Source organism: Vibrio sp. sp1, assembly GCF_016920955.1.
GTDB lineage: Bacteria > Pseudomonadota > Gammaproteobacteria > Enterobacterales > Vibrionaceae > Vibrio > Vibrio alginolyticus.
This window is the reverse complement of sequence record NZ_CP060590.1, coordinates 113,859-171,529: the sequence shown is the minus strand read 5'-3', so window position 1 is coordinate 171,529 and position 57,671 is coordinate 113,859. Positions and strand designations below refer to the sequence as shown.

Genomic DNA, 57,671 nt, shown 5'->3' with positions numbered 1-57,671 from the left:
TTTCGAAGCTGTCGAAACCATTTTTTACACGCCTGGTAAGGTAAACCAGGGCATGACTCACGTTCGAGATAGCATCGATTTAAAACGTATTATGATCATGGTGTGGTTGGCGGTCTTCCCTGCCATGTTCTGGGGTATGTACAACATAGGCCAGCAAGCGAGTGATGCCTTGTTGTATGGAATGGATCAAGCCTCAGCTCAGCAAGCGCTTGTTTCTTCATGGCAACTGAGTTGGGTATGGGGCTCGTTAGATGCGGTTTCACAAGCGGGGTGGGGAAGTAAAATGTGGCTTGGTGCTACTTACTTTCTCCCGGTTTATGCGACGGTGTTTATCGTTGGTGGTTTCTGGGAAGTTCTGTTTGCTATTGTGCGAAAGCATGAGGTAAATGAAGGCTTTTTTGTCAGCTCTATACTCTTTGCGCTGATCCTTCCTCCGACAATTCCACTATGGCAAGCGGCTTTAGGTATCACTTTCGGTATTGTTGTGGCGAAGGAGATTTTCGGTGGTACTGGACGAAACTTCCTAAACCCAGCTCTGGCAGGGCGCGCGTTCTTATACTTTGCCTATCCTGCCAACATGTCCGGTGGTGCTGTGTGGGTCGCGGCTGATGGTTACTCTGGCGCTACTCCACTTAGTCAATGGTATGAAGGCGGGCAAAGTGCTTTGATAAATAATATGACAGGACAAACAATTTCATGGGGAGATGCTTTTGTTGGTAATTTACCAGGCTCAATGGGTGAAGTCTCCACGTTGTTGATCGCACTAACAGGCTTGGTTCTCATCTTTATGAAGATTGCGTCGTGGAGAATTGTTGCGGGCGTGTTGGTCGGTTTAATCGGAGCTTCATTACTATTGAATGCGATCGGTTCAGACTCTAACCCCATGTTTTCCATGCCGTTCTACTGGCACTTCGTGATTGGTGGGGTTGCGTTTGGTACCTTCTTTATGGCGACAGACCCTGTCTCGGCAGCTTTTACCAATAACGGGAAATGGGCATACGGAGTATTAATCGGCGTGATGACGATTTTTATCCGAGTGCTGAACCCGGCTTATCCAGAAGGCATCATGTTAGCGATTCTATTTGCTAACTTATTCGCGCCACTTTTCGATTACCTAGTCAAAGAAAGTAATATCAAACGCAGAATGAAAAGGGCGAGACCTTCTTAAAATGAGGGTAACCTCACTGAAAGTTGATTGAAAACTGCACTATATTGAAAAGGTCAGAGACATGGGGTTTCTGACTTTTTATTTTTATCAGGAGGACGAAGACGATGAGAATAAAGGATATTCTCGATAGCCGTTTGGTGCTGTCGTTCTGGTATAACCTAGACTACTGCTTGTCTCTTCTTAGTAAAATCTCTTCTCGTTGATTTCCTCAATGCAATCGCATTGAAAAGCATTCTATCTATTTGTTTTTTAGTCTTACGTGAAACTGCGTAGGGCAATGCGTATAAGGAAATTAACAATGAAACGTATTCCAGAACCTTTCCGTATCAAAATGGTTGAGCCAATCAAAATGACGACTTTGGCAGACCGTGAAGTCGCGTTAAAAGAAGCGGGCTATAATCCATTTCTTCTTCGTAGTGATGATGTTTATATCGATTTGCTGACTGACTCTGGCACTGGTGCCATGAGTGATAATCAGTGGGCTGGCATCATGATGGGGGATGAATCCTATGCGGGGAGTCGAAATTACTACAACCTGTGTGATGCAGTGGAGCACTTCTTCGGTTATAAGCTCACCGTGCCTGCACACCAAGGGCGTGGTGCCGAGCAAATTTTGTTCCCCGCTTTGATTGAGCGTATGCGTCAGGTGCGTGGTGGCGAAACGCCAGTATTTATCTCGAACTACCATTTTGATACCACAGCGGGTCACATTGAACTCAATGGCGGTAAAGCGATTAACGTGGTAACGGAAGAAGCATTCGACACCACTACGCCTTATGATTGGAAGGGCAATTTTGATATCGATAAGCTGGTGGCAACAATTGAAGCGCACGGTTCGCATAACATCTGTGCAATTATCACCACGATTACTTGTAATAGCTCCGGTGGTCAGCCTGTGTCGATGGAAAACATGCGCAGTGTGTACGAGATTGCAACCAAGTACGATATTCCAGTGGTGATTGACTCGGCTCGTTACTGTGAGAACGCCTACTTTATCAAGCAGCGTGAAGCGGGTTACGAGAATAAATCGATTCTGGAAATCATCCGTGAGATGTACCAGTACGGTGATATGCTCACCATGTCAGCTAAGAAAGACCCGATGGTAAACATTGGTGGCATGTGTTGTATTCGTGATCATAAGGAGTTGTTCCAGGCGGTGCAGACACGCTGCGTACCCATGGAAGGATTTGTAACATACGGTGGCATGGCTGGGCGTGATATGGAAGCGCTCGCTCGCGGTTTGTATGAAGCCGCGGACGAGGATTTTCTTCATTATAGAATTAGCCAAGTTCAATACTTAGGTGAGCGCTTACGTGAAGGCGGGATTCCGATTCAATACCCAACGGGTGGTCATGCGGTGTTTGTGGATGCCGCTAAGATTTTGCCACATATTCCAGCGGATCAGTTTCCTGCGCAAGTATTGTGTAATGCTTTGTACTTGGAAGCGGGTATTCGAGCAGTAGAGATAGGATCGTTGCTGCTTGGTCGAGATCCGGAAACGGGTAAACAAAAAGCGTCAGAGCTTGAGTTGATGCGTTTGACCATTCCACGTCGTGTCTACACAAACGATCATATGGATTACATTGCGGATGCGATTATCGAACTGAAAAATCGTGCACATGAGTTAAAAGGGCTCACTTTCGAGTACGAGCCACCAGTGCTGCGCCACTTTACTGCTCGATTTAAAGAGATCGATTAACTCAAGTTTAAATCTAGATAATCAAAAGGCCGCGAGTTTCGCGGCCTTTTTCGATTCGTTTATTTCTTAGCGTTACAGTTACGCTAACTCTAATGTGATGCGAACGAACTGGTCGTCTTGATACTGCACTTCATAATTGAAGGTACCACTGGCGTAAATGCTGCCAAGGAAAAGTGAACGTTGACTCATTGGTCCGCGGAACAGCATCGAAATAGGAGCGATTAGGGCGTTATTATCATCGAAGTGCTGATTTAAGTTCTCAGAAAGCACACACAGCAAACAGCCGTGTTGGTCGTGAGATAAGTCGACGTCTTCCGGTCGCGATAATAACACGGTAGTCCCCAGTTTCTTCTCAATCTCGTTGATCAGCAGCAAGTAGCTATCTAGATCGGGTTGAGGGTTGCTGGGTTTGTCTGCACCGACGCAGCGCTCGAGTAATGCTTCCAGATTTCCGTTCTCACCTTTTGCCTGCTGAGTCAAAGATTTTAACGGCTTTTTAATCAGCTTATAGCGATTACTCTTCAGTTTTGGTTTCAGCCATTTCTGAAGTAAGTCATTACGTTCTTTAAGGGAGAGGCCATGCGAGGACGCGTGAATTTTAAAGTGCAGGTGTAATAAAGCGTGAACCGCAAGCTCACTCAGAAGTTGATTAGCATCTGTAGACTGTCTTGCCTGCTTAGAACTTTGCATTACACTCGAACAAAATTAGGGAAGAAGGATAATGGTGCCGAGAGAGGGACTCGAACCCTCACACCAAAGGCACTAGCACCTCATGCTAGCGTGTCTACCAATTTCACCATCTCGGCATCATGATGCTCTGAATACTCAGAGGCCTCGAAAGAAGCAACGCGAATTATAACCAAAATCCACCTGTTGGCGAGAGCAAAATGACGAATTTTGGCTCTTTCGAGTTTGATTGCATATTTATTGGTCACTTTTATGTTTTTTACCATCAACGTCTATCCTTATTCCCTTACTTTTATTAATAGTATGACGACAAAAGAGTACTTTTGTCTAAATTTTGAACGCTTGAACGTTTGCGTAAATAAATGTGATGAATATCTCTTTTTGTTGGCTATACTTGCGTCCCGTTTAAGCGGGAATTAGGGTTTAGTTGTTCAGGACCCTTACCCATACAAGCCGTCACATGGAGCAGGCCAAGCAACATGCTCGCCAGCAGTGAATGACCCCACGGACCGGACCAGCTACGTTCAATTGCTTGTATAAGGTAAAAATAAGATGTCGAACTATTCGTTCTGTCTACATTCTGGATCTAAAAGTGAGTTATCGCTCGCTGCGTTGTCCCTTTCTTCTGCCAATTCCTTTGGCTCTTTTTTCTTTTTCAACGTTTAGTAGGTCCAGCTCATGAGTGTTCTATTTAGTCTATTTGGTATTGTTGCACTGCTAGGTTGTGCTTTCCTACTTTCTGAGGGTCGTTCTTCCATTAAATGGAAAACTGTATCTCGCGCCTTGATGCTACAAATGGGGTTTGCTGCGTTAGTGCTCTATTTCCCGTTGGGTCAAGCGGCGCTGGCGAGTTTAAGTAATGGTGTCGCGGGGCTACTCAGCTTTGCTGATGAAGGGATTAAATTCCTCTTTGGTGACCTCGCTTCTTCTGGCTTTATCTTCGCTATTCGTGTCCTTCCTATCATCATCTTCTTCAGTGCTCTTATCTCCGCCCTTTACTATTTGGGCATTATGCAAAAAGTGATTCAATTTATTGGCGGCGCTATCCAGAAGTTCTTGGGTACGAGTAAAGCAGAGTCTTTGGTTGCAACAGGGAACATCTTCTTATCTCAAGGCGAGTCACCACTTCTTATTCGTCCATTTCTTTCTAACATGACTCGCTCTGAACTGTTTGCTGTGATGGCTGGTGGTATGGCTTCAGTGGCGGGCAGTGTGCTTGGTGGTTATGCTGGTTTAGGGGTCGACCTCAAATACTTGATCGCGGCAAGCTTTATGGCAGCACCAGGTAGTTTGATGATGGCAAAAATCATCGTTCCTGAGCGTCAAACGCCAAGCGATTACAACAATATTGAGCTAGATAAATCAGAAGAAAGCAACGTAATTGATGCGCTAGCAAGCGGTGCCATGGGCGGTATGAAAGTTGCCGTTGCTGTTGGTACCATGCTTATCGCTTTCGTGAGTGTTATCGCGATGGTGAACACGGGGCTAGAAAACTTGGGTGAGATACTTGGTTTCTCTGGCGTAACGCTACAAGCGATTTTTGGTTATTTGTTTGCACCTCTAGCGTGGTTGATTGGTGTGCCAAGCCACGAAATTCTAGCTGCGGGTTCATACATTGGTCAGAAAGTGGTGATGAATGAGTTTGTTGCGTTTATCGATTTTGTGCAGCACAAAGCGACACTGTCTGAGCATACTCAAATTATTATCACTTTTGCGTTGTGTGGTTTTGCGAACATTGGCTCAATTGCGATTCAGTTGGGCTCTATCGGCGTGATGGCACCTGAGCGCCGCAAAGATGTTGCAAGTCTAGGCCTAAAAGCGGTTGCTGCTGGTACACTCGCTAACCTGATGAGTGCTTGCTTAGCGGGAATTTTTATCTCTCTCTAATTTAGATTGAAGATCCACACTCAAAACCCGCCTAAATGGCGGGTTTTGTTATTTCTAAGGCTTGGGCATTAAGCCGTAAGGTATCGATTTAAAAGCCTCTGGGTGCTCTTGATAAGTTGGCGCTTTATGTACCCCTTTCCAATCGAGCAGCATGATGGCTAGCACGTTACGGTGTTCGCCGTACTTGAGATCAAAGTTACCGTCGACCGACGGAATCATCCCTTTTTCTGCGTTGATTGCATGACGAATGGCTTGGCGGGTCTTCTTTACGACCGGATCATGGTCCAAGCCTGCTAACAAAAACGAAATGCCGACTTCCGCAATCACGTCTTCTTTGGCGCGCAGTAGGATAGTGTCGATATTGTTGCGAAAGTAATCATAAATCCATTGGTGTTTCTTCTCGCTTACTCGCTCCTGATAATACTGTGAATCGGCAAAGATGATGTGCGTCATACCATAGAGTTTGTTCCAATACTGCTGAGCTGAAAGCATCTTATCTTTATCGTCGGGGTAGGTGTCACGGAAGGTTTGAGTGAATTCCTCGACCACATCTTGCTCTCCTAGCTGACGAAGCCAGTAGACTTGGTTTGCAAGCTGAGCTGCCCATGCCTCTATCATCTCTTTGTCCGTAACGTAACGCGAGAAATCGTAGCGCCTAATAATTTTTCTCAGCGTTTTGTCTTGTTTATGCTTTAGGCCATATTCGTTTGCTCTTGCCATTGCGCCAAGCAAATCCACACCAAGATAAAGGTACTCAGGATGGTGTTTAGTCACGGTATAGCGTCGCTGCCCTCGTTCGGTTTCTTTCTCTTGATACGTGGTCAGCCTTTGAGATGAATAGAGAATGATGTCTTCTGGTTCAACAACTTCATTAGCAAATTGGTTTAACCGGCTGGCTACTTGTGCCATGTCGGTCCAAATGGCAGCGTGATATTTCTCATCTAATGTTTGGCGGTACATGCGTAAGCCAAAATGGCCCTCTTTAAACGCCGGGAAAGTGAACAGTTCCTGTTCGTAGGTACTACGAATCAACTGCGCTGATTGAGTATTATCGAGAAGCGGTACCTCTTCCTGTGATGCCTGAGCTGCAAAGGTAAGTGAGCAAGAGAGTAAGACCGCTAAGCTAAGAGGTTTAATACGCATAAATCCATTCCCTATGAAGTCCTGAACCTAAACCTACCATCAATATTAATTGAGAATGTAAAAGCTGAGTCAATAGTTAAAAATTTGCCTAAAAGTCAGGTTGATACGTTCATCTTTGGTTTTCGCGGTTTTTGGTACGCAGTGCTTCCAGTGATGCTGAAGCTCGCCAGCCATAATCAGTAAGGAGCCGTGAGAAAGCTCGTATTCAATCTCAGTTTTACAATGTAAATTTCTAAGCAAAAATCGACGTGTTTCACCTAAGTTCAAAGATGCGATAACAGGGTTTCTACCTAACTCTGGTTCATTATCTTGGTGCCAGCCCATTGAGTCTTGGCCGTGTCGATATAAGTTAGCGAGAACAGAATTAAAAGTGACATCAGCAACTGATTCACAACGCACTTTGAGCTGAGTTAACTCAGGAGTCCAAGGGTGAGGCTGCATGGTTAAGCCTGAGTAAGTATATGCTGCATCACCGTGCCACGCTTGTAAGCGAGGTTGAAGTACTGACTTGCCGAACATAGTAATGTGTTCTTGGTGCCATGGCAGTGTCTTTCGAAGTTGGTCAAAGTAATTATCCGCCTCAAGATGGCTAAGAAAATGAGGATCATAATAAAGTTTTCCTCTTTCTACTTCTTGCCATAGATCGCCGCCAAATAAATCGCCTTGTTGATGCATCATCTCACACCTAAAACATAAAAGTTGTCAATCACTGTTACCTTTCTGATTATGATTGGTTATTCTTGTGATAATAAGAATTTTAACAATAAATAAAAAATCTCGTAGTTGTATACGAGTTGTGGGGAGAAAATGCGTTATTTACCCAGAAAGCGATGCTATTTTGCATTGTTCTTCCTCACCTTTTTCGCTTTGTGTATTGGGGTTATTGAGCTGTTAAATCGAAACCAGCAAGAGCTTCACAAAGAGCGAGTTCAAGTTGAGGCCAAAGAACAACTTTCCATTCTCCGTTCCAATTTGGAAGCGGTACTTATGGCGGATATCTACAAAGCCAGTACTTTAGCGACACTCATTACTTTACTTCCTAAAAACCAAGAAGAAGAATTGAGTATCGCCGCTCACCGAATCCTAAATAAAAGTAAACATATTACAATCATCGGTATCGCGAAAAATGATGTAATTAGTCACGTATTTCCACGCCAAGGTAATGAGCGCCTAATCGGCCTTGATTACCGCGCAGTGCCACAGCAGTGGGTACAGGTGCAAAAAGCCAAGGATGTACAAGAAATTTTCATCGCAGGGCCCGTTACATTGATCCAAGGTGGCCGAGGTTTGATCGTGCGTGTGCCTGTTTTTCTTGATCCTCCAATGAATCAGGACTACTGGGGAGTGATCAGTGCGGTGATTGATTTCGATGCTCTGATGAGAGAAACCGGCGTAATTGATTTCTCGTATCGTTACCCTTTAATGATCCGTGGTTACGATAGCGGTGGCTCATTTGGTGATGCTTTCTTTGGCGCGCAAAGTATAAATAGCATGGTATATGCAAAAGAGATGGTTCATTTTCCTTATGGTGGGTGGAGTATGGTGGTTTTCTCTGGAGGCAAAGCTGATCGCCAAATCTCTTGGCATCAGTTGCATTTAGCTAGAGTAATCGGTTATCCCATTATATTCGCACTTAGCCTCGCGCTGTTCGCCATTTATCGACTGTATACCATTGCAGATGACAGAGCTTTACACGATGAACTCACGAATTTACCAAACCGTCGCTATTTTATGAAGTTTTACAAGCAGCAGTTCGAAATAGCGAAACGTTATAAAAAGCGTTATAGCTTCGCCTTAATTAATATTGACCTAGATAGGTTTAAACACATTAACGACACCTATGGTCACGACGCAGGTGACAAAGTTTTAATCGCTACGGCTGAAAGGGTAAAAAGCTCTCTGCGTAAATCAGACATCGTGGCCAGAATGGGCGGTGATGAGTTCTTAGTTGTAGTTCATCACCCAGGAACGGAAGAAAATGTTCAGTCTCTTCTACAAAAACTTCGATTAGCGCTATGCTCTACGCCCGTCATTTACGATGAAACGCTTATCTATTTGAAAGCCAGTATTGGGTACGCGATATTTGACCCGCAAATGTCATCTCCTGAGCAAATGATGAAAATAGCCGATGAGAGAATGTATCAACAAAAGCATGGCGGATGAGCCTGAACCCAGTTTCAATAAGGGGTTAGAGGAATGGTAAAGTTGGGAGCCCGAAATCTCATCATCATTGAGGTGCAAGAATATGTGACTTCATATGTTCACAGACACTTTGCTGAGAGAGTCGTTATTAGCAGTGCATTCAGTGGCATATTTGCATAATGTTGCATTTTGCAAATGCAGTTTGCGAAATTAATGGTTAATAAAGCAACGATATGCATCTGGATCTACTAAAAAACGGCTTTTTTAAAGTTGGCACGCATCGTGCTTTACTTAGAGTGACCCTTATTAAGCCGAGGGTCACCTAGCCAACTGACGTTGTTAGTGAATACAAATTGTTCACAAGTATATACCGCCAATCACGTTTATTGTGATTGGCGTTTTTTCTTTCTAAAGCCCGATGATATTCACGTCGCTGCCCGTCTCATCAGCTTCTCCGCACTTGCTGTAACAACTAGGTTGTCTTGGACAAACCGCCCCTCTGGAGCAGATCAACCTTGCTTGGGTTTGAATCCCGCGCTCTATCCAGTTGATGTTTAATATCTTAGCGATAGTCGTTAAGTCTTTTTTGATGTGGGGAGGAATAACACTACTTCCGCCGGAAGCGACACAAAGGGACTTAAGTTCTTCCGCTATGGAAACGGCATCGCCACCTTGTGCAGAAATAGCAGGGTTAAGATCAATACCGGCACATAGCACGCGATTATTTCCCGCAGGGTCAAATACGTTGACCGATTCGCAGCAGTAGATACGTGGCTCGTCGCCAACATTTAAAATCGAAATTTGCGCTGAACTGGTATCCAAAGGCTGGGAAAGGCGTCGGAATACCGCCCAGTGCTGGCAAGGGTCGTTTACTTTGCGCATGTTGCCCCAAGGCAATGGAATACCATTTCCTCGATACACTGCTTTTAACTTGCCGGGGCCATAGGCATCAAAATAGTGCCAATGAGGGTAAGGCGAGACCACCGTCATGCGACGCATTGCAACGGAAGGAGAAACGCCGGCCTTTTTGTGAACATCAATTTCGTAACCGGAGCGGTCAAGCAACTGACGAAATGGTACTTTGGGGCAAAGCAAGGCACCAGCAAAAAAGCTGGACTCAAAATCACGCCAAGCTTGCAGGATATCTTGCGAATTGAGTTCAGAGTTCGACACAGGGCTGTCCATTTGCTCCCAATTGTTTTGATGCCCGATAGATAAAACGTTATTCATTGCATCGCTGCTATGGAGCACTCGATGGCCGATATATACCGCCAAGTCATACTTCAATCGGGTTGGATAGTCACGCATTCGTTTATTGAGATAAATAGTCCCAGGTGGCTCCATGAAAGACGTAATCAACTGTTTGGCGCTGACGCCCAGTTCATCAATCACATCTTGTGGCGCTCGATCTACCCAGCGGATATCCAATCCCATACTCTTTGCAATGTCTACGAGATCTTCTACAGATAGATTCAGCCGCTTCAAGCCGACCTCTTCGGCGGCGCGCTCTAAATCAGGAAAATGGTTTTGATGGTTTTCTTGGTGTGCGCGGATCAGTAAGTGGGCGAATTGACGCCCCGTGATACCTGTTTGGGAGAGCATTTCTGGTATCGCGATTTGAAGAATATCATTGGAAAACAGGAAGCTCGGCTCCAACGCCATGCCACTAATCCCGCCACGATTTCCTTTGTTGGGTGTGATGGCTTCTAATTCGGGTTCATCATCTAAAAACCACGCCGGATCTTTTTGAAAAACTTCCGCGATCACTTCGAGCATATCGATACTCGGTACGCGTTTTCCGCGCTCAATCATTGAAAGGTAAGAAACCGACGGAGCGTACTCTGGATTAATTCTTACACAACGGGCAGACAAATCTTCCATCGTTAAATGGTTGTTTTTTCTTAGGTTACGAATTTTCGTACCAAGAAAATGAGACTGACGAATAAGGCTTTTTGACACAGACATTTTGTAAAATTCACATTGTAAAATTTTTGTTGTGAAATTGTAGTCAATATTTCGCTAGTCTACATAATGAGCAGGCAAGGAAATTAACCATCCACTTCACAGAATTGCCTGAAACTTAAATAAAGGATTTAAGTTTTTACTCTAGGACGAGTTTTTAAGTGCGAGGATATGACGATGAATATGCTGAACTTCGATAAAAAAGAGATGCAACAACAACGCCCATTTATCGCTGAAGCCGTATTTGCCGTCGAAGCGGTAAGTGCTGAGCAGCAGAGTGAGAAACAAGTAAAAGCGAAGCAACTGCTTGACCGCATGTTCCCATTGGAGAACGGGTCGCACCAAGACGTATCAAGTTACGTGATTGATTACCGCCATGTTTTGGCTTATTTCAAAGACGGTACACACAGCGGCCTGAAAAGCCCAAAACACTTCGTGGCGTACACTGGTGAAAAGGAAGATCCAAAGTCGATTTTGTTCAAAGATGATTCGGGCAATCATGTAGAAGTGCTGTTTGGCTGTCATAAAGGCACTGGTTGCGTGGAATTAGTGGACATTGATGATATTCAATTGGAAACTCGCACGACGTTTCATCCTGAACTAACTGGCAATGCACCAACCGCGATGCGCCATTGGATAAGTCTAATCAAAGGCGACAAAAAAGGTAAGCCGATGGCATGCAGTGAAGATAAAGAATATACCGCAAAAAATGGTGACGACTACATTCTAAGTTACTGCTACAGCGTCGATTAAGATACTCATGATTGGATACAAAAACCCCGCACTTTACAGCGCGGGGTTTTCTTTTTTATCATAAAAGTCGTTTTCGCTTAGCCAGTTTATTTAAATTGGCATCACGCGGTTACGACCGAGTTGTTTTGCTTCATAAAGCTGTTTATCGGCTTTATTGATTAAGGCTTCAGGCGTATCACCCAGCTCAAATTCTGCTACCCCAAAAGAAGCGGTAATGCTGTGAACTTGTGTGCCTGAGCGCTTATCTCTGATACGCAGTTTTTCTATCATCCGGCGTAGTGTGTCTGCATATTGGCGAGCAATTCGCAGAGATTTGTTAGGTACAATTAACGCGAATTCTTCACCACCAAAACGGTACGCACATATCCCATCTCGACAACTTTGTTGTAGCCGGCGGGCAATGGCTTTTAATACTGTATCGCCAAAAAGGTGCCCGTAATTGTCGTTAAATGATTTGAAATGATCGATATCAAGCATGATCAAGGTCATTGCCTGATTTGATGCAATAAGTGAAGAAAGATCTTTGTCAAATGCTCGGCGGTTGTATAGGTTTGACAAACCATCGAACAACGCATCTTGCTGTACTTCAGCCAGTTGGTTTTTGAGGCGAGAAATTTCTTCACTCGCGTTAGTCAATTGGCTATTCAAAAACTTTGTTGAGTGACGAATTTCGTGTGACTCTGCGACAAGTTGACGAATCACTACCATCACTTCTTCAATGCTTAGGCTATTGTCCTCAACTTTTTCCAGTTTATTAAAGCTTTTGTCTACCATCTCGGAAAAGGAGGAAGTATCTGAAATCGTATCGCTCATTGAACTGGATACTTCATGTAGCAGAACTTCTACATTGGTTCTAAGATCTTCAAGGCTGGTTTCTGCTTTGCTGGCCACATAGTTGTTGTAAAGCTGTTTATTGGTTGCTGGAGGGCAAATACCGTAGTTTTCTAACACCATGTCTAACTCAAAGTTGAGTTCTGGAATGGTCTTGTCAACGTAGGTATACCAAAGCGCGTAGTTGGCTGGCGTGGCAGCAACATGGTTTTTGATCATCAGTGGGACCGCTTTTTTTAAATTAGCGGTTGATTTCTTAAACTCGTCGGTCATTTCTGCGATGGTACTAGCAAAATGGGATTGGGCTTAGATTAACGGATATTAACTAATGTCGCTTTAATTTTTATCACTTTTGCATGGTTTATATAGAAAATGAGTGATTAAGATCGTGATCAATACCGTTGGATTCAAATTTTATAAAATATCAGTATGAAACATGTACAGGCATTTGGTGGTATTGCGTGTTTTGAGATATCCAGCAAATGGATTCCGTGTGAACGTTAGTAACCTAATGATCGTCAAACTCTCGTTTTCGTATAAAAGCAAGTAAATCAAAAGGCTTAACGTCAGGGTCTCCGTGAAAAGAACTCGTAGACGAAGAATTAACATCTGAGGGTGCGAATTGAAAAAGAAAATAGGACTTTATTGGTTCACGAACGACTTGCGATTGCACGACAACCCACTGTTGAAAAGCGCCAGTGTAGAAATGGACGAGTTAATTTGCTTGTATTGCTACCCTTCAATGACGCCTTACTTGCATCACTTTGCGCAGGAAGCCTCTTTCGGGCGTGCGAAATTGCAGTTTCTCGACTTATCGCTTAGTGAACTCAATCAATCTTTGAATCACCTTGGTCAGCGATTATGGGCGGTTGAACTGACGCCCGATCAAGCAATCAAGTATGCTGTTAATCGCTTCGGCGTCATACATATATATGCTGACGCCTTTCCCGGTTCGGATGAGCAACAAGCGTTAGATCGCGCAGTTGAAGGCGCGTCTCATGTAAAAATAAAACAGCAAGCAATCCGGACCCTGTTAAGGGAAGAACAACTGCCATTTGACTTGAGCAATCTGCCTACGACTTTCACGCAGTTTAGAAAGCAAGTTGAAGGTTTAGACATCTCTCGGCCCCACGAGAGTATCCGTTCGTTACCTCCAATTCCTTTAGGTGTGAATCTTCCTTCCGTTACTGCATATTACTTTGACACAACAGCTGCGTTTCATGGTGGAGAAAGCCGCGGGCTTGAACATTGTCGCCAGTATTTTGCTTCCACACTAGCCAGTGAATACAAACAAACACGCAATGGTTTAGATGGCATGGATTACTCCACCAAGTTCTCTCCTTGGCTAGCTCATGGGTGCGTTTCTCCGAAAACCATTTATGCCATGTTGAAACGTTATGAAGCGGAGAATGGTGCAAATGATTCAACCTACTGGATTTACTTCGAGCTGCTTTGGCGTGAATACTTTTATTGGTATGCCCGTCGACACAAGCGACAGCTCTTCCGATTCGGTGGCATCCAAAATCAAGCACCACTCACCAGCTTTTACGCGCACCGTTTTCAACAATGGAAGAAAGGTGAAACGCCATTTCCTATCGTCAATGCGTGTATGCACCAACTTAATGAAACCGGTTATATGTCGAATCGTGGCAGACAGTTAGTCGCCAGTTGTTTGGTGCATGAACTTGGCCTTGATTGGCGTTATGGCGCGGCGTACTTTGAGTCACAACTGGTCGATTACGATGTGGCATCAAACTGGGGAAATTGGCAATACCTAGCGGGCGTTGGTGCTGATCCGCGTGGTTCACGACAATTCAACCTCGAAAAGCAAACCGAAATGTACGACCCGCACATGGAGTTCATCGATAGGTGGCAAGGTCGTTGTCCTGGCGCGCATTTGGATAGTGTAGACATGGTCGATTGGCCGATTGTGATGGGCAGCAGTGACAAAGCTTCGTCATCGGAGAAACCGTAATGCAATTTGAAACCGTACGATTGATCTTGGGCGATCAACTTAACAGTGAGCACTCTTGGTTTCATCAACCGGATGAGCAAGTGCTTTATTTGATTGCGGAGCTCAAGCAAGAGAATACTTACGTCACGCACCATATTCAGAAAGTGTGTGCGTTCTTTTCTGCAATGGAACAGTTTGCGAAAGAGCGTCAGAGTGAAGGTCACCAAGTTTTGCACCTCACATTGGATGACACGCAATCCTTCGACGATCTTGAGCAAGTCTTGCAACACTACGTGAGCGAAGTTGGTGCAAGTAAGTTTGAATATCAACGCCCGGATGAATACCGTTTAATAGAGCAGTTAGCCAAACTAAAGCTTGATGGGGTCGTTACACGTTGTGTCGATTCGGAACACTTTTTGTTGCCGTTTGAAGAAATAGAATCGCAGTTTCCTCAAGGCAAACACATCATGATGGAGCACTTTTATCGCCGCATGCGCAAGCGCTTCGACATCTTGATGCAAGACGGAAAGCCTGTAGGCGGGAAATGGAATTACGATGCCAACAACCGTAACAAGCTCAAAGCCAAAGACATTGAACAACTGCCACAACCTTTGATGTTCAGTACCGACGTGCGTGGCATTGTTGAGCGGTTGGCAAAACATGGCATCAAAACCATCGGAAATCTCGAAGGGGACTTGTTGTGGCCAATTAATCGCGCGCAAAGCTTGTCTTTACTCGCGCATTTCTGCCAAGTCTGTTTGCCGTTATTCGGACGTTTTCAAGATGCCATGACAGGCCAGCACGATGCTAAGTGGAGCTTGTATCACAGCCGAATTTCATTCTCGCTCAACAGCAAATTGCTGCACCCGAGAGAAGTCATTGATGCTTCACTTAAGGCATTTCATTCCAACGCGGACATCGACATTTCTCAAGTCGAAGGGTTTATTCGCCAAATCTTGGGATGGCGAGAGTATATCCGAGGCGTCTATTGGGCGAACATGCCTCATTACCCTAAAAAGAACGAGTTGGGCGCAGACAGAAAGCTGCCAGACTTCTTTTGGAATGGCGAAACCAAAATGGCCTGTATGCGCAATGCGATTGGTCAGTCTCTCGATTACGCCTACGCACACCACATCCAACGTTTGATGGTCACAGGTAACTTTTGTTTGCTAACCGAAATCGCCCCAGATCAAGTGGATGAGTGGTATCTCGGTATCTATGTGGATGCGATTGAATGGGTCGAAATGCCGAACACACGTGGCATGGCATTGTTTGCGGATGGCGGCATTGTTGGCACCAAACCTTACGCGGCGAGTGGTTCTTACATCAACAAAATGAGCGACTACTGTAAGGGTTGCCATTACGACAATAAGGCGAGGAGTGGGGAAGGATCGTGTCCGTTTAACAGCCTTTATTGGCGCTTTATGAACAAGCACGACAAGCGCCTCGCAGCCAATCCACGAATCGGGATGATTTTCCGCTCTTGGGACAACATGGAAGAACAGCAACGCCAAGCGATTCTTGATACCGCAGAGCACTACATAGAAAACGTGGAGAACTTGTGATGGAAATACTCATCGTCGGTGGCAATGGTGGAATTGGTTTGGCAGTGGTGAGAGAAGCCGCAGCTCGGTTCCCTCAAGCGCGCGTGCATGCCACTTATCGTAAGCAGCAACCAGATTGGCAACACCCAAATGTCGTTTGGCATCAAGTGGATGTATCGCAAGACGAGCAGGTAAAAGCGTTCAGTGAGCAGATTGAACACGTCGATTGGTTGGTGAACTGTGTTGGTATGTTGCACACCCAAGAGAAAGGTCCTGAGAAGAATCTTAGCTCGCTCGACGCAGACTTCTTTCAGCAAACCATCACGGTTAATACTTTGCCAAGTTTGCTGTTGGCGAAATACTTCACGCCCAAGCTAAAGCGCAGTACTGCACCCAAGTTTGCGACCATTTCGGCCAAAGTTGGCAGCATTAGCGATAATCAGTTAGGTGGTTGGTACAGCTATCGAGCATCGAAAGCCGCATTAAACATGTTCCTAAAAACCATGTCGATCGAATGGCAAAGAGTGGTCAAACATGGCACGGTGCTTTCACTTCACCCTGGCACCACAGATACCGCTTTGTCGGCACCTTTTCAAACCAATGTCCCAGAGGGAAAGTTGTTCACGCCAGAGCGAGTTGCTAAGGATTTATTAGGCTTGATAGAAAAAGCAACCCCGCAAGATAGCGGGGCGTTTTGGGCTTATGATGGGACGTTATTACCTTGGTAAGAGAACGCGTACAAACGTTAATACAAATGAAATAACATACTCCAGAGAGGGTCGGAGTGACCTACGTTTTCGTTGATTTATTTCTTCGGCAACGCTCAGAACAATAAACGATTTCCTCCCAATTTCGCGCCCACTTCTTTCTCCAAGAAAATGGGCGCTGACAGACCGGACAGACTTTCATGGGAAGGTTGGATTTAAAACCTTTCATCGCGCTGAATGTTCACTCCTAATTTGGTTAAAACTACTTATCAAATAGGTACAGGTAATCGCCGTAGCCTAAACTCGCCATCTTGTTCACAGGTACAAATTTCATCGCAGCAGAGTTCATACAATAGCGTAATCCCGTCGGCTTCGGACCATCTTTAAACACATGACCTAGGTGTGAATCACCAAACTTACTGCGGATCTCCGTTCTAGGGTAGAGCAGTTTATAATCGGTTTTCTCCACGATGTAACCCGGGTTAATTGGTCGAGTAAAGCTTGGCCAACCTGTGCCAGATTTGTATTTATCAGTAGAAGAAAATAGCGGTTCACCGGTCACAATATCCACATAAATTCCCGCTTCTTTGTTGTCCCAGTATTCATTATCAAACGGACGCTCCGTGCCTTCTTCTTGCGTCACGTAATACTGTAGCTCTGTTAAGTTTGATTTGATTTCAGACTGAGCAGGTTTACTGTACGCTTTCACTTTCGAAAGCAGCTTTTTTTCTTCAATCAACTGTCGAAGTGTTTTAGGACTTTCTTTTCGATCTTCACCAAATACTTCGTCGAGATATTTATCGCGACCTGATGCGTAGCGGTAGTATTTGTACTTCAAGCTACTCTTCTTGTAGTAATCCTGATGGTACGACTCCGCAGGGTAAAACTTTTCAAACTCGATCAGCTCTGTTTTCAACGGTTTTGGATAGATCATCGCCTTGTCGATTTCCATCATAAACTGCTTAGCAATCTGCTTTTGCTCCGCATTATGGTAGAAGATCGCTGGACGGTATTGAGGACCACGGTCAACAAATGAACCTTTATCGTCGGTAGGGTCGATATGACGGAAGAAGTAGTCCAGCACTTGCTCGTAGTTCACGACAGCAGGATCGTACTTCACCTCAATCACTTCAATATGACCAGATTTACCAGAAGAGACTTGGCGGTAAGTCGGGTTTTCAATATGACCACCTGAATAACCTGATACAACATCGATTACGCCGGGCAGTTGCTCTAAATCCGATTCTGTACACCAGAAACAACCGCCAGCTAGCGTTGCGATTCTTGTATTCTCTGAAGCCTTCAGCTTATCCATCGTATCGGCGGTACCTGTTTTACTCAATAGTAGAAACAAGACTGGAAGTGCGAAGGAGAAACCGGCCAATAACTTAGACATATTCTTCATAGCTACCTCATCGTTATTTTTGTAGAAAGTGTTACTTAAATAAAAAGTGTTACGTATAGAGAAAGGTAACCGAGCGAAAAAATTACAGTAATGTTGAAAATTCCGTTGCCCTTTTATGCGATAGAGCTAAAGTATCGACAAGAAACACACCGCTAGTAAGGGCAACGATGCCTTGAATAAGCGATGCTAAATGAGGTAAATCATGCAAGCTGAAGTTAAATGGATAGAAGATTTTAAATTCCTTGGGCAATCTCAGTCGGGCCACTCCGTAGTGATGGATGGCAATGGTGGTGCAACCGCACCAAGCCCAATGGAAATGGTACTAATGGCTGCTGGTGGCTGTAGCTCTGTCGATGTTGTTGATGGTTTGAAAACAGCAGGCCAAAAGGTTTCGTCAGTTAATGCTAAGCTAACCACAGAGCGTCGTAAAACCGCGCCGCGTATCTTTACGCAAGTGAATATCCACTTTGAAGTGTCAGGTGACGAGCTTGACCCAGAAGTCGTAGCAAAAGTGGCGGCTGACTCGCTAGAAAAATACTGCTCGGTTTGCTTAATGCTAGGTGAAGGTGTTGAGATGACCCACAGCTGGGAAATTGTGTAAGCCGACAGACTCCACAAAATATAAAAACAGGAAAGAGAAAAGTCCGGGCTTTTCTCTTTTTTTATTTCGCAGTTCACGTACCTTGTGAAGAATCTGAAAGCAGTAATTGCAGGTTGTAGGAGTCTTCCAGTGACAGAACTAGAAAAAATGATGTCTGGCCAGGTCTTTGATGGCATGGACAAAGAAATTGACGCCATTAGAAGCCATGCTCTTCAAGCACTTAGAGCGCTCAATAATAACACCGACGAAAGTCAGCGCGACGAATTGCAAAAGCAGCTATTTGGCAAGGTAGGCCGTTGTATTGTCCAGGCCCCTTTTCATTGTGAATTTGGTAAGACCATCGAAATAGGTGAAGAAACCTTTATCAACATGAACGTGGTCATGCTCGATGGTGCCAAAATTACCATCGGGAACCACGTGCTCATTGGACCGAGCGTGCAATTTTATACCGCTTCTCATTCTGTTGATTACCGCAGTCGCCGACGTTGGGAAACGTTTTGTAAACCCATCACGATTGAAGATGATGTGTGGATTGGCGGTAACTCCGTCATTAACCAAGGTGTAACAGTTGGCGCTCGTTCGGTTATTGCGGCGAACTCGGTAGTCAACCATGATGTGCCGCCAGATTGTCTATACGGAGGCACGCCAGCTAAGTTGATTCGTCGTCTCAACGAAGAAGAGTAGAGGTTAGTATGCAATAACTCTGGCGATTAGAGAGTTCAGACTGAGCTCTCTTCGTCGAGTACATCGTTATATTTTAATGTTAATTCCTCACTCAATTGCTAAAAGAACGGCACCAATTGATAAAGTCAGGGCAACGACAACAGAGTTAACAATGATAATACCCAGTAATAGAATCGACAAATAACGATACCATTTTGGTACTTCTCTAGAAATATTAGGTAATTTTCGCTTTTCACCTGAGCTAGGTTGAACGATTAAACGAACAAACATCAATGTTCGGAAAAATGCGTAAGGCCACCCTGTGAATAAAGAAAGCTCAAATTCATTAAAATATGGTTTTTTAAAATAGTTCCCAACAATCTCCTTCGGCATCAGAAAGTGCATGACACCGATAAAAATGGTTTGTAAGAAAATAATAATCACACCAGTCATTAAAGTGTAAAAAAGAAATGTGATTACTTGCTGCATATAGACTCTATTCCAGTACTAGCGACTAAGTTTGGCTTGCTTTCAATTGAGTTATAAAAGCTTTTTGCCACTTTACCGGATGCATAACCTACAGCCGTTGAACCGGCAGCGAGTACAATGGCAGTCCCCCAGCCAATAGGGTTTGATACTAAAAATAGACCGACTAACGCGCTGGTACCCATTCCTACAGCTGTGCTAGTTATTGACTCAACAAAAATTTCATTCTTTTCATGTTGGTCTTGTGTATTCGCAATCTGAATGCAGGAAGCCGTCAGACCAACACCGACTAAAACATGTCCGCCCACTTTAGATGCTTGAGCTATTTTATTCAGTTTTTCAGCTTGTTTAACTATATGAGCATTCGCAGGTAACCCTCGACTTCGAGCTATGCGGATAGACTCGTAAGCTTTTTATTATCAAGTGATAAATTTAGCCTTTCATATGGAGTACCATACATGTTTAATATAATTGATGATAAGTTATCATGAGTTTTTATCTTATACTCAAATAATCCCGACACAGAGCACCTCTAGCTAATAATTTGTTTGTGCAGATACTAACAAAAAACTATATTTAAAAAGTTTTATTTTTTGTATTCTAGACTTTCATTTTAAAAAGTTAAAAATTAGCTGATGTATTTATTATTTGTATGAAATTGTTAATGTGATTTTTTACATTTAAAGTGTGTTATTAAACTTGGTTGGATAAGTGAAGGTCATACATGATTTGCTAGTGATAAAAAACCTGCGATAAAAAATACAAGTGCTAACATTGTAGAGTTTATGATAATTACCCATATTATTATGAAGGATAATAGGCGGTACCACCTAGGCACCTCTTGGGATACATCGGGTAACTTTCGTTTTTTACCTGAGTTAGGTTGAACGATTAAACGAACAAACATCAATGTTCGGAAAAATGCGTAAGGCCAACCTGTAAATAGAGCTAGTTCGAAAGTGTTAAAATAAGGTTCTTTAAAGTAGCTATTGACAATGTCTTTTGGCATTAAAAGGTGCATGATACCTATAAAGAATGTTTGAAAAAAAATAACTAATACACCAGAGAACATTAAGTATCCAATAATGTTCCAGATCAATTGCATATTGCACCTATCCTTATAATAAACCGATGCTTTTTCAAAGGTTTTATCCTAATTTTTATCATGAAGAAATAAAGAGACTAACAGATAACCTATATCTTAGCTATGAATGTAAGGCCGTTTTGAAGGAGTGTCGAGAACGAAAATAAGAACTATTTTATTGATTTTTATGTAAATATAGTTGGTCGTGTATAAAATTGATAACGTGAAATGGCGAGATGTAAGCCTTGCACAACTAACAAAGGTTGGTTAAACAAGGCTAATAATCGGTTATGGATGAATAACGATTTGTTGCTCCTCTGTCATCACAAGTGTCGCTTTGCTTTGTTCGATAAGTTGGGCAGCATAAGAAGGGGTAACTGCCTGCATATCACCTTTAGATCGAAGAGTTAAAGACTCCCACGCTTGATCTCGATATTTCCCTGCTTGGGTGTATTGAATCAGTACTTTCATAGCTTCACGCTCCGGTGTGGTTGACGTGCTACTTAAGTTAACGATCTTAGGTTGGTTGCGCATCTGTTAAAAATGAAACATTAGTTTAACTAAATGTGCCTTTCCAAATATCGCGCATTGAGCAGAGCAATGTAGAATCCTTGTGATGGAAGGATGAAGAACACTCAATCTTTCGATTCATACTGCGCAATATAATGTTTGAGAGATTTGGTTTCCGCACTCTGAAACTCTTCATCGTGCATACGCAGTGCTTGGATACGGTCGAGGCGGAACTGGCGGTAGTCATCGCGCAATTCGCACCAGGCGACCAGCGTCCAGACTTTGCCCCAAAAGAACTGGCCTAACGGTTGGATTTTTCTTTCGGTCACTTGTCCGCTTTCATCTTGGTAATCCAAACTGACCTTAAACTGATGATCAATCGCGTGGCGCAGAAGCTGCCCTCGTTTGGCAGTCTCGGATTGGGTGTGATAATCGGGCACAATCAGCGGACAATCTTCCACTTGTTGTTTGAGCTTATCGGGCAATACCGAAAGTATTTTGGTGGACGCAGAGTGAGACGCTTCGGCGAGTTCAACATCCGACCAGGCTCGAACCATCCGCATACCCAGTTCAAGCGCCATCATCTCTTTTTCTGAGAACATCAAAGGCGGCAGATGAGAGCCAGCTTGCAACAGGTAGCCAACACCTGCTTCACCTTGAATCGGAACACCAGAACTAAGCAACGACTGAACATCGCGATAAATCGTACGTTCGCTGACTTCCATTCTTTCTGCGAGCTCTTTCGCTGTCACGGCGTAACGCTTTGCGCGCAAAAGCGTCAGTAGCTCAAACAGTCGTTCTGATTTGCTCATGATGTTCCTTATCTAGACCTACTGGTTGTTAGTAGTAGTGTGGCTGATTACTTCTCTAGCTCACTGCACATTTTTAAGTTGTGATGTATAAGCTCGAAGCTTTCGCAGTCAATCATTGATAACAGAGGCTGAAATTCAGCGGCTTGCTTGAGCTGTTTTCCCGCCTGTTTTGCATCGTCCATTGAACGCCAGTAAATGATGTCTGTCCACACATCGTCCGTCGCTTCGTGACTGAGTGAGCGATACAAAAAGCCCGGCAGATTCTTCACAAACGTTTGTGACTGTTTGGCAGCGGCGATCACGTCTTGCTCTGTTGTGCCTGCGGTTAGACGAAATTGCACAGTTTCGATAACGGTTTCCATATTGTGATTCCTTATTGGTTTTGGCGGATTGCCTATTGAGTTCCAAATAAGGTTACGCGGATGGAATGTCAGAACATGTCAGTAGTGAAATCTCACTCACTTATCATCAATATGGTTATTTTTCTGGGCTGTTGTAACGATCCCAGTAAGGTAAATCTGTGCCGAGTTTTTCGCTGATAAAATCGATAAAGGCTCTTACTTTCAACGGCATGTGCTTGCGCTCAGGAAAAACCGCATAAATGGCGTGTTCTGGTAGAGAATACTCTTCCATCACCGGTTTTAGATTTCCTGCGGCAAAGTCTCTTCCTGCAATAAATGTTGGCAGTTGCGCAATGCCCGAACCTCTTAACAGCAACTGGCGAATGGCTTCGCTGTTATTGACGATAAAGTTTCCTTTTGGAAGCACCTTGTATTCGCTGCCGTTGTTGATGAACATCCATTCGACGCCGCCACGGAAATAGGAGTAGCGCAGGCAGTTGTGACTGACTAAATCACTTGGTTTTTGTGGTGTTCCAAACTCCGCTAAGTAATCTGGCGAGGCACAAAGCACACTTTTACAAGGGGCGAGGCGTTTTGCGATTAGATTGGAAGAGGTGAGTTCACCAATACGGATCCCCAAATCAAAACCGTCTTTAACCAAATCGACCATTTTGTCTTCGAGGTTTAAATCCACTTCAATTTTCGGGTAACGAGCGAGAAACTCGCTGATCAAAGGCGCGATATGCAGCACACCGAAAGACATCGGCACGGTAATTTTGAGCCGACCTTGTGGAGAGCCTTGCAGTTCCGATACCGCGTCTACGCCTTGCTGGGCCAGATTGAGCGCTTGAGAAGCGTACTCAAAATAGCGTTCTCCCGCTTCGGTCAGGCTCAGCTTACGCGTAGTTCGGTTAAGGAGACGAATGCCCAAATCGTCTTCTAGTTGGTTGATGCGTTTGCTGATCGCCGATTTCGTCAGATTCAGCTGTTTGGCCGCAAGGGAAAAGCTGCCGCATTCGACAACAGCAACAAAAACGGGCAGGGAGGCAATCGCGTTCACATCAATCTCCTATTATCGTGAAGCATTTATTGTTGAGCACAAGGATACAATTAATTTCCAATTATAGAGATTATCTTCAAGAAGAAAACAATCTAGACTATGCACCAGTATTACGACCTTGATTTTGGGAAGAAGAAAATGAAGTACGATTGGATCCTGTTTGACGCTGACGAAACCTTATTCCACTTTGATGCTTTCAAAGGTTTGCAGCTTATGTTTTCTCGCAAAGGCGTAGATTTTACTGAACAAGATTTTGCTCATTACCAAACCGTAAACAAACCGCTTTGGGTGGATTACCAAGACGGCAAAGTAACGGCAGATGAGCTAAAACATAAGCGTTTTACCGAGTGGGCTGAGAAGCTGAATACCACAACAGCAGATCTCAATAGCGCATTTTTAGAAGCAATGGCCGATATTTGCAGCTTGTTGCCAGGTGCAAAAGAGCTGATGGAAGCGCTGCAAGGCAAAGCCAAAATGGGCATCATCACCAACGGTTTTACAGAGTTGCAAGCAATTCGCCTTGAGCGCACAGGGATGACTGAGTACTTCGATAAAGTGGTGATCTCTGAACAAGTGGGCGTAGCAAAACCGGACTTAGGTATTTTTGAATACGCGATGCAGCAAATGGGCAACCCATGCAAAACGCGCGTACTGATGGTGGGTGACAACCTGCATTCCGATATTCTGGGTGGTAATAATTTTGGTATTGAAACTTGCTGGTTAAATACCACAGGCGCAAGCGTCGATGAGCGTATCGCACCAAATTACACCGTTGAGTCTTTGAGTGAACTAAAGAACATTTTGGTGGCGTAACCGAATCGGGTATTATTCCGCAGTAACCCTCAGAAAAATCAAGGAATAATCATGTCAGACATCAAACAGCTAGACAGCAAAGTCGTTTACCAGAATAAGTGGATGACGGTGCGTGAGGACAAAATTTTACGTCCGAGCGGCGCAGAGGGCATCTATGGTGTGGTCGACAAACCTGATTGTGCTGCGATTCTGGCTATCGATAACGGGATGATTCACTTGGTTCAGCAGTACCGTTACACCGTAGGTCAACGTTGTTGGGAGATCCCACAAGGGGCGTGGGAATCAAACCCAGATGCGGATCATCTTGAGCTTGCCAAAGGCGAGCTGCGTGAAGAAACGGGCATGCAGGCGAGCGCTATGGCGTATGTCGGCGCGCAGTTTATCGCATACGGCTTTTTGAATCAGACATGTCACGTCTACTTCGCCACTGATTTAACGGACGTGGGCAATCAACTCGACAGTGAAGAAGAGGATTTGATCACTCGCGCTTTTTCGGTTGAGGAGTTCGAACAGATGATGATCGACGGCACGATCAAAGATTGTGTCACCATCGCCGCTTATGGTTTGGCGAAGCTGAAGAAATTCATTTAGTTATCCATGACGATTTTTAATGAAAACAGCGGCCTAGTGCCGCTGTTTTTAGTTTGGGTGAGTTCGTTGAGCCATCGCTTACTCGTCGATTTTCTTACCTAAGATTTCCACTTGCGCTTTTTTAGTCACCCCCGCGACTTGCAGCGCAGTGCTGCCAACCGATTCATAGTTCAACTCGATTTTGTCTAACTTCGCGTTATCTTTTGTTGGTAGGCTTAAGCTTCTTGATGACATGCCTTTAGTCAGAACACCTAAACTGTCGAACGTCTTTTCCTGACCATCTTTCATGATTACTTTAACGCTTTTCAGATCGACCGTACCTTGTGTACATTTGATTTTTATGTGGCTGAAACGAGCGTTAGCAAATGGTGACAGTGGATTGACTGTGTCGGTTTCCGATTTAAAACTGACGGTCTTATCTGCAATCTTGTCCCAATCGTTGTCTCCTGCAACCGATTGGAAAGAGGCTACAGCCGCTAAAAGACAGAGTGCGATGGTGTTGAACAGTTTCATAGCTTTTCCTTACCTTAGGTTTAGATATTCTGTTTAATCAGTTCGATGACGTGTGTGATTTCGTCTTGAGTTAAAGCCCCTTCTTTCACGAATAAAATTTCGCCTTGTTTATTTTGTACGATAATCGCAGAACTTTCTTGCTGCAGATCCCAAGTTGTTGCTAATACGCCATTTTTGTCTAACACCATGGAAGACCAAGAGAATGTCTTTTTGCTGTCCTCTGCCGACGATTTTACAAATGTACCGGTTCCCCAGATGGCGTCTTCTTGGTTGATCACGGTTGTGGTCTGATACTGATCTTCAGGAAAGTGAGCGGCAGTGATTGCTGACATCAGCGGCGCGTTCATCTCTTTAGCTTTACTACGACCTGCAATGGCTTGTATCACACGGATTTTGCCTAACATCTGCTGAGTTGCCCAAGGTTGATAAGCCACATCGTCTCCTTGCAGCGTCATTTCGCCATAGGTATCAATGCTGACGGATGGGGTGGTTTGACCGACAGAAAGGTTATGAGAGAAGGCGAATGTCGGGGCGAGTGCGAGTAAGAGTGACAGAACAGATGGAGTTTTCATTGGGGGTTCCTGTAACGAAGTGAGGTTAGAGCGAATCAAAATAAGGGGCAAATACGATGCCCCTTATCGGATGTGGCGATTAGTTAGAAAGTACAACGCGCGCATTTAGCGGTTGCAGCGGACGATTGTTTTGTCCCATGACTTCCATCAGTTTCTCGGCTTGATCTTTGGATAAGGTTTGAGTGTCTTTAAGCACAAACCAGCGCACACCTTCTGAACATGGTGGTGTGGTTAAAGAGCCGTTAAATCGATAGTAGTTTGCAGTTTTTGGCAGTAAGTCGTTAATCTCAAACGTATCTTTAAAGAACGTGGTTTGATTCTCTTGTGGGATTGCGTTGATCAGTTTAGACAGTGCTGCGTTTTGATCGCCAGCATCAAACATCACCGAAATTACCGCCAACTCGTCGTCTGCGTTGGCGTGTACAAAGTGCGCTTCAAGTGGATATTGGCGGCCTTTGATTTGGTTTTCTGAAGGTGTGTGGAAATGGAACTGTTGCAGTTCGAACGTCTCGCCATCGATGGTGAAGCTGTTACGTCCGTTCACTTGCGCTTGCAGCGTATGACCATTGTTGGTTAAACCAATGACCTGACCAGTGTACGAAAGGTTCAGTGCTTCCAGTTTTGCATCGGCTGGGTTGTCGATGTTGATTGGGCTTTGGTTTTTCGTGGTTGCGCAGTCTTTGGCGATTTCTCCCCAGTGCTCTGGCCCGTGTTTGTCATTGCCATAGCCCCATTCCGAAGCCTGAGCCGCGCTTAGAGTGAGAAGTGAGAGTGAAAAAGCAAGTAGTGTTTTGTTCATAATAATGTCTCTGTTCGGTCGCTTCGATAAGCGTTGTTACAAGGCAATGACCTAGAGGTTTGATCACTGCCTGACAAATTAGAAACGGTGGCTGAGTTGGGCACCAATTAGGAACGCATTTGAATGGGTCACGCCCGTCACCATCGGTGCAGGAACACCTTCATACGCGTACTCTTCTACGTTGACATCTTCACCAATCAAGTACGTCATGCCGATGTCAACCGTGGTATCTGATGACCATTGGTAAGAGGCACCCGCAGATAACCAGTGACGGTTCGAATCTGGGATAGAAAGCGAAGTCAGCTCATCGACAGGTGTTTTGTCGAACATGTAACCCGTGCGAAGTGTCCAACGTTCATTGGCGTACCAAGTCGCACCGATGGAGTAGTGCGCGGAGTCTTGCCACTGAAAATCTTTTAGCAACTGATCATCAGCTTTCAAGCTGTCAAATGCTGACCAACCAATCCACTGCACAGAATAGTGCAGGGCAAATTTAGGTAAGACGCGGTGATAACCGGAAAACTCCGCAATATCCGGTAGCGGCATAGCAAGCGAGTCGTACGATTCGCCAGCAAAGTGGATGTCACCCTTGGCATCAATGTTAGGGCTGTGCTTGTAGCTTAAACCTAAGCGATGACGTTCGTTAAACTCGTACATCATGCCAATGTTCGCGCCAAGCCCAATGCCGCCAGCTTCCACATCAAGTGCGTTGCCTTTTACGGATCCACAGCGTTGTTCTAGTTCGTTTCCAAGTATGTTCCCACCAACGCAAACACCCACGTCCATATCGCGGTACAGCTCACCAGAGCCGTAAATCACATCAATACCACCACCGATACTAAAACGATCGTTCACCTTGTATGCCAAGCTTGCGCCAAGGTTGACACTCGCTACGCTGGTGACACCGCCAAAAACAGGTGCGCCATAGTTTGGTTTAAACTCCATGTCGGTTCCGAAGTTGGAGTATGCCGATAAGCCTAGATACCAGTCGTCGTTGATAGGGTGAATAAAGTAAAAATTGGGTACAACGGCTGGTTGACCAACGCCATCGACGTCATCAATGTCGGTCACGGTTTGAGAGAAGGACGGGGTAATTTCAACTTGAGGGGACGGAGGAAAACCGCCCATACCAACATTGACATCCGCATTAATGTTAGCTCGATGATATTGCGCATTTTTAACGGTAACGTCAGGTTTGACGTAAGTGACACCGAACGATAAGGCATTTTGTTTAAACAGCGTCATCGCTGCGGCGTTACGGCTGACTACAGACGCATTATCACCAATGACGGCATCACCAGCAAAAGCACGACCAAGACCCGTCGCCGAATGTTCGTTAATTTGAAAACCACCGGCATACGCCGTCGATGAGGCTAACCCGATTAATAAATAAATCGGTGAAAGAGTTAATTGTCGCTGCATGTTTTTTCTCATGAATTAATTAGAGGTTGTATTGCAACGAAAAGAAGTAAAATAAACAAATCTGACCAGTACATTTAGGGGTAAAACTAACAGTATGTTGACAATAAATAGATTTAAATTAATAAATATTTATTGATGAATTTATTAATGGTTCATGTCGTGAATATTGTGATTATTTTAAGTGTAAATTAAACTCTGAGCCTCTGTTTTTATTTTTGCGGTATTACTTCTCTATTTTTATTGTGCTGACTGTTCCCTAACAAACAGAGGCAAATCCAGCGATAAAGTGTTCGTGATGGAAACTCTGAGTCATTTGTATTTCCATTGCATCCCAACGTTGGTAGTTCGAATCAGCAAGAGAACTATCGTTTTAAACCCACATGACACACTCCTCTCGGTCTTACCTGTGTTATGTGGGTATTTTTTATTTAACTTATCACTTAACTCCTCTTGAAATTCAATAATTAAAAATGGCTATAATGAAATTTAAATTGATGGAATGTTGAATAATTTTGGATTTTACTGGTTTGTTGGTATTTAAAAGTTTTGTTTATAATACTTATAACTTGAATTTCTATATTAAAAATGATCTTTGTTATATTTATTGAATGATAAAGTTTTGAAGTGACTATAATATCTCGGATTTTTCACGTTAGTGATTTTATTCCTTCAGTATCTTGACGTTAATTTACCTATCTTTACGTCTCGTACCCTGTACGGCTAGGACAAATAGCAGTATAAAATCAAAACGATTATTTACTTCACTCCTGCTATGAAACTCAATAAAAAATGGCTCGTTTTGTGTGGCCTACTCGCTATTGGTGCTGGTGGTTATCATTATCTGCAACGTCCAGAACCCATTTCTCCTTACGCGACAGAAGTCGTGCGCAAAGGCAATATCGAAAAGGCGGTATTAGCCAACGGCATGTTGCAAGCGTCCAAATTGGTGAATGTAGGTGCGCAAGTATCTGGGCAAATTCAACGCCTCGCTGTGAACTTAGGGGATGAGATCAAACAGGGGGACTTGATTGCACAGATTGACAGCCTGACTCAGCAAAACAGCCTCAAAGAAGCCCAAGCGTCTCTTAATAGTCTCAATGCTCAGTATCAAGCTAAGCAAGCGCAGATTAAACAAGCAAACTATGAATTCGTGCGCCAAAAAGGCATGCTAGCGGCGAAAGCGAGCTCACGAGCTGATTACGAGAATGCCGAAGCGACGCTCGCCATCTACAAAGCCGAGTTAGCGCAACTGGATGCCGAAATCGAGAAAGCCAAAATCAACGTCGACAATGCGCAGTTAGATCTCGGTTACACCACCATCAACGCACCGATGGATGGCACGGTGGTCTACACCGCGGTGGAAGAAGGACAAACCGTAAACGCCAATCAAACCACGCCAACTATTATCGAGTTAGCCAAGTTAGATACGATGACAGTGAAAGCCGAAATTTCGGAAGCCGATGTGATTTTTGTTCACCCAGGCCAAACGGCGCTGTTCACCATTTTAGGCAAACCGAATCAGCAGTTTAAAGGCACATTGCGCGCCATTGAGCCGGGGCCAACCATCATGGATGGCGATGACAGCGATTTGAGCATTTCAGATAGCGACGCCATTTACTACAACGCTGTATTTGATGTGAAGAACCCGCAAGGTATTTTGCGCATCGGCATGACTGCGCAAGTTTCGATTGTCCTTGAGCAATCGGAAAATACCTTGATTGTCCCTTCACAAGTGCTGCAAAAATCTGGCGGCAAAGGCAACTATACCGTGCCAGTTCTTGAACAGGGCCAAGTGGTGCAAAAGCCCGTGACAGTGGGTATTAACAACAAAGTGAACGCAGAAATTCTCTCAGGTTTGAAGGAGGGCGACCAAGTTGTTCTTGGCAATGCCATGGATGGAGAATCATCAAGCCGAGGTGATCGTCGTCGACCTCCAATGAGGTTCTAATATGAGTGACGTGCTTTTAAAAGTTGAGGATTTAACTCGACGATTTGTCTCTGGCGACGAGTCGCTTACCGTGTTGAACCACATTAATTTAGAGATAAAACGCGGTGAAATGGTCGCGATCGTGGGGGCATCAGGCTCAGGTAAATCGACGCTGATGAATGTGCTCGGCTGCTTGGATAAACCGTCCAGCGGTCGATACTTCATTAATGGGCAAGATGTCTCGACGTTGGAATCTGATCAACTGGCGGAACTGCGCCGCGAGTATTTTGGCTTTATATTCCAGCGTTACCATCTGCTGGGGGATTTAACCGCGGTGGCAAACGTGGAAGTACCGGCGGTTTACGCGGGAGTTCCTCATCGTCAAAGAACGGATCGAGCGCAGTCGTTATTGGCTCGCTTAGGGCTGGAAGATCGTTTCACTCACAAGCCCAGCCAACTGAGTGGTGGCCAGCAACAGCGCGTGAGTGTTGCTCGTGCACTGATGAACGGCGGTGAGGTGATTCTCGCTGATGAGCCCACTGGCGCATTAGACAGTCACAGTGGGCAAGAGATGATGGCACTGCTTAAAGAGTTGCATCAACTTGGGCATACGGTCATCTTAGTGACTCATGATATGAACGTGGCGAACTTTGCGGATCGCATCATTGAAATCAAAGATGGTGAAATCATTGCAGATACGCCAAATGCACAAGTTGTAATCAATGAGCAAGCAGTACAGACACCGAGCACGTCTTTTCATCGCCCAGCGCAAGTCGCCAGTAAGTGGTGGAAGTGGGACAGTTTTATTGACGCGCTCAAAATGGCGCTGCTGGCGATGTCTAGCCACAGAATGCGCACGTTTTTGACCATGCTCGGCATCATTATTGGTATAGCCTCGGTGGTTTCCGTGGTGGCACTAGGTAATGGTTCACAACAGCAAATTTTGTCGAATATTTCATCCATGGGAACAAACACCATTGATGTCAGGCCGGGCAAAGGGTTTGGTGACCGCCGCTCCGGACGAGTGAAAACGCTAACCGCCGACGATGCTAAATCGTTGGAGAGTCTACCTTTTGTCGACAGTGTCACGCCGTCTTTATCCAACAGCTTAACCGTGCGTTACGCCAATCAGGATGCAACCGCGTCTGTGGAAGGGGTTGGGGAAGATTATTTCCGTGTGCGCGGTTATGAGATCGCCAAAGGTCAGTTTTGGGATGAAGAGAGCGTGAACTCACTCGCCCAAGAAGCAGTGATTGATGACAACACCAGAAAGGAAATGTTTGCGGATAGAAATCCGATTGGTGAAGTGATTTTTCTTGGTTCATTGCCAGTGCGTATTGTGGGTGTCACGCAGAAAAAAGAAGACGCGTTTGGCAACAGCGACGCGCTGAAAATTTGGGTGCCATACACCACCATGTCGGGACGAATGATGGGACAACGCTACCTCAACGGCATTACTGTACGGATTGATGAGAACGCCCCAAGCGCAGCGGTAGAACAGAGCATCATCAACTTGTTAAAAATGCGCCACGGTACAGAAGATTTCTTCACGATTAACACTGACACCATTCGTCAGAGCATCGAGAAAACCACCGCCACCATGACGTTACTGATCTCAGCGATTGCGGTGATCTCCCTAATTGTCGGCGGAATTGGCGTAATGAACATCATGTTGGTGTCGGTGACAGAGCGCACGAAAGAGATCGGTGTACGAATGGCTGTGGGTGCGCGGCAAGCGGATATTTTGCGTCAGTTTTTGATTGAAGCGGTACTAGTGTGTTTGTGTGGTGGCATTGCTGGTATTGGCTTGGCGTTTTTGATTGGTTTTGCATTCAGTACATCTGGCAGCAGCTTCCAAATGATTTACTCAATGAACTCGATCATCTGGGCGTTTATTTGCTCAACGTTGATTGGCATCGCTTTCGGCTTTTTACCCGCTCGCAATGCCGCCAAACTCGATCCGATAGAAGCGCTAGCGAGAGACTAAAAATGAGTAACACAATGAAATTCAAAACTCGATTGGTCGCGGCTGCCTTAAGTGCAGTGTGGTTGTCAGGTTGTGGGTCGCTTATGCGTAGCAACTATCAAGCTCCTGAGGTGCAAGTGCCTGCAAATTGGCAACAGATGCATGTTGCGGGTGATGTCAGCATGGATCCTTGGTGGTTGGCGTTTAACGACCCAACGCTTAATCAATACATTGCTCAGGTGTTGGCTCAAAACAACGATTTGACGCTGGCAACGCTAACGCTAAAGAAAGCGCGTTTACAGCTGGGTTTAACGCAAGATGACCTTTTCCCTACGTTGAGTTCTTCCACATCAGGACAAGTTCAAAAATCTCTTGATAGCGGGGAATCGGCAGATAGCTACAGCACTAACTTGTCCGTCAATTACGAGTTGGATTTGTGGGGAAAAATCTCGGCAGACGTTGACCAAGCCAAGTGGACGGCGATGGCAAGTCAACAAGATCGCGAGGCGACCGCACAAAGTTTGGTGGCAACGACGGCATCGTTATATTGGCAAATCGGCTATCTAAAACAGCGCTTAAACCTCAGTCAGCGTAATGTGGAAGACGCAGCTCAAACGCTACAATTGATTAAAAAACAGTACCAACTTGGCGCTGTGGATCAGTTAGATGTGCTTGAAGCCAAACGTACGTTGGCAAGCTTACAAGCGCAGCAAAGTGAGTTTGAACAGAGTTTACTTGAGGCAAACCACGCCTTTGCGATTTTGTTCAATCAACCGCCGAAGAGCATCAGTGCAAACATCCAAATGCTGCCTGAAGGCGATATGCCATCGTTGAGTGTTGGTGCTCCGTCTGATTTATTGATCCGCAGACCCGACATTAAAGCAGCGATTTATGAAGTCAAAGCCGCGCTAGCAAATAAAGACGCAGCAGATTTGGACTACTTGCCTAAGCTGACGCTCACTGGGGCTTTGGGGGGATCGTCACAAGCGCTCAAAGACCTGCTTTCCAACCCGATTGGCAGTTTAGGTGCGGATATGACGCTACCGTTTTTGCAGTGGAACGACATGAAAAATAGCCAAGCCATTGCCGATTTAGACTATCAATCGGCCATTGTGAGTTATCGCCAAGTGTTGTACGCCGCATTCCAAGATGTCGAAAATGCCTTGTCGGCACGAGAAAAATTGAAGTATCAAGCGGCGCGTTTACAAGAACAATATGATGCCGCAAGTGCCGCTGAGTCCATATATGCCGCGCGGTATCAGTATGGCTCGACATCGATCATGGACTATTTGAATGCCCAAGAAGACACCAGAAACGCACAAGCTTCTTTGTTGGAGAACCGCTACAACCAGTTTCTCACTCAGGTTACGCTTTACCAGTCTTTAGGAGGAGCCGACGTTGCGCCGTTGTAATTAGGTGTCAGCTCACACTAGCGAAGCGCCATGCAACAAAGCCTTTTTGAAGGTATTACTGGTCCCATGAATGGGACCAGTAATAAAAGCTTAAGTTACTTGGCGAACTTCTTGAAAGGTGCATCAACCGGGGTGTCAGCTAGGTGATTGGTGTAGTTACTCATCACTTTTTGCGCTAGACCAAGAACAATTTCAAGCAGTTGCTGCTGTCCGTAACCTGCCGCAAAGAATTTCTCTATCTGAGACTCTTCCACTACACCACGTTGACGCACCATTTGAAGCGTTGTTTCTCGTAGTGTTTCAAGTTTTTCGTCTGCCAATGGTGTTTGGTTGACGAGAGCATCAACAATCTCCTGATCCACTTTCATTGACGCCGCGATCGCACTATGAGCAGGAACGCAGTAGTGACAACCATGTTCAACGTTGATGGTTTGCCATACGACGGTCAATTCTTCTGCGTTAAATGATGTTTGTTGAAAGAGCTCATGCACAACTTGATAACCCTCAAGCAAGGTTGGCGCTTCAGCCATAACAGCATGAAGATTTGGTAGCATGCCAAACGCTTTGACTGAATTTTCAATCAGATGCTTTGATCCTTCGGGTGCGTTTTCTGCGGTATACAGTTTAAATTCTGCCATGTTTAAATCTCCTGTAGTTGGATATGAGCGAATTAGGCAAGAACAGGATAGTTGATTTTGAGCGGTCGCTCAATATAAAATTGAGCATATGTTCAAAATTGATAATTGCTCATGGCGAATACAAAGAAATTCCAACGTGATGAAGTGGTGAAAGTCGCCTCGGATCTATTCTGGAAGAAAGGTTTTCATGCAACATCTACACGTGATTTACAAGATAGCGTTAATCTGCGTCCTGGAAGTATTTATGCGACGTTTGGGTCAAAAGAGGGGCTATATTGTGAAGCGCTAAAAATGTACGTTGCGAACTTACAAGCCCTGTTTGAGTTGCATTTAGCTCAGAACACAACGGTTCTAGATGCAATAGAAGCTTTCGCGATTGATGTGGTTATCAATCAGCGAGACTCCAATCCCAGTGAAGTGTGCATGTTAGTCAAATCAGCAAGTGAATTTGCTGAGGATTTTAATGCGCTGCGCAATCAAACAAACAGCTTAGCAAACCAATTTGAATCTTTTCTTGCAAAGCTGTTTGAGCGAGCAATCGAGAATGGCGAAATTGAAGCTCAGGATACATTGCTTCTTGCTCAGTTGTTCCAGGTTCAGTTTACGGGTATACGAGCCTACTCATACCGCAGTGATGATGAAACCTTAAAGACGTTGATCTCTATTATGGTGAACAGCTTCCGCGGTAACGTACCAAAACAGAACGCTGAATGAGACTGCTCAAAGTCAACGTCTCTAAATCAACGGCTTGAAGTAAGCGAGCTCAAATAAACCCGTTATCGGGGGTCGATATCGATAAAAAATGACCACGAAGCATCGTGGTCATTTTTATGCAGATTAACTTGCAATGAACAACAACGGCTTATTAAAAGCGAAACTCTTCTAAGTTATTGCTGCTTTCTAACATTTTTTCAGCCACATAACGATGCGTTGCTGTGGTTGGGTGAGTCACATCCCAGAACACGAACTTATCTGCGCCAGATGCTGCACATTCAGAACGTAATGAGTGAGTGTACATGTAGTCAACAGAGGATGAACGGTTGATGTCTAAGCAAGGGTCGCTTGCATTTACGAAACCGTGTTCTTCTGGTGCCGAGGTTAACTTCTCAAACAGTGCGTGTGTATCAAACAATGCGATGTTGTAGCCTTGGGCTTTGTAGTACATCGCTTGTGCTTTGATGAACTCGTTCATCTTCAATACTTTCGCACGAATCGTTTCAATTTCTTCCTGTGTTGAGTATTTGAACTGTGGTGCTTTGGTTGCATCTGGCAGTGTCATCAACATGAAGTTCTTCGCGCCAGCGTCTGTTAAACGAATCAGAGCTTCAGCGTAATCCGCTTTTACTTCCGGCACGCTACGGTTGTAGTTCATGAAATCATTTAAACCAAACTCTAACGTAAACAATGTGTTAGCAGGGTTGTAGTTCTTCGCCAGCTTTGTGTAGGTTAAGTAAGAAGAAACTTGTTCGCCGACACCAGTTAGCGCGATGTATTGGTTTTCACCTGCTGCGCCACCAACTGCCCAGTTGTATAGCGGTAAGTTTTTGGCTTTAGCAACGTATTCCGTCCAAACAAAACCGTTTGAGAAGTGACCCAAGAACCAGCTATTCGGGTTAGGGAAGCGCCATTGGGACGCGTTAAAGATGTTGCCTGTATCAGACAAGCTATCGCCCAAAGCCACTACCTTGTTGATTTGATCTGGTTGCATTGCAGCATCATTGCTCCAGATCGTGTGGTTATAAGAATAACGATTGTCGGCAGCAAAAAATGTAATGTCTGCGTTCTCGTTCGCTAGATCTAGTGTTTCTTCACAACGCTGACGAATTACGTTTTGTGAGGTATTGGTGTAGAACATGTTTTTAAATGAAACAGAGCTCCACCAATAGCCATCGATAGTGAAGTCACTACCATCTTGGTTTTTTGCCCATTTCCAATCGGTAGCCGCATCGTCCTTAGAGTGGCTCGTACGATACCAGCATCGAACGTACGTATAAGTTTGATTTTCTTGCGCGCTAACCACTTCAGCCGCAGAAACCATTGCTGGTGATAAAGTTGGCTCCTCTGCAATGGCGGAGGCAAGCGGAAGTAATGCAGTTAATAGTGTGATTGTTTTTTTCATCATTCACTCTTCTTGTAATGGTTATTGTTCCGAATGCGTGAATACGCTCGGCTATAACAGTATTTAGATGAGAATTTTTCTCACTAAACCTTCTAATTCTGAGTAAATGCTCAAGACAGTCAACAACTAAATATTCAATATTTCAGTTTTGGCACCACGGTCAAAAAATCCATTCAGCATAGCAATCGATTAAATGGGTGATATTTAGAATAATTACTCACTAACATTAATTTAACATTCACTTTTTGTTAATTAAGTAATTGCTTTATAAGGTTTTGTTGATGATTTTCAATGTTAACTTAAAGTGTTTATTGAATGATCTTTTGTACAAATTTGTATATTCATGAAACAAATTGTTTGGCATTTTTGCTCTGTAAACTATAGCTGAAGCTCTCATGCAAACATCATGATGATGACTTTTCATGAGAATATAGTGAATAAAAATTAGCTCAAATAAGGAATAGGGCAAATGCACTACACAACAAGTAAAAAACAAGGCTTATTTTCGTTGTCTGCCGTAGCAATAGCACTGACCACTTCGATGTCAGCGTTTGCGGCTCCACCAATGGGATTTGATGAATCTAAGTTACCGACGAAGTACATCGTCAAATTCAAAGAAGATGCAGTCAGCCGTTCTTCAATGGGTGGTAACTCATTCTGGGGGCCACGAATCGCGCAGGAGTCTGTTCTAGAACAGGTGAAGGCACGTAAGGTGGAAAAACTGGGCAATCGCGCCATTTACAGCGTTGAATTGGATGGCGATGACTTAGAGCCGCTTCGCAACCGTAGTGATGTGGAATACGTGGAAGTCGATCCACCTCGCTATTTGCTCAGCGAAACGACCCCATGGGGATATGAAGCGGTTAATGCTCAACTGCTAGCTGACTTCAATGCGGGTAATCGCACTGTATGTATTATCGATTCAGGGTACGACATTTCGCACAACGACCTAAGCGGTAACCGCGTTGCTGGTACTAACGATAGTGGTACGGGATCATGGAGTGATCCGGGTAACAACAATGCCCACGGTACTCACGTCGCGGGTACGATTGCTGCGATTGCCAACACCGAAGGTGTAAAGGGTGTGATGCCAAACCAGAATGTGAATTTGCACATCGTGAAAGTATTTAACGAATCGGGTTGGGGTTACTCATCTGGGCTTGTTAAAGCAATCCAGACCTGTGCCGATAATGGTGCTAATGTTGTGAACATGAGCCTTGGTGGTAGTCAATCAAGCCGAACTGAGCAAAATGCACTGCAAAATATTTACGATCAAGGCGTTCTATTGATCGCCGCTGCGGGTAATGATGGCAATACAGCGCACAGCTATCCAGCTTCTTATGACTCAGTGATGTCTGTTGCGGCCGTTGATAATCAAAATGATCATGCAGCGTTCTCACAATCTACTAGTCAAGTTGAGATCTCAGGCCCGGGTGTGGCGATCTTATCAACGGTTACGGTAGGTGAAGGTAAACTTTCTGATATTACCTTGAATGGTGTCAGTCAGTTTGATCGTGGGATTGTTCCTCACAATCGTTTGATCAATAACGGTTCTTCGTATGTTCCGGATCCAATCGCGGGTTCAGTAACGGCAACGCTAGATAGCTGTGATGTATCTGGCGGTAACTTTAACTGTGGTGATATGTCGGGCAAAATTTGTTTGACTGAGCGTATTGGCAACCAGTCTTCAGGAAACTACCCTGAAGTGGATGCGGTTCAGGCTTGTTACAATGCGGGTGCGCGAGCTGCAATCGTATACAGCAACTCTGAACTACCTGGTTTACAAAACCCATTCTTGGTAGACACAAACAACGCTTATCGTATGGTTTCGGTAACGGTTGATCGTGCATTTGGTCAAGAGCTGTTGGGGTATGTTGGTCAGGAAATTACTGTTGCAACAACCTCTGGTGAAGATTACGAATACTACAATGGTACATCAATGGCGACACCGCACGTAACGGGCGTAGCTGGCTTGGTGTGGAGTTACCACCCAACCTGTACAGCAGCGCAAGTGCGTAATGCCCTAGTGAAAACTGCAACAGATATTGATGTTGCTGGTCGAGACAACCGTACTGGCCACGGCCTAGTTAATGCTGAAGCGGCGAAGCTGTTCTTGGACGCTGGCTGTAATGGACCTGATGGTGGTAGCTCTTCGGATTCTAGCTTCTCAAATACCAGCCCTGTCGCGATTCCAGATAATAAATCTTCTGGCGCAATCAGTGCAGTAGAAGTCGATCGCTCTGGTGATTCAGGCACAGTAAGTATTGACGTTGATATTAGCCACACTTACATCGGTGATCTACGAGTGACTTTAACGTCACCGACTGGTGGAGAAGTTGTACTTCACAATAATACTGGCGGCAGCGCTAACGATATAAAAAACACGTTCCAAGCGGATTTTTCTGGTTTTGAATCGCAAGGTACATGGGAACTAAAAGCGGTGGACAGTGCCAGAAGAGACACAGGCACCATCAACAGTTGGACTCTGACCTTTCAATAAGGAGTGGCTATGAAGAAGTTGACCTTACTTTCTTTGTCTGCGGTAGGCGCTACCGCACTATTGGCAATCGGACTGAGCTCAAGCAGCTTGGCAAACAATCAAGGATTTCCTCTCGTGGATGAACGCCAAGATCAAGCCGAGCAGCAACCTGCACGTTACTTTGTTAAGTATCATGAAGGAAAAGAGAGCGAAGTGAGAGCGCTTCTTCGTCAGCACAACATTGAAGTGGTCGATGCTCTGGTGAAACAACATGTGTTGATTGTGGTGGGTGAACAGGCGGAAGTCGATAAGCTCGCGGATCACGATGCGGTCGAATACACTGAGCAAGAGCCGACAAGAAAGCTGCTATCTAACGGAAATACGCTTCAATAAGCCAAACCTCCTTAAGATAGTGCCAAAAAGAAAACGCCCCTCACGTGAGGGGCGTTTGTTTTCTTTCTACGATTGTTTTCTATGATTATTTTTTATGACTGGTTTCTTCTAAAGCCAGTCGTTTGCTATGACGAGATATTCTTGAAGATTGATGCCGATGAGCCTATTCGCGCATCAATCAAGTCAGTTATCAGCTAGTTATATTCAGACTAACTACTTAGCGAACAATCAGACCCAGTAGGATACCAACAGCGCCGAAGTCTGCGTCACTAAAGGTCGTGTTAGCAAAGCCTAGGTCACCCAGTACTGGCATTAGGAATACTGGTAGGAAGGTAATCAGTAGACCTTGTGCAAAAGCACCCAAGATTGCACCGCGACGACCACCTGTAGCGTTACCAAATACACCTGCCGCTGCACCTACAAAGAAGTGTGGAACGACACCAGGGATAATCACAGTAAGCCCCATCACGTAAAGTAGGAACATACCCAAAAGACCCGCCGCAAAGCTCGATAGGAAGCCAACCAATACTGCGTTTGGTGCGTATGGGAATACAACCGGACAATCAAGCGCAGGTTTCGCGTTTGGTACTAGTTTGTCTGAGATGCCTTTAAACGCCGGAACGATTTCTGCGATAACCATACGTACACCTTGAAGGATAACGTACACACCACCGGCGAATGTGATGGATTGCATCAGCGCGAACATGAACCAGTGCTTACCACCGCTAACTTCGCGTACAAAGTCACCGCCAGCAAAGATACACGTCACCATAAAGATGATGCCCATGGTGAACGAGATTGCTACAGGCGTATCACGTAGGAACAACAAGCTCTTAGGTACGTTCATCTCTTCAGTAGAGTGTTCTTTGTTACCGAACTTGCTGCCAATAAAGCCCGCTAGTACGTAAGAAAGGGTAGAGAAGTGACCAATCGCAACGTCGTCAGAACCTGTTACTTGCTTCATGTACTTGTGAGCAATCGCAGGGAAGAACACCATCACAGAGCCCACAACCAGAGAGCCAAGCGCGATCAGTGGAACACCTTTCATGCCGCTAGAAGCAAGGATCGCCGCTACCATCATCGACATAAATAGCGTGTGGTGACCTGTTAGGAATATGAATTTCCATGGCGTGAAGCGAGCGATCAAGATGTTCACTAACATACCGAAGAACATGATCATCGCCATCTCTTTACCAAACGCTTCTTGCGCGATAGAGACGATAGCTTCGTTGTTTGGAACCACGCCAGTGATGCCGAACGCGTGTTGGAAAATCGTCGCAAAGTCACCCAGAGAAGTTACAACCAGACCCGCACCCGCGCCAAGCACGATGAAACCAAGAATGGTTTTTACCGTGCCTTTAATGCACTCGGTGACCGGTTTTTTCTGGGCAATTAAGCCGATTAGGGCGATAAGACCTACTAGAACCGCTGGCTCTGATAGGACATCGTTCATTAAGAAACTGAAAAATTCCATAACGCCACCTTATAGAGCGCCAAGCTCTTGAAGTGCTACAGATAGACGCTCTTTCATTGCCACTTTGTCGACCATGTTATCAAGCGCAACGATGCGTGGTTCAACGCCAAGTGCGTTCAACTGTTCAACGATGTCGTTAGTACCGATGAATATGTCGCAATCCGTACCTTTTGCAGAACCTAGATCGATATGATCCACTTCTGCGTTTACATTCAATTCTTTCACGATGCCTTTGATGCTCATTTCCATCATTAGGCTAGTACCAAGACCGTGACCGCAAACAACCATAATTTTCATAATTCAGACCTTTTCTTTTTATAGGGGTGTATGCCCATTTTTTAAGGGCACATCAGGAGTTAGTATTTTTCGATGATCGCGAGAACATCTTGTGTGTTTTGAGCGGTGCAGATGGCTTCTACATGCTCTTCATTCATAAACAACTCAGCCAGTTTAGAAATCGCATCCACGTGCGAGTTACTGTCTGTCGCGGCTAGCGTAACCAGCATTTTCACTGGGTCGTTACCTTCAGAATCGAAGTTCACGCCGTTTTGAATCACTGTGATGGCAAGAGACAAACGGTTAACGCCATCTTCAGGGCGAGCGTGTGGCATTGCCATACCAGGACCTACCACGTAGTAAGGACCGAGCTCTTCGTGTGAGCGGTAAATAGCGTCCACGTAGCTTGGCTCAATCGCGCCATTTTCAATCAGTGCTTCACAGGATTTACTCACCGCATCTTTCCAGTCAGTAGCATCAGAATGGATGCGAATCACATCAGAGGTAATCAGTTCACGTAGCATTGGATCTTTCCGGTTTGTTGTTTTGTTGATGGGTACTTTATCGATCAATTTGTCAGAAAAACCTGAGAATGATCACAAATGGTAGCGCTATCTGATAGCGCTATCATAAATTGTGATAGCGCTACCATTTTTATCAGTCATCCGAGTTTCATATGCTTGTGATCGACTTCTAATGCGCTAATATCAAAACCACTAAAACGCTGTGGTAAGATGTCGCGGCAGAAAATAGAGAACACTAAATAAAAACAATGAGCGAACCTCGCAAACGAAGAAGTACTGGCAATGTCACCTTGGCGGACGTCGCTAAAAAAGCCGGCGTAGGCACCATGACGGTGTCGAGAGCATTACGAACGCCCGAGCTAGTATCTGACAAGCTGAGAGAAAAGATTCAACAAGTGGTTGATGAGCTCGGCTATATCCCGAATAAAGCGGCAGGGGCTTTAGCGTCTGCTGAAAGTTACTCCATCGCTCTTATCATTCCTTCCCTGTTTGAAAAAGCGTGCGCGCTTTTCTTACCGAGCTTTCAACAAGCGTTGAACAAAGCGGGTTATCAGTTGCTGCTTGGCTACAGTGATTACTCGGTAGAGCAAGAAGAGAAACTGCTTTCGACATTTCTTGAGAGCCGCCCAGCGGGAGTGGTGTTGTTTGGTAATGAACACAGCCAGCGAACCAATCAGCTTTTGGAAGCCTCGAACACGCCAGTATTGGAAATTGCAGAGTTAAGTTCGAAAGCCAGTTATCTCAATATCGGCGTTGACCATTTTGAGGTGGGTAAAGCCTGTACCAAGCATGTGATTGAACAAGGCTTCAAGAACGTGGGCTTCATTGGTGCGCGTGGCGATCACTCCACTTTGCAACGTAAGCTACACGGCTGGCAAAGCGCGATGATTGAGAACTATCTTGCGCCGGATCATTTCTTAACCACGCACGAAGCACCATCTTCACAATTGGGTGCGGAAGGGTTGGCAAAGCTATTGCTGCGCGATTCAAGTTTGAATGCTTTGGTATGTAGCCATGAAGAGATTGCGATTGGCGCGTTGTTTGAGTGTCACCGCCGAGTGCTGAAAGTCCCGACCGACATTGCGATTATCTGTTTGGAAGGTTCTTCCATGGGTGAGCACGCCTATCCAAGTTTGACCTGTGCGGAATTCGACTACGAACGCATGGGGACGAAAGCTGCAGACAAGTTACTGCAAGCCATTAAAGGTGAGCCTGTAGAGCATGCAACGGATATGGGCTTTAAGCTAAAACGCCGAGCGAGCACTGCGATCAACTAATTTGATTTGGTTAGATACTAAAACGCGATACAAAAAACCTCTCAATGCTGAGAGGTTTTTTTATACGTGAGAACAGTGATTCTCGACTACGGACGCTCACCTGCTGCTAGGCGACGTTCGATATCTGCAACCACTTCTGGGAAGTCAGCAATGGTGTCGATGAGGTAGTGCGGCGAGCTCTTGAGCAATTTTGCACGCGCTTTTTCACGAGCGGCATTAAGCGTTGCTTCGTCCGCAGCTTGGTATTCTTCAAACGTCAGACCTGCTTCGTTACCAGAAAGCAGCAAGCCAACGGTCCACATACCGGCGTTGTGACCTTCATCAATGCCCGGTGCTGCGTCATCCACTTTGATACACGCTTTAACGTCGGTTACATTCAGCTCAATCACGTTTTTCAGTGCCATAAATGGTGCTGGGCGACCACCTTGAGGCAGGTCATCTGTTGCTACTACGTAATCCGGTTTGTAGCCGTAATCCGCCGCCACTGGAATCAATACGTCCATCACTTCACGAGGGTAACCAGAACAAGAACCGATCTTGATGCTTTTGTCTTTCAGACCGTTCACAACTTCAATCGCATTAAGGATTGGGTCTGCGTGGTCAGCCACTTTTGCTTTTTGCAGAGGCATGAATGCTGCGTAGATAGCGTCGATGTCTTCGCTGGTCATTGAGCGACCAAACTTCTTATTCCAACGCTTATCAACAGCAGGAATACGACCCACAGCTTGGATGTGATCCCACTTACCAAGCCCCATTGGTTCACGTGCTTCTTTAAGGTCGATTTCAAAATCAAAACCTTGTTTGAACGCTTCCACAAAGATACTGGTTGGCGCAAAAGAGCCGAAATCGACGATAGTGCCAGCCCAGTCAAAGATCACTGCTTGAATTGGTGAGTTGCTCATGTTCAATCCTTTTTCTTGCTTGCCAGAGCGCTGCCTACACGTTGGAACTGCGCTCAGGATAAATTGGTTTTTGTTGAGGTTAGAAGTAGTTAAAGTCTTTGCATACTTTGGCGATGGCTTCTTCGAATATCGCCAACGCTTCGGTTAGTTGTTCGCGAGTAATGATCAGCGGTGGGCTGAGCTGAATCACGTTACCTTGCGATACCTTGAAGCTCACTCCGTTGTTGAGGCATTGGTACAGCACAGCTTCCGCTTCGTCATACGCGCGTGCTTTGCTTTCGTGGTCAGTGACCAGTTCAATGCCCCATAACATGCCGATGCCACGAACATCGCCAATCACTGGGTACTTGGCTTTCATCTCTAGCAACTTTTCACGCATGAACTGGCTGTCGGCTTTGGCTTTATCTAGCAAACCGTCTTGCTCAATAGCTTCCATGGTTGCCAGTGCCGCTGCACAACCGATAGGGCTTTTCTCATGAGTGTAATGGCCCATGGAGATCTGCTCAGCAGTGTTGTATTTGTCTTTGGTCACCATGGCTGCGATAGGCACTAAGCCACCACCCAAGCCTTTACCGATGCAGAGCATATCTGGCTCGATGTCGTAGGCTTGGTATGTAAACCATTCACCGCTGCGACCCATGCCGTTAGGGATGTCGTCGATGATCAGCATGACATTGTGTTTGTCACAGATTTCACGGATGCGTTTCCAGTAGGCTTTACTCGGCACTTGAACATCCGTGTTGCGAACCGCTTCTGCGATAAATGCGCCCACGCCGCCTTCTTTCTCAATCACGTATTCGAGGTAATCGGCGTAATGCACGTCGCTGCCGTCCTCTACTGGGAAAGCGCCTCGGTAAGACACGGCTGGTGGAATGCGCTCAACACCTGCCATTAATGGTCCCATACCTTGGCGGAAACACGCTTCGCCACCTACTGAGATGGCATCCAATGATGCGCCGTGGAAGGAATCCCACAGCGACACCACCTTGTAATTGCCCGTGATGTGGCGTGCTAATTTAAGAGCCATACCAACCGCAGATGTGCCACCCGGAGCAAACAGCACGCGGTTCAATTCGCCGCCACAGATTTGGGTGAGTTTTTCGGCACATTCAATCGCAGTTTCATTGGTAAAACGACGTGGTGAAAACGGCAGTTTGGCAATTTGCTCTTGCACACGTTTAATCACATGCGGATGACCGTAGCCCAGCTGATGGACGTTATTGCCATGGAAGTCCATGTACTTTTTGCCGGTGGCATCTTGGATGTCGATGCCTTCTGCTGCTTCCAAGGTATCTAAGCAAGGCGTCGACATGGCTTGATGAAGAAAGACTTCCGAGTCACGCTTCAATAATGCTTGCGTGCGTTCGTCGTCCATCGATGCATTCCAAGCTTGGCGCGCTGGTGTCGTGTTGACATCACCTTCGCTGCGGAAATGAGTCGGTTTGATATTCTGAGTCATAACGCTCTCTCAATCAGAAGGCTGCTTTACGCAACTTGCCAGTACATTGCTTTTTCAATTGCACCGATTAAGCGCTCGATATCTGCTGGGTAAACTTCGCCAATGTTGCCGATGCGGAAGCAATCTGCGTTCGATACTTTACCCGGATAAATCACGAAGCCTTGCTCTTTCAAACGCGTGTAGAACGCTTTGAACTGGTAATCACTGTGCGTCGGAGAGTAGAAAGAAGTGATGATTGGCGAGTGAAGGTCATCACTCAGTAGTGGTTCGAACCCCAGAGAACGCATTCCTGCAACCAGTGTTTTCTGGTTAGTTTGGTAACGGTGATGACGAGCCTCAATGCCGCCTTCTTGTTCCAGTTCTAGCAATGCTTGATAGAAAGCGCGAACTGTGTGCGTTGGAGAAGTAAAACGCCATTTACCGTGGTTCACTTCCATGCAGTGCCACTGGTCGTAAAGATCAAGGCTCAAAGAACGTGCCTGACCTTGGCACTTTTCTAGCTCAGTTTGTTTCGCAATCACAAAGCCAAAGCCCGGCACGCCTTGAATACATTTGTTTGCAGAGCTGATCATAAAATCGATGCCTAGCTCAGCGATATCGATAGGAATGCCACCAAAGCTCGACATGGCATCGAGAATCACCACTTTGCCGTGTGCTTTTGCTGCAGAAGCAAATTCCTCAATTGGGTTAAGCATGCCAGTGGTTGTCTCGCAGTGAACAATCGCCACGTGTGTGATCGCAGGATCCGATGCCAATGCAGTTTCCACCTCGTTCAAGTGTGGCTGTGATGTTTCGCCTGGGGAAACTACATGGCATGGAATATTTAGGTAATCAGCGATCTGAGCGATACGCGCACCGTAAGCACCGTTGTCGACAACCAACAATTTTCCATCTTTGCCAATGGCACTGCCAATCGTTGCTTCTACTGATGCGGTGCCGCTACCTTGCATTAGTACGCTGGTGTAGCCGTCTTGCTCCGTCGCCAGTTTTACAAGCTTAGCGCGGATCACTTCTACAATGTCTTTGTTGTATTCATCATCCCAAGTACACCAGTCTTTAAGCATGGCTTCACGTACCGTTTCAGAAGTAGATAGAGGACCTGGAGTCAGTAGTAGGTATTCGTTTTTCATCTCGATTTCCATCAGAATAGGCTAATTGGTCTACACCAAATTTCAAGTTCACTCTAACGAGGAAGAAAAGGGCAGTAAATAGGCGAATATCCAATTTCATAAAACTTTAATATCCAGAAAATGGCGGATCAATTGAACGATTATTCAGCGCAAATTTTCGTAAAACTGCCATTTAATGGTCATGATTTCGTCACAAAGGCTCAGTAGGGTGTATATCGTCAACTGGTACAGACCAAATGAAAACTTAGCCAAATTAACTGGAGAAAATGATGAAAAACCGTTTGATGAAAGGATCGCTGGCTGCACTTGTCTCTCTGCTAGCTACGAATGCAATGGCAGCACAGGAAGTCACGGTTTACACCGCTTTCGAAACTGACATTCTTGCTAAATACAAGTCTGCGTTTGAGAAAGATAACCCAGATATCAAGATTAAGTGGGTTCGCGATTCCACCGGTATCATGACGGCGAAATTGCTGGCCGAAAAGAATAACCCTCAAGCGGAAGTGGTTTGGGGTCTTGCTGGCTCGTCAATGGCACTGCTTAAAGATGAAGGTCTTCTTAAGCCTTACACACCAAAAGGTTTGGAAGAGCTGCACGCGAACCTAAACGACCCTCAATCAAACCAAGCTTGGTTCGGTAACGATGCGTTCTTTAACGCAGTTTGTTTCAACGAAGCGGTTGCGAAACAACTTAACCTACCGAAACCAACGTCTTGGGAAGACCTAACAAAGCCGGTTTACAAAGGTCACATTGCAATGCCGAACCCAGCGTCTTCAGGTACTGGCTACATGCAGGTTTCTGCTTGGCTACAAAACATGGGTGAAGATCAGGCATGGAATTACATGCGTGACTTAGACAAGAACATTGCACACTACACGCACTCTGGCTCTAAGCCATGTGTTCAAGCGGGTATGGGTGAAGTGGCTATCGGTATCTCGATGGCAAGCCGCGGCGCGAAGCTGAAAACACAAGGCGCACCACTAGCGGTTATCACACCAAAAGGTATCGGCTGGGAATCAGAAGCTGTTGGTCTAGTAAAAGAGTCGAATGCAGCGAAGCGTGTTGTCGACTGGTCAATCTCTAAAGCAGCAAACGAGCTTTACGTAGAAATGTACCCAGTGGTTGCACATAAAGAAGTGAAGGCGACCGTATCTAACTTCCCGAACGTTCAAGAGAACATGGCGAAGATGGACTTCGCGCAAATGGGCAGCAAGCGTGCAGAGATTCTAGCGGCATGGTCTGAGAAGTTTGACGCGAAATCAGAGCCAAAATCTTAATTGAATTTGCTTTGAGTTGAATACTGAAATCCACCTCGGTTGAGGTGGATTTTTTGTTTTCTCTGTTATTTCAGAGTTTGCTGAAAGTAGATTCCTAGTCTCACCTAGGTTCGCTGGAATGACGGACTTAAGAAAGTTGGGATCTTCTATCCGCACTTACAACGTCATTCTCGAGAGCGACGGAGGAGTGAGTCGGGAATCTCAGAATATAGTGCTTGTAAGAGATTCCGGATGGCTCGCTTAGGCTCGTCCGGAATGACGATCTTAAGCGTATGGCGTGAAAGTCAAAGCTCGTAATTCTAGGCAATGAGTGTGATTTCAGAATTTATGAACCACACTCACCACGTCATTCTCGAGAGCGACGAAGGAGTGAGTCGGGAATCTCTAATTACCACTTGAACAAACCTCATCGCCCTTCATCTATTTGTCATCTTCTGGCTATAAATTTGTCATTGGAACGTAACACTCCAAAACTAAAGTTGGTATATACCATTTGGAGCGTGTGTTATGTCAACTAACCAACATTACCTAAATATCGAAAATGTAGTGAAGCAATTCGGACAGTTCACTGCATTAAAGAAGATCTCGCTAGCGATTGAAAAGGGCGAGTTTGTTTGTTTTCTTGGTCCTTCTGGCTGCGGTAAAACCACTCTGCTACGTGCCATTGCAGGTTTAGACTTGCCAACGTCTGGTGCGATTTTTCAAAACGGTCAAGAGACCACATTCCTACCACCAGAGAAGCGCGATTTCGGCATCGTATTCCAATCTTACGCGCTGTTTCCGAACCTAACTGTGCAAGAGAACATTGCAGTGGGTTTGAAGAACCAAGGCATGTCGACCAAAGAAGCGTTAGAGAAGGTGGATTATTGGTTAGAAACCATTGGTCTTCCAACCTCCGGCGAGAAATTTCCTAACCAACTTTCTGGTGGTCAACAGCAGCGTGTGGCACTCGCTCGCGCATTAGCGTTGTCTCCGGGTCTACTGTTACTTGATGAGCCGCTGTCAGCGCTGGATGCAAAAGTACGTGTTCACTTACGTGACGAGATTTGTAAGCTGCAACGTAAGCTTGGCATCACCACCATCATGGTTACGCACGATCAGGACGAAGCGCTGTCGATGGCGGATCGGATCGTGGTGATGAACCATGGCGTGATTGAGCAAGTTGGCACACCTCAAGAAATCTACCAACAACCAGCCACGCGCTTTGTCGCTGAGTTCGTCGGCAGCATGAACTTTATTGAAACCTCAGTCGCAACGGATTCCCAAGTGCGCATTGCGGAAACCTTGATGCCAGCGCCAAGCTTGACCAATCGTAAGATTCAACGAGGTGACCGCTTCGACCTTGCGGTGCGCCCTGAAAGCATCAAGTTCGTTGAAAACTACAACAACTCTTTACCTGTGCGAGTTACCGCAACCGAGTTTTTGGGGGCGTTTTTCCGCATTGATTGCGTATTGCAAAACGACAGCTCAACGAAAACCATCGTCGTGGATGTGCCTGTGGAAACGGTTCAAAAACTCAATATCAAAGCGGGCGATGTACGTTACATCCAGTTTGCTGAAGAAGGGTTGCATGGTTACGCCGTGCCCTCGGTTGATAAAGCACTAGCGGCGTAGGTGTAAACATGGATGCGAAGACAATGACGATGAATAGCCTGACCACACAAGACAAAGCAAAATCCCTACTCGGACGTGTCAGCCGCGACAACCTTGTGTTGTTCGGTTTGCTCGCAGGCTTGTCGACCATGATGGTGCTGTTCATCTTAATGCCGCTTTGGGCAATGTTGACCAAGAGTGTGCAAAATGCCAATGGCGAATTTGTCGGTCTGGCAAACTTTGCGACGTACTTTTCTTCTTCAAGCTTGTGGGTGTCGGTGGGAAACACCTTCACTTTGGGCGTGATTGTGACCTCGGTAGTGGGTGTGCTTGCGTTCGGTTATGCCTACGCGCTGACTCGTTCATGTATGCCGTTTAAAGGTTTGTTCCAAATCCTAGGTACTGCGCCAATTCTTGCGCCTTCGCTGTTACCAGCGATCAGTTTGATCTTCCTTTTCGGTAATCAAGGCATTGCCAAAGAGATGCTGTTAGGAAACTCGATTTACGGCGTGATTGGTATCTCGATGGGTTTGATTTTCTGGACCTTCCCTCATGCATTGATGATTTTGACTACTTCGCTGCGCACTTCAGATGCCCGTTTGTATGAAGCTGCCCGCGCATTGAAAACATCGCCCATCAAAACCTTCTTTATGGTGACGCTACCTGCGGCGAAATACGGTTTGATCAGTACGCTTATCGTCGTCTTTACACTGGTTATCACAGACTTTGGTGTGCCGAAAGTGATTGGTGGCAGCTACAACGTTCTGGCGACTGACATCTTCAAGCAAGTCGTGGGGCAACAAAACTTTGCCATGGGGGCGGTGACCAGCATTATGTTGTTATTCCCTGCGGTAATGGCGTTCGGCGCAGACCGTTGGGTACAGAAAAAACAAAAGAGCTTATTCGACACTCGCTCGGTGCCTTATCAGCCAGAGCCTAACAAAGCGCGCGACAGCATTTGTTTGGTTTACTGCAGCATCATTTCTATCGCAGTGCTGGCAGTACTTGGTATGGCGGTGTATGGCTCGTTAGTTACGTTCTGGCCTTGGAACAAAGCGCTGACGCTAAACAACTACAACTTTGCCGAAATGAGCACTTACGGTTGGAGCCCATTCTTCAACTCGCTAACGCTAGCAGGTTGGACGGCAGTTATTGGTACAGCCATCATTTTTGTCGGTGCTTACTGCATTGAGAAAGGGCGTGCGTTCGGTCCAATTCGCCAGGTGATGCAAATGCTTAGCGTGGTGCCAATGGCGGTACCGGGTATGGTGCTTGGTTTGGGTTACATCTTTTACTTCAATGATGCGAACAATCCTCTGAACGTGCTTTATGGCACCATGGCATTCTTGGTGATTAACACAGTAGTGCATTACTACACCGTGGGTCACATGACTGCACTGACAGCGCTAAAGCAGTTGCCATCGGAGATTGAAGCCACGGCGGCATCGGTGAAGCTTCCTCAATACAAGTTGTTCTTTAAAGTGACATTACCTGTGTGCTTACCTGCGATTTTGGACATTGCGACTTACTTGTTTGTTAATGCATTGACCACCACTTCTGCGGTAGTATTCCTTTACTCAACCGATACGATTCCGGCTTCGGTCTCGATTCTGAATATGGATGATGCAGGTCAAACTGGCGCTGCAGCGGCAATGGCTGTCATGATCATGATTGCTGCCGCAATTGCGAAGATTGTTCAGATGACTTTGGGTAAATTGTTAGAAAATCGCACACAAGCTTGGCGCAAAAGATAAGGACACTTCGTGCAATACGTAAAAATTAAAGATTCGATTGTTGAACAGATTGAAGCGGGCATGCTATCGCCGCGTCAAAAACTGCCAGCAGAGCGTAAGTTGGCGGAGTCGTTCGATACTACACGCGTCACTCTGCGTGAAGCTTTATCACTGCTAGAAGCGGAAGGTCGAATCTATCGCGAAGATCGCCGAGGTTGGTTTATCTCACCTGAGCCATTGCGTTACGACCCCACCCAAACGCTAAACTTCCCGAACATGGCGAAAGCGCAAAATCGTGTGCCAAAAACGGAGTTGGTTGCAGCAAAAGGGACGTTGGCAAACAAACAAGCCGCGCGCTTACTGGACTTGCAACCTTTCTCGGACGTGTATCGAGTCGACCGTGTGCGATACCTTGAAGACAGACCTGTGGTATTCGTAACAAACTACATTCGCCCAGAGCTGTTTCCGAACCTGTTGGATTACGATTTATCAAATTCACTGACGGACATTTACCGCGATCATTATGGCGTGACGTATCAAAAGATTCGCTACCGCATTTCAACCAGCACTTTATTGGGTGAAATGGCTCAGGCACTGCGTGCGACAGCCGGTACGCCCGCGATGGTAGTGGAGCGCATCAACTACAACCAGCACGGTGAGTTGATTGATTGCGATATCGAGTATTGGCGACACGATGCCATCAGCATTGAATCTCTTGCGGAACTCAATCGTTAAGTGGATTTTCTCATTATCTAAGGCTCCATCTCGGGGCCTTTATTTTATTCAGACAGGAACATTGAAATGGATTTGTTGGCGATTGGTCTCGTCGTTTTCTCTGCTGTTCTTCATGCGGGCTGGAATATCCTTGGCAAAAGCAACTCTGGGTCAGGGCTCGCGTTTACTATGGCGGCCAGCTTCTCTGCATGTTTCATTCTTACCCCTTATTTGATTTGGTATTTGGCAACCATTGGCTGGACATCATTACCGAGTGAGTTTTGGGGGTTGCTGTTCATTAGCGGCATTTCACAAATGGTTTATCTGGTTGGTTTGATTGTCGCTTATAAGCACGCTGATGTGGGGGTGGTTTATCCGATTGCTCGGGCACTGCCTGTGATGATGGTCGGCGCAATCAGTGTTGCATTGGGACATGAATTATCTAGTCAGCAGTGGCTTGGATTCTTACTAATTACTCTTGGTTGTATGCTGGTACCACTGACGAATTTTCGTCAGATGACATTGGGCTCTTATTTGAACGTTGGTGTGTTCTGGGCATTGATTGCCGCAATAGGCACAACGGGTTACTCGGTAGTCGATAAAGAAGCGCTGAGTTTACTCACAGGACAAGCATCAGAGATCTTGAATGATCAGTACAGTGCAATCTTCTACTTGGGCGTGCAGTTTTGGGCAATTGGTATTCCTGCCCTTGTGTGGTGCTTAGTTACGGACAAGCCAGATGAGATTAAGACAGCGTGGCAGATCCGCAAAACAGCCAGCATGGCAGGGGTAATGATGGCATCCACCTACGGCTTGGTGCTGTTTGCGATGACCATGACCGACAACGTGAGTTTGGTCGTAGCACTAAGGCAAATCAGCATTGTGTTTGGATTGTTTATGGGGATTTGGTTTCTGTCTGAGAAATGGTATCTCACCCGAGGGCTTGGCGTTACTTCTATCGTGGCGGGGATCATTCTCGCGCTTGCGTATTGACCTATATTCACGAAAAAAGGCAGCGAATGAGCCTCTCGCTGCCTTTTGTATTAATTGTAAGCCTTGTTTAAAAACGCAGTCGCGCACCAAACATCACGCCGCTAGAGTCAAAATCGCTGTTTTTTGAGTACACATATTCTGCATTCAAACCAAAGTGTTTATAGCTCCAGCCGATACCGCCAGCCGCTTCACCTCCGACACTTGAGTGTTCGATGTTCTTGCTCTGACCGTTCACTTTATAAGTGTATTCGAGAGTGTAGAGAGTGACACCTGCCTTGCCGTACAGTTCGAAACCTGAACCCAGAGGATAGCTAGCATAGCCACTCAAGCGAGGTCCGGAGAAGCTCGTATCGGTGACTTCTGAAATCGGACTCACGAGTATCGAGCCGATACCGTCAAACGCGCCTTTATAACCTGCTTCGATACCAAAGTTATGTGTTGGCATGTAGCGGTAATATATTTCACCTAAGAACATGTCGCCTGATTCTTTGCTTGTCGGAGCATCGTAGTTCACATCGCCATAGCCAATGTTTGTACCTATGATGTGCTCACTGGTTTCTGCATTGGCTGACAAAGAAAAAGCCGACAACACTAAAGCAGTAATGAATGAATAACGCATGAACGCTTCTCCTTAGCTTTTAGCTTGCTCGCCTTTTAATATTTGTTCGAAAGTGATCTTGGTGTTGTCTAGCCATTCATAACGGCGACGATACATCGAACGCTTAGAGCGCGACATGCCTTCGATATCTCGACGGGGTGCATTTACATCAATTGAGTAAAAATGACGATTGTATTCGGTGCCGCCTAATTCTTGCCAGAGTGCATCGTAATCTGTTTTGATTCGCCCTTTGCTGTAGCGCTTAGCTGCGTAAGTATGGGACTGCGTTTTCACTGCTAGAATTGTGTTCACTTCCCAAATTTGTGCGAGCAAAGTGAGCAAGCTCACCATCAAGCTTTTTGGTCTCTGTCCGTAAAGCTTACGAGTTAGCTTTTTAATTTTCGCGTTGTTTTCTTCACTGCTTCGCGGTCCTTGTAAGCCGCCAATCATAATGCTGCGTCCAGATTCGATGTGACCGAGCGTAAAAGAGAGCGTGTAGAAGTTGCCATCTTCAGCGCTGTGCAGCACTAGGCTCATGTCGCCTTCTTTTTGATAACGTGCTTCGTATACTAATCTCACCGAGTACAGTATTTCGTCAATTTCAAAAGAGGCTAATGTTAGGCCTTTCGAGTCTGTGTAGATTTCTTCGATTGTTTGTTTAGAAAACAGTTCTGAAATCGTTTTGTAGTGATCAACCACCAAGTTAGAACGATCGAACGCTGAGTTGTTTTTGATGATATACGGACGAAACGGCTTCTCTAAAAATCGATGCGTACGTGTACAAAGCAACTCTAACAATGACGATTCAATATTGTCTGAAAGGTGCTTAAACGCACGTTTGTAATAAAGCGCACGTAAGATGAACTTAGCTCTGTAGGTCCAAATTGGCTTGTAGACATCAGCATAATCATCTGAGTAAATCGATTTGCTATGGTAAAAAATGGATTTGTTCGCGGTCATTTTCACTCCAGATTAACTTGTGCTCAATAGCGACAATTAAGAACCGACGGACGAGCAGCGAAGAACCCGAAAAGGAGGAATGCAAAGCACGACTGAAAAGAGGTGGTTTTTGCTGTGTCCGACGTTTGTGTAAGGTTTTGAACAGTGTTCTTTTGCTGGAATTCTAAGAGAAAATTGACCTTAGGTATTGTATGGTTTGGTAAGGAAGTGTCAGGTTGAAACCCATTGTTCAAAAGGAAGAAAATGCGAATGTCGGCTGAATATGACGTTGAGTTGCTAAGTTAATGTGAAATAAGTTGAACGAAAATTGAACATTATTTGAAATTGTTTTGACGTGTTTTAGGTCTTTATACGTACCTTATAAGTATCGAGCCAATTTTGGCCCGATGTAAAGGTAAGTAAGGAGAGGTTTATGAAACGCTTAACAACTTTAGCAAGTACGATTGCTCTGATTGCTGCACCTTCTATGGCTCTTGCTGGTGGTTATCAGTGGACAAACGATACCGAAACTATCCATGGTGACGTAATGGATAGCAAACAAGCGGCTTATGAAATGGGCCGAGACATGATCCAAAGCTACCAAAATAAATCATCTGGACAACTCCGTGATGAGTTTACGAGCCTTACAACGTATGTTGATCGCCAATCGTTTTCTATCACTGACTCAAAAGTCATGGTAAATGAGTTCTTGCAAAGTGACGGGCAAGTTGTTTACCAGCCTATTCTCAATGTTCAATACGAGTACCGCATGCGTGATACCGGTAAATACTAACCAGTAAGACGGACTTGAATTGTTTACCACTAATATTTTTTGCTGTTTGTTTTGGGGAGCCACGAGCTCCCCATTTTGTTTTTGTCGAAAGCGAAAATTTTCACACTCTCAGTGCAACATTTTCTATCGCTCAGCGTTAGATTTTCTTGCTCGTTGATTGTCATCATCGTTTGTAAAGTGTTTGCGGAAATGGATGTAACGCACTAACGAGGATACCCGATGACACATCATTCATATTGGTTCAAGCAGGCAATTGAAGCTGAGCAACCAGAAACGCCACAACCGTTACAGCAGAACATTAATACTGACGTTGCGATTGTTGGTGGCGGATACACCGGACTTTGGACCGCGATTATGATTAAGCAGCAATCTCCGGAAAAACAGGTGGTTGTTATCGAAAAGGGCTTATGTGGTAGTGGTGCATCGGGCGCAAATGGCGGTTGTATGTTGACTTGGTCTACCAAGTTCCCGACATTGAAACGGTTATTCGGTGAAGAACATGCTGCTTGGTTAGTAAAAGAGTCGGAACAAGCAGTGCTAGAGATTGACGACTTTTGTCAGCAGCACAACATCGATGCGCATTTATCGTTAAAAGGGGTTTATTACACTGCAACCAATCAGGCTCAAACTGGGGGAATGCAGCCAGTTGTGGACGAGTTAAAGCTATTAGAAGTGAACAGTTGGCGTCGTTGCTCGGTGGAGGAACTGCGTGCCAATGCGGGTTCACCTCGACATATAGAAGGCTTTCACTCTCCAGTTGCAGCCAGCGTTCAACCTGCATTATTAGTGAGGGGGTTACGCCGTGTTGCTATTGATCTGGGTGTAGAAGTTTATGAGAACACGCCGATGACGCGTCTAGATTATGGAAAACCTGCCATTGTCTGTACACCTAAAGGAAATGTTCAAGCGCAGCAGGTGGTGTTGGCATTGAACGCATGGATGGTGGAGCAGTTTAAACAGTTTAAAAACAGTATCGTGGTGGTCTCTTCCGACATGGTGATCACCAAGCCGCTTGGTGACGCACTACCTCAATCTGGTTGGCAGGCAGGTTCTAGTGTGTTGGATTCTCGTATTTTTGTACACTATTACCGAGATACGCCAGATGGCCGTTTGATGTTGGGGAAAGGCGGCAATCAGTTTTCTTTCAATAACCAAGTTGACGCAATGTTTAACAAGCCAACACGCTACCAAGGTCTACTGCGCAAGTCGTTCGATAAGTTGTTTCCTCATTTGAGAGGAGAGGAGTTTGCTTATTCATGGACGGGGGGCTCTGATCGTTCTGCTACTGGTTTCCCTTTTTTCGGCGAGCTAGATAAACAGAGCAATATCTTTTACGGATTTGGTTATTCAGGCAATGGTGTAGCGCAGACTCGAATGGGCGGAAAAATCTTATCTTCGTTGGCATTGGGAATCGATAATGAATGGACGAAAAGCGGTTTAGCCAAAGGGCCGTTGGGGCATTTCCCGCCAGAGCCATTCCGTTGGACGGGAGCAATGATGGTACGCAACGCGGTACGTCGCAAAGAGGAAGCAGAAGATAACGAGCAGACGCCATTCATCTGGGATAAGTGGCTAGCAAAACTCGCGGGACCAGCAGGCAAAGCGGATAAGCTTGACTAAACTGAAGACTTTAGCCACAAACGAGACAGTTTGCAGTGAAAGTCATTGGGGCGCGATGAAGCCTTGTGTTAGCCTCTGTCTTTCAAGCTCAGATTTAAAAGGTGAGTCATAAAATGAAAGTATTCAGCAACTTCGATAGCGGCAGCATTCACGTAGTGAAAGCGGACGACAAAAACGACATCCAACTCAAAATTCCTAACGACAATATGTCGGAATTCTACCAGTGGTTCCACTTCCGTCTTGAGACAGAAGCCGAGCAATCACACACCATCAAATTGCTTGATTTGGCTAAATCGGCTTATCCAGAAGGATGGCAAGGTTACGATGTGGTTGCGTCTTACGATCGTGAAGAATGGTTCCGAGTACCGGCAGAGTTCGATGGCGACACGCTGACTTTCACTGTAATCCCTGAGCGCAGCTCAATTTACTTCGCGTACTTTGCGCCATACACGTACGATCGTCATTTAGACTTGTTACACATGGCACAAAGCGCGCACCACTGCCAACTTGAAACACTAGGCCACACATTAGACGGCAACGACATGAGCTTGCTTACTTTCGGTGAGCCAGAAGAAGGTAAAAAGAAAATCTGGATGATTGCACGTCAGCACCCAGGTGAGACGATGGCAGAATGGTTCATGGAAGGTATGATCCAACGTCTGTTAGATGAAAACGACACGATTGCGCGTGCATTGCTTGAAAAAGCGGTGCTTTACGTCGTACCAAACATGAACCCAGACGGTGGTATTCGCGGTCACTTGCGTACCAACGCAGTAGGTGTAAACCTAAATCGTGAATGGCAAACGCCATCAATGGAAAAGAGCCCAGAAGTCTACCTTGTGCGTCAGCGCATGCTGGAAACGGGTGTTGACATGTTTTTAGATATTCATGGCGATGAAGCGATTCCGTATAACTTCGTCGCTGGCTCAGAAGGTATTCCTTCTTACGATGAAAATCTTGCCGCTTTAGAGACATCATTTAAGCAAGCGTTACTGACTATTACGCCAGAGTTCCAAGATGAGATTGGTTACGATAAAGATGAGCCTGGTAAAGCGAATTTGACTGTGGGTTCAAATTGGGTTGCAGAGCAGTTCAAATGCTTGTCTTACACAATCGAAATGCCATTTAAAGATAACAACAATCACCCAGATCCACTTTACGGTTGGTCTCCTGAGCGTAGTGTCTTGTTTGGGCAAGATGTATTAGCTGCAACGTTAACCGTAGCGGATAAAATTTAGCGCGACGAGTTAACGCTTTTTCATTATTTCGAAAACAGCTCATTTAAA

Annotated in this window: 55 protein-coding genes and 1 tRNA gene (1 of these 56 only partly in view); 27 read left to right on the top strand and 29 right to left on the bottom strand. The window is 45.4% G+C overall.

The features are described from left to right. Positions 1–1,168, top strand: partial view of an NADH:ubiquinone reductase (Na(+)-transporting) subunit B gene (locus H9L11_RS16275; RefSeq protein ID WP_033906252.1) — the 3' portion only. It extends 77 nt beyond the left edge of the window; 1,168 of the gene's 1,245 nt are visible here — the last part of the coding sequence; the start codon falls outside the window, past its left edge; its stop codon occupies positions 1,166–1,168. A 298-nt stretch (positions 1,169–1,466) separates the two neighbouring features. Further along, positions 1,467–2,867, top strand: coding sequence for a tryptophanase (locus H9L11_RS16270; RefSeq protein ID WP_005384172.1), 1,401 nt, complete (start codon positions 1,467–1,469; stop codon positions 2,865–2,867). 78 nt (positions 2,868–2,945) lie between these two features. Here the strand turns inward: H9L11_RS16270 and H9L11_RS16265 are convergent, their stop codons facing one another. The 3 genes from H9L11_RS16265 to H9L11_RS16255 all read right to left on the bottom strand — a co-directional run bounded on the left by H9L11_RS16265 (position 2,946) and on the right by H9L11_RS16255 (position 3,820). Next, positions 2,946–3,557, bottom strand: a complete 612-nt coding sequence (locus H9L11_RS16265; protein WP_005374167.1) for a DUF2913 family protein — start codon at positions 3,555–3,557, stop codon at positions 2,946–2,948. A gap of 32 nt (positions 3,558–3,589) precedes the next feature. After that, positions 3,590–3,673 (bottom strand) — tRNA-Leu (locus H9L11_RS16260). Beyond that, a complete protein-coding gene (locus H9L11_RS16255) occupies positions 3,638–3,820 on the bottom strand; it encodes a hypothetical protein (protein WP_021035910.1) in 183 nt (60 codons plus the stop codon). Before H9L11_RS16255 ends, H9L11_RS16260 begins: the two co-directional genes overlap by 36 nt. A 412-nt stretch (positions 3,821–4,232) precedes the next feature. Here H9L11_RS16255 and H9L11_RS16250 point away from each other — a divergent pair, with 412 nt between their 5' ends. Next, positions 4,233–5,441 (top strand): NupC/NupG family nucleoside CNT transporter, encoded by a 1,209-nt coding sequence (locus tag H9L11_RS16250; protein WP_104980352.1) that lies wholly within the window; start codon positions 4,233–4,235, stop codon positions 5,439–5,441. Positions 5,442–5,495: 54 nt separating this feature from the next. On the opposite strand, the gene H9L11_RS16245 is transcribed toward H9L11_RS16250, so the two are convergent. Beyond that, positions 5,496–6,584, bottom strand: a complete 1,089-nt coding sequence (locus H9L11_RS16245) for a DUF3541 domain-containing protein (protein WP_005384167.1) — start codon at positions 6,582–6,584, stop codon at positions 5,496–5,498. Between the two features lie 69 nt (positions 6,585–6,653). Beyond that, complete coding sequence (locus tag H9L11_RS16240; protein ID WP_005374161.1) at positions 6,654–7,259, bottom strand: alpha-ketoglutarate-dependent dioxygenase AlkB; 606 nt, start codon at positions 7,257–7,259, stop codon at positions 6,654–6,656. 132 nt (positions 7,260–7,391) lie between these two features. On the opposite strand from H9L11_RS16240, the gene H9L11_RS16235 reads away from it, so the two are divergent. After that, positions 7,392–8,747 (top strand): diguanylate cyclase, encoded by a 1,356-nt coding sequence (locus H9L11_RS16235; protein ID WP_053304658.1) that lies wholly within the window; start codon positions 7,392–7,394, stop codon positions 8,745–8,747. A gap of 387 nt (positions 8,748–9,134) precedes the next feature. On the opposite strand, the gene H9L11_RS16230 is transcribed toward H9L11_RS16235, so the two are convergent. Continuing rightward, on the bottom strand, positions 9,135–10,691 hold the full coding sequence (locus H9L11_RS16230; RefSeq protein ID WP_080773721.1) for a DUF3612 domain-containing protein: 1,557 nt from the start codon (positions 10,689–10,691) through the stop codon (positions 9,135–9,137). Positions 10,692–10,865: 174 nt separating this feature from the next. On the opposite strand from H9L11_RS16230, the gene H9L11_RS16225 reads away from it, so the two are divergent. Further along, positions 10,866–11,441: a hypothetical protein gene (locus tag H9L11_RS16225; RefSeq protein ID WP_205391276.1), complete on the top strand. Its 576-nt coding sequence runs from the start codon at positions 10,866–10,868 to the stop codon at positions 11,439–11,441. A 90-nt stretch (positions 11,442–11,531) separates the two neighbouring features. Here the strand turns inward: H9L11_RS16225 and H9L11_RS16220 are convergent, their stop codons facing one another. Then, positions 11,532–12,545, bottom strand: a complete 1,014-nt coding sequence (locus tag H9L11_RS16220; RefSeq protein WP_017635511.1) for a GGDEF domain-containing protein — start codon at positions 12,543–12,545, stop codon at positions 11,532–11,534. Between the two features lie 349 nt (positions 12,546–12,894). On the opposite strand from H9L11_RS16220, the gene H9L11_RS16215 reads away from it, so the two are divergent. Genes H9L11_RS16215 through H9L11_RS16205 form a run of 3 tightly spaced genes read left to right on the top strand, consistent with a single transcriptional unit; the run spans position 12,895 to position 16,498 of the window. Continuing rightward, positions 12,895–14,247, top strand: coding sequence for a DASH family cryptochrome (locus tag H9L11_RS16215; RefSeq protein WP_205391275.1), 1,353 nt, complete (start codon positions 12,895–12,897; stop codon positions 14,245–14,247). Then, complete coding sequence (locus tag H9L11_RS16210; RefSeq protein WP_205391274.1) at positions 14,247–15,791, top strand: cryptochrome/photolyase family protein; 1,545 nt, start codon at positions 14,247–14,249, stop codon at positions 15,789–15,791. Before H9L11_RS16215 ends, H9L11_RS16210 begins: the two co-directional genes overlap by 1 nt. Next, the gene (locus tag H9L11_RS16205) at positions 15,791–16,498 is read left to right on the top strand and encodes an SDR family oxidoreductase (protein WP_205391273.1); all 708 of its coding nucleotides are present in this window, start codon (positions 15,791–15,793) and stop codon (positions 16,496–16,498) included. Before H9L11_RS16210 ends, H9L11_RS16205 begins: the two co-directional genes overlap by 1 nt. 61 nt (positions 16,499–16,559) lie before the next feature. Here H9L11_RS16205 and H9L11_RS16200 read toward each other — a convergent pair whose 3' ends face one another. Then, the gene (locus H9L11_RS16200) at positions 16,560–16,706 is read right to left on the bottom strand and encodes a DUF2256 domain-containing protein (RefSeq protein ID WP_005374142.1); all 147 of its coding nucleotides are present in this window, start codon (positions 16,704–16,706) and stop codon (positions 16,560–16,562) included. A gap of 33 nt (positions 16,707–16,739) precedes the next feature. Then, positions 16,740–17,882: a peptide-methionine (R)-S-oxide reductase MsrB gene (msrB, locus tag H9L11_RS16195; RefSeq protein ID WP_005374134.1), complete on the bottom strand. Its 1,143-nt coding sequence runs from the start codon at positions 17,880–17,882 to the stop codon at positions 16,740–16,742. A 202-nt stretch (positions 17,883–18,084) separates the two neighbouring features. On the opposite strand from msrB, the gene H9L11_RS16190 reads away from it, so the two are divergent. Continuing rightward, entirely contained in the window at positions 18,085–18,483 is a 399-nt protein-coding gene (locus H9L11_RS16190; protein WP_205391272.1) for an OsmC family protein, read from the top strand. Between the two features lie 129 nt (positions 18,484–18,612). Continuing rightward, positions 18,613–19,167, top strand: a complete 555-nt coding sequence (locus H9L11_RS16185; protein ID WP_042523386.1) for a sugar O-acetyltransferase — start codon at positions 18,613–18,615, stop codon at positions 19,165–19,167. 87 nt (positions 19,168–19,254) lie between these two features. Here H9L11_RS16185 and H9L11_RS16180 read toward each other — a convergent pair whose 3' ends face one another. The 6 genes from H9L11_RS16180 to H9L11_RS16155 all read right to left on the bottom strand — a co-directional run bounded on the left by H9L11_RS16180 (position 19,255) and on the right by H9L11_RS16155 (position 23,439). Beyond that, positions 19,255–19,635, bottom strand: coding sequence for a hypothetical protein (locus H9L11_RS16180; protein ID WP_005374128.1), 381 nt, complete (start codon positions 19,633–19,635; stop codon positions 19,255–19,257). Next, positions 19,623–19,817, bottom strand: coding sequence for a hypothetical protein (locus H9L11_RS23570; protein WP_225455344.1), 195 nt, complete (start codon positions 19,815–19,817; stop codon positions 19,623–19,625). The genes H9L11_RS16180 and H9L11_RS23570 overlap by 13 nt, the downstream gene beginning before the upstream one ends. Before the next feature lie 1,187 nt (positions 19,818–21,004). Then, the gene (locus H9L11_RS16170; protein ID WP_021035913.1) at positions 21,005–21,187 is read right to left on the bottom strand and encodes a hypothetical protein; all 183 of its coding nucleotides are present in this window, start codon (positions 21,185–21,187) and stop codon (positions 21,005–21,007) included. Positions 21,188–21,351: 164 nt separating this feature from the next. Further along, positions 21,352–22,038: a YafY family protein gene (locus tag H9L11_RS16165; protein WP_025547493.1), complete on the bottom strand. Its 687-nt coding sequence runs from the start codon at positions 22,036–22,038 to the stop codon at positions 21,352–21,354. A 47-nt stretch (positions 22,039–22,085) separates the two neighbouring features. After that, on the bottom strand, positions 22,086–22,400 hold the full coding sequence (locus H9L11_RS16160) for a hypothetical protein (RefSeq protein WP_029795225.1): 315 nt from the start codon (positions 22,398–22,400) through the stop codon (positions 22,086–22,088). A 115-nt stretch (positions 22,401–22,515) separates the two neighbouring features. Then, a complete protein-coding gene (locus tag H9L11_RS16155; protein ID WP_005384329.1) occupies positions 22,516–23,439 on the bottom strand; it encodes a LysR family transcriptional regulator in 924 nt (307 codons plus the stop codon). A gap of 138 nt (positions 23,440–23,577) precedes the next feature. Here H9L11_RS16155 and yjjG point away from each other — a divergent pair, with 138 nt between their 5' ends. Together yjjG and H9L11_RS16145 are read left to right on the top strand one after the other, a co-directional pair. Further along, positions 23,578–24,252, top strand: coding sequence for a pyrimidine 5'-nucleotidase (gene yjjG / locus H9L11_RS16150; protein WP_005374109.1), 675 nt, complete (start codon positions 23,578–23,580; stop codon positions 24,250–24,252). A gap of 51 nt (positions 24,253–24,303) precedes the next feature. After that, entirely contained in the window at positions 24,304–24,843 is a 540-nt protein-coding gene (locus tag H9L11_RS16145) for an NUDIX hydrolase (RefSeq protein WP_017635078.1), read from the top strand. A gap of 78 nt (positions 24,844–24,921) precedes the next feature. On the opposite strand, the gene H9L11_RS16140 is transcribed toward H9L11_RS16145, so the two are convergent. From H9L11_RS16140 to H9L11_RS16125, 4 genes are all read right to left on the bottom strand, one after another. Continuing rightward, positions 24,922–25,356, bottom strand: a complete 435-nt coding sequence (locus H9L11_RS16140; protein ID WP_005480927.1) for a hypothetical protein — start codon at positions 25,354–25,356, stop codon at positions 24,922–24,924. A 20-nt stretch (positions 25,357–25,376) separates the two neighbouring features. After that, positions 25,377–25,928 (bottom strand): YtfJ family protein, encoded by a 552-nt coding sequence (locus H9L11_RS16135; RefSeq protein WP_017635079.1) that lies wholly within the window; start codon positions 25,926–25,928, stop codon positions 25,377–25,379. Between the two features lie 79 nt (positions 25,929–26,007). After that, the gene (locus tag H9L11_RS16130) at positions 26,008–26,727 is read right to left on the bottom strand and encodes a carbonic anhydrase family protein (protein WP_017635080.1); all 720 of its coding nucleotides are present in this window, start codon (positions 26,725–26,727) and stop codon (positions 26,008–26,010) included. 78 nt (positions 26,728–26,805) lie between these two features. Continuing rightward, on the bottom strand, positions 26,806–28,149 hold the full coding sequence (locus tag H9L11_RS16125; protein ID WP_017635081.1) for a porin: 1,344 nt from the start codon (positions 28,147–28,149) through the stop codon (positions 26,806–26,808). Positions 28,150–28,921: 772 nt separating this feature from the next. Here H9L11_RS16125 and H9L11_RS16120 point away from each other — a divergent pair. The 3 genes from H9L11_RS16120 to H9L11_RS16110 are packed head-to-tail and all read left to right on the top strand — an operon-like array spanning position 28,922 to position 33,454. Continuing rightward, positions 28,922–30,097, top strand: coding sequence for an efflux RND transporter periplasmic adaptor subunit (locus tag H9L11_RS16120; RefSeq protein ID WP_021821302.1), 1,176 nt, complete (start codon positions 28,922–28,924; stop codon positions 30,095–30,097). A gap of 1 nt (position 30,098) precedes the next feature. Further along, positions 30,099–32,063, top strand: a complete 1,965-nt coding sequence (locus tag H9L11_RS16115; RefSeq protein ID WP_025768038.1) for a MacB family efflux pump subunit — start codon at positions 30,099–30,101, stop codon at positions 32,061–32,063. Positions 32,064–32,077: 14 nt separating this feature from the next. After that, positions 32,078–33,454: an efflux transporter outer membrane subunit gene (locus tag H9L11_RS16110; protein ID WP_205391271.1), complete on the top strand. Its 1,377-nt coding sequence runs from the start codon at positions 32,078–32,080 to the stop codon at positions 33,452–33,454. 95 nt (positions 33,455–33,549) lie between these two features. Here H9L11_RS16110 and H9L11_RS16105 read toward each other — a convergent pair whose 3' ends face one another. Next, a complete protein-coding gene (locus tag H9L11_RS16105; RefSeq protein ID WP_005374097.1) occupies positions 33,550–34,092 on the bottom strand; it encodes a carboxymuconolactone decarboxylase family protein in 543 nt (180 codons plus the stop codon). A 111-nt stretch (positions 34,093–34,203) separates the two neighbouring features. On the opposite strand from H9L11_RS16105, the gene H9L11_RS16100 reads away from it, so the two are divergent. Further along, positions 34,204–34,806, top strand: coding sequence for a TetR/AcrR family transcriptional regulator (locus H9L11_RS16100; protein WP_205391270.1), 603 nt, complete (start codon positions 34,204–34,206; stop codon positions 34,804–34,806). Positions 34,807–34,957: 151 nt separating this feature from the next. Here H9L11_RS16100 and H9L11_RS16095 read toward each other — a convergent pair whose 3' ends face one another. Then, the gene (locus H9L11_RS16095) at positions 34,958–36,214 is read right to left on the bottom strand and encodes a type 2 secretion system lipase (RefSeq protein WP_017819748.1); all 1,257 of its coding nucleotides are present in this window, start codon (positions 36,212–36,214) and stop codon (positions 34,958–34,960) included. Positions 36,215–36,680: 466 nt separating this feature from the next. Between H9L11_RS16095 and H9L11_RS16090 the strand changes: the two genes are divergently transcribed. Together H9L11_RS16090 and H9L11_RS16085 are read left to right on the top strand one after the other, a co-directional pair. After that, complete coding sequence (locus H9L11_RS16090) at positions 36,681–38,711, top strand: S8 family serine peptidase (RefSeq protein ID WP_171344275.1); 2,031 nt, start codon at positions 36,681–36,683, stop codon at positions 38,709–38,711. 9 nt (positions 38,712–38,720) lie between these two features. Continuing rightward, positions 38,721–39,083, top strand: coding sequence for a hypothetical protein (locus H9L11_RS16085; protein ID WP_005384348.1), 363 nt, complete (start codon positions 38,721–38,723; stop codon positions 39,081–39,083). Positions 39,084–39,300: 217 nt separating this feature from the next. Here the strand turns inward: H9L11_RS16085 and H9L11_RS16080 are convergent, their stop codons facing one another. From H9L11_RS16080 to H9L11_RS16070, 3 genes are read right to left on the bottom strand one after another with little or no spacing between them, the layout of a single operon-like run. Then, positions 39,301–40,557, bottom strand: a complete 1,257-nt coding sequence (locus tag H9L11_RS16080; protein WP_005384349.1) for a PTS ascorbate transporter subunit IIC — start codon at positions 40,555–40,557, stop codon at positions 39,301–39,303. A gap of 9 nt (positions 40,558–40,566) precedes the next feature. Continuing rightward, entirely contained in the window at positions 40,567–40,854 is a 288-nt protein-coding gene (locus H9L11_RS16075; RefSeq protein WP_005374080.1) for a PTS sugar transporter subunit IIB, read from the bottom strand. A 59-nt stretch (positions 40,855–40,913) separates the two neighbouring features. Then, entirely contained in the window at positions 40,914–41,357 is a 444-nt protein-coding gene (locus tag H9L11_RS16070; RefSeq protein ID WP_005384357.1) for a PTS sugar transporter subunit IIA, read from the bottom strand. Positions 41,358–41,605: 248 nt separating this feature from the next. On the opposite strand from H9L11_RS16070, the gene H9L11_RS16065 reads away from it, so the two are divergent. Further along, positions 41,606–42,634, top strand: coding sequence for a LacI family DNA-binding transcriptional regulator (locus H9L11_RS16065; protein ID WP_005442357.1), 1,029 nt, complete (start codon positions 41,606–41,608; stop codon positions 42,632–42,634). An 86-nt stretch (positions 42,635–42,720) separates the two neighbouring features. On the opposite strand, the gene phnX is transcribed toward H9L11_RS16065, so the two are convergent. From phnX to phnW, 3 genes are all read right to left on the bottom strand, one after another. Further along, positions 42,721–43,536 carry a phosphonoacetaldehyde hydrolase gene (gene phnX / locus H9L11_RS16060; RefSeq protein WP_205391269.1) on the bottom strand — a complete coding sequence of 272 codons (816 nt, stop codon included), beginning with the start codon at positions 43,534–43,536 and terminating at the stop codon, positions 42,721–42,723. 79 nt (positions 43,537–43,615) lie between these two features. After that, positions 43,616–44,995 carry an aspartate aminotransferase family protein gene (locus H9L11_RS16055; protein ID WP_205391268.1) on the bottom strand — a complete coding sequence of 460 codons (1,380 nt, stop codon included), beginning with the start codon at positions 44,993–44,995 and terminating at the stop codon, positions 43,616–43,618. Between the two features lie 26 nt (positions 44,996–45,021). Further along, positions 45,022–46,125 carry a 2-aminoethylphosphonate--pyruvate transaminase gene (gene phnW / locus H9L11_RS16050; protein WP_205391267.1) on the bottom strand — a complete coding sequence of 368 codons (1,104 nt, stop codon included), beginning with the start codon at positions 46,123–46,125 and terminating at the stop codon, positions 45,022–45,024. A 266-nt stretch (positions 46,126–46,391) separates the two neighbouring features. Between phnW and H9L11_RS16045 the strand changes: the two genes are divergently transcribed. The 5 genes from H9L11_RS16045 to H9L11_RS16025 all read left to right on the top strand — a co-directional run bounded on the left by H9L11_RS16045 (position 46,392) and on the right by H9L11_RS16025 (position 52,435). Next, the gene (locus H9L11_RS16045) at positions 46,392–47,402 is read left to right on the top strand and encodes a putative 2-aminoethylphosphonate ABC transporter substrate-binding protein (RefSeq protein ID WP_136976315.1); all 1,011 of its coding nucleotides are present in this window, start codon (positions 46,392–46,394) and stop codon (positions 47,400–47,402) included. 507 nt (positions 47,403–47,909) lie between these two features. Then, entirely contained in the window at positions 47,910–49,016 is a 1,107-nt protein-coding gene (locus H9L11_RS16040) for a putative 2-aminoethylphosphonate ABC transporter ATP-binding protein (protein WP_005395343.1), read from the top strand. 8 nt (positions 49,017–49,024) lie between these two features. Next, positions 49,025–50,749, top strand: coding sequence for a putative 2-aminoethylphosphonate ABC transporter permease subunit (locus H9L11_RS16035; RefSeq protein ID WP_005445406.1), 1,725 nt, complete (start codon positions 49,025–49,027; stop codon positions 50,747–50,749). A 9-nt stretch (positions 50,750–50,758) separates the two neighbouring features. Beyond that, entirely contained in the window at positions 50,759–51,463 is a 705-nt protein-coding gene (gene phnR, locus H9L11_RS16030) for a phosphonate utilization transcriptional regulator PhnR (RefSeq protein ID WP_005442366.1), read from the top strand. 66 nt (positions 51,464–51,529) lie between these two features. Beyond that, complete coding sequence (locus H9L11_RS16025; protein ID WP_047102800.1) at positions 51,530–52,435, top strand: EamA family transporter; 906 nt, start codon at positions 51,530–51,532, stop codon at positions 52,433–52,435. Positions 52,436–52,502: 67 nt separating this feature from the next. Here the strand turns inward: H9L11_RS16025 and H9L11_RS16020 are convergent, their stop codons facing one another. Beyond that, positions 52,503–53,054 carry an outer membrane beta-barrel protein gene (locus tag H9L11_RS16020; RefSeq protein WP_205391266.1) on the bottom strand — a complete coding sequence of 184 codons (552 nt, stop codon included), beginning with the start codon at positions 53,052–53,054 and terminating at the stop codon, positions 52,503–52,505. A gap of 12 nt (positions 53,055–53,066) precedes the next feature. Continuing rightward, positions 53,067–53,993, bottom strand: coding sequence for a VirK/YbjX family protein (locus tag H9L11_RS16015; protein ID WP_005384371.1), 927 nt, complete (start codon positions 53,991–53,993; stop codon positions 53,067–53,069). A 412-nt stretch (positions 53,994–54,405) separates the two neighbouring features. On the opposite strand from H9L11_RS16015, the gene H9L11_RS16010 reads away from it, so the two are divergent. The 3 genes from H9L11_RS16010 to H9L11_RS16000 all read left to right on the top strand — a co-directional run bounded on the left by H9L11_RS16010 (position 54,406) and on the right by H9L11_RS16000 (position 57,623). Next, positions 54,406–54,765 (top strand): DUF3316 domain-containing protein, encoded by a 360-nt coding sequence (locus tag H9L11_RS16010; protein ID WP_017819758.1) that lies wholly within the window; start codon positions 54,406–54,408, stop codon positions 54,763–54,765. Positions 54,766–54,984: 219 nt separating this feature from the next. Beyond that, entirely contained in the window at positions 54,985–56,385 is a 1,401-nt protein-coding gene (locus tag H9L11_RS16005) for an FAD-dependent oxidoreductase (RefSeq protein ID WP_205391265.1), read from the top strand. A 113-nt stretch (positions 56,386–56,498) separates the two neighbouring features. Further along, the gene (locus tag H9L11_RS16000; RefSeq protein WP_205391264.1) at positions 56,499–57,623 is read left to right on the top strand and encodes a M14-type cytosolic carboxypeptidase; all 1,125 of its coding nucleotides are present in this window, start codon (positions 56,499–56,501) and stop codon (positions 57,621–57,623) included. Positions 57,624–57,671: the final 48 nt, after the last annotated feature.

Coding starts and splice junctions, on each gene's coding strand:
- H9L11_RS16120 (WP_021821302.1), top strand. CDS start 28,922: ATGAAACTCAATAAAAAATGGCTCGTTTTGTGTGGCCTACTCGCTATT.
- H9L11_RS16140 (WP_005480927.1), bottom strand. CDS start 25,356: ATGAAACTGTTCAACACCATCGCACTCTGTCTTTTAGCGGCTGTAGCC.
- H9L11_RS16035 (WP_005445406.1), top strand. CDS start 49,025: ATGGATGCGAAGACAATGACGATGAATAGCCTGACCACACAAGACAAA.
- H9L11_RS16080 (WP_005384349.1), bottom strand. CDS start 40,557: ATGGAATTTTTCAGTTTCTTAATGAACGATGTCCTATCAGAGCCAGCG.
- H9L11_RS16075 (WP_005374080.1), bottom strand. CDS start 40,854: ATGAAAATTATGGTTGTTTGCGGTCACGGTCTTGGTACTAGCCTAATG.
- H9L11_RS16115 (WP_025768038.1), top strand. CDS start 30,099: ATGAGTGACGTGCTTTTAAAAGTTGAGGATTTAACTCGACGATTTGTC.
- H9L11_RS16085 (WP_005384348.1), top strand. CDS start 38,721: ATGAAGAAGTTGACCTTACTTTCTTTGTCTGCGGTAGGCGCTACCGCA.
- H9L11_RS16225 (WP_205391276.1), top strand. CDS start 10,866: ATGAATATGCTGAACTTCGATAAAAAAGAGATGCAACAACAACGCCCA.
- H9L11_RS16110 (WP_205391271.1), top strand. CDS start 32,078: ATGAAATTCAAAACTCGATTGGTCGCGGCTGCCTTAAGTGCAGTGTGG.
- H9L11_RS16230 (WP_080773721.1), bottom strand. CDS start 10,691: ATGTCTGTGTCAAAAAGCCTTATTCGTCAGTCTCATTTTCTTGGTACG.
- H9L11_RS16160 (WP_029795225.1), bottom strand. CDS start 22,400: ATGGAAACCGTTATCGAAACTGTGCAATTTCGTCTAACCGCAGGCACA.
- H9L11_RS16000 (WP_205391264.1), top strand. CDS start 56,499: ATGAAAGTATTCAGCAACTTCGATAGCGGCAGCATTCACGTAGTGAAA.
- H9L11_RS16040 (WP_005395343.1), top strand. CDS start 47,910: ATGTCAACTAACCAACATTACCTAAATATCGAAAATGTAGTGAAGCAA.
- H9L11_RS16015 (WP_005384371.1), bottom strand. CDS start 53,993: ATGACCGCGAACAAATCCATTTTTTACCATAGCAAATCGATTTACTCA.
- H9L11_RS16125 (WP_017635081.1), bottom strand. CDS start 28,149: ATGCAGCGACAATTAACTCTTTCACCGATTTATTTATTAATCGGGTTA.
- H9L11_RS16210 (WP_205391274.1), top strand. CDS start 14,247: ATGCAATTTGAAACCGTACGATTGATCTTGGGCGATCAACTTAACAGT.
- H9L11_RS16045 (WP_136976315.1), top strand. CDS start 46,392: ATGATGAAAAACCGTTTGATGAAAGGATCGCTGGCTGCACTTGTCTCT.
- H9L11_RS16145 (WP_017635078.1), top strand. CDS start 24,304: ATGTCAGACATCAAACAGCTAGACAGCAAAGTCGTTTACCAGAATAAG.
- H9L11_RS16100 (WP_205391270.1), top strand. CDS start 34,204: ATGGCGAATACAAAGAAATTCCAACGTGATGAAGTGGTGAAAGTCGCC.
- H9L11_RS16070 (WP_005384357.1), bottom strand. CDS start 41,357: ATGCTACGTGAACTGATTACCTCTGATGTGATTCGCATCCATTCTGAT.
- yjjG (WP_005374109.1), top strand. CDS start 23,578: ATGAAGTACGATTGGATCCTGTTTGACGCTGACGAAACCTTATTCCAC.
- H9L11_RS16255 (WP_021035910.1), bottom strand. CDS start 3,820: ATGGTAAAAAACATAAAAGTGACCAATAAATATGCAATCAAACTCGAA.
- H9L11_RS16005 (WP_205391265.1), top strand. CDS start 54,985: ATGACACATCATTCATATTGGTTCAAGCAGGCAATTGAAGCTGAGCAA.
- H9L11_RS16095 (WP_017819748.1), bottom strand. CDS start 36,214: ATGATGAAAAAAACAATCACACTATTAACTGCATTACTTCCGCTTGCC.
- msrB (WP_005374134.1), bottom strand. CDS start 17,882: ATGAAGAATATGTCTAAGTTATTGGCCGGTTTCTCCTTCGCACTTCCA.
- H9L11_RS16025 (WP_047102800.1), top strand. CDS start 51,530: ATGGATTTGTTGGCGATTGGTCTCGTCGTTTTCTCTGCTGTTCTTCAT.
- phnX (WP_205391269.1), bottom strand. CDS start 43,536: ATGAGCAACTCACCAATTCAAGCAGTGATCTTTGACTGGGCTGGCACT.
- H9L11_RS16105 (WP_005374097.1), bottom strand. CDS start 34,092: ATGGCAGAATTTAAACTGTATACCGCAGAAAACGCACCCGAAGGATCA.
- H9L11_RS16090 (WP_171344275.1), top strand. CDS start 36,681: ATGCACTACACAACAAGTAAAAAACAAGGCTTATTTTCGTTGTCTGCC.
- H9L11_RS16220 (WP_017635511.1), bottom strand. CDS start 12,545: ATGACCGACGAGTTTAAGAAATCAACCGCTAATTTAAAAAAAGCGGTC.
- H9L11_RS16235 (WP_053304658.1), top strand. CDS start 7,392: ATGCGTTATTTACCCAGAAAGCGATGCTATTTTGCATTGTTCTTCCTC.
- H9L11_RS16200 (WP_005374142.1), bottom strand. CDS start 16,706: ATGAAAGGTTTTAAATCCAACCTTCCCATGAAAGTCTGTCCGGTCTGT.
- H9L11_RS16135 (WP_017635079.1), bottom strand. CDS start 25,928: ATGAAAACTCCATCTGTTCTGTCACTCTTACTCGCACTCGCCCCGACA.
- H9L11_RS16130 (WP_017635080.1), bottom strand. CDS start 26,727: ATGAACAAAACACTACTTGCTTTTTCACTCTCACTTCTCACTCTAAGC.
- phnW (WP_205391267.1), bottom strand. CDS start 46,125: ATGAAAAACGAATACCTACTACTGACTCCAGGTCCTCTATCTACTTCT.
- H9L11_RS16165 (WP_025547493.1), bottom strand. CDS start 22,038: ATGAGCAAATCAGAACGACTGTTTGAGCTACTGACGCTTTTGCGCGCA.
- H9L11_RS16265 (WP_005374167.1), bottom strand. CDS start 3,557: ATGCAAAGTTCTAAGCAGGCAAGACAGTCTACAGATGCTAATCAACTT.
- H9L11_RS16180 (WP_005374128.1), bottom strand. CDS start 19,635: ATGCAGCAAGTAATCACATTTCTTTTTTACACTTTAATGACTGGTGTG.
- H9L11_RS16020 (WP_205391266.1), bottom strand. CDS start 53,054: ATGCGTTATTCATTCATTACTGCTTTAGTGTTGTCGGCTTTTTCTTTG.
- H9L11_RS16245 (WP_005384167.1), bottom strand. CDS start 6,584: ATGCGTATTAAACCTCTTAGCTTAGCGGTCTTACTCTCTTGCTCACTT.
- H9L11_RS16065 (WP_005442357.1), top strand. CDS start 41,606: ATGAGCGAACCTCGCAAACGAAGAAGTACTGGCAATGTCACCTTGGCG.
- H9L11_RS16190 (WP_205391272.1), top strand. CDS start 18,085: ATGCAAGCTGAAGTTAAATGGATAGAAGATTTTAAATTCCTTGGGCAA.
- H9L11_RS16250 (WP_104980352.1), top strand. CDS start 4,233: ATGAGTGTTCTATTTAGTCTATTTGGTATTGTTGCACTGCTAGGTTGT.
- H9L11_RS16010 (WP_017819758.1), top strand. CDS start 54,406: ATGAAACGCTTAACAACTTTAGCAAGTACGATTGCTCTGATTGCTGCA.
- H9L11_RS16170 (WP_021035913.1), bottom strand. CDS start 21,187: ATGAAAGTACTGATTCAATACACCCAAGCAGGGAAATATCGAGATCAA.
- H9L11_RS16055 (WP_205391268.1), bottom strand. CDS start 44,995: ATGACTCAGAATATCAAACCGACTCATTTCCGCAGCGAAGGTGATGTC.
- H9L11_RS16240 (WP_005374161.1), bottom strand. CDS start 7,259: ATGCATCAACAAGGCGATTTATTTGGCGGCGATCTATGGCAAGAAGTA.
- H9L11_RS16205 (WP_205391273.1), top strand. CDS start 15,791: ATGGAAATACTCATCGTCGGTGGCAATGGTGGAATTGGTTTGGCAGTG.
- H9L11_RS16270 (WP_005384172.1), top strand. CDS start 1,467: ATGAAACGTATTCCAGAACCTTTCCGTATCAAAATGGTTGAGCCAATC.
- H9L11_RS23570 (WP_225455344.1), bottom strand. CDS start 19,817: ATGGGTACCAGCGCGTTAGTCGGTCTATTTTTAGTATCAAACCCTATT.